The 43,961-nt window shown below is 66.8% G+C and carries 45 protein-coding genes; 19 read left to right on the forward strand and 26 right to left on the reverse strand.

What is annotated here, in order from left to right; all coding sequences use genetic code 11:
- Positions 1-43: 43 nt before the first annotated feature.
- The 3 genes from ABW137_RS33880 to ABW137_RS33890 all read right to left on the reverse strand — a co-directional run bounded on the left by ABW137_RS33880 (position 44) and on the right by ABW137_RS33890 (position 3,633).
- Positions 44-1,123: a zinc-binding dehydrogenase gene (locus ABW137_RS33880; protein WP_526407010.1), complete on the reverse strand. Its 1,080-nt coding sequence runs from the start codon at positions 1,121-1,123 to the stop codon at positions 44-46.
- Between the two features lie 57 nt (positions 1,124-1,180).
- A complete protein-coding gene (locus ABW137_RS33885; RefSeq protein WP_526407012.1) occupies positions 1,181-2,671 on the reverse strand; it encodes an NAD-dependent succinate-semialdehyde dehydrogenase in 1,491 nt (496 codons plus the stop codon).
- A gap of 170 nt (positions 2,672-2,841) precedes the next feature.
- Positions 2,842-3,633, reverse strand: a complete 792-nt coding sequence (locus ABW137_RS33890; RefSeq protein ID WP_526407013.1) for an IclR family transcriptional regulator — start codon at positions 3,631-3,633, stop codon at positions 2,842-2,844.
- 207 nt (positions 3,634-3,840) lie between these two features.
- On the opposite strand from ABW137_RS33890, the gene ABW137_RS33895 reads away from it, so the two are divergent.
- The gene (locus ABW137_RS33895; RefSeq protein ID WP_526407015.1) at positions 3,841-5,196 is read left to right on the forward strand and encodes an MFS transporter; all 1,356 of its coding nucleotides are present in this window, start codon (positions 3,841-3,843) and stop codon (positions 5,194-5,196) included.
- A gap of 115 nt (positions 5,197-5,311) precedes the next feature.
- Here the strand turns inward: ABW137_RS33895 and ABW137_RS33900 are convergent, their stop codons facing one another.
- Genes ABW137_RS33900 through ABW137_RS33920 form a run of 5 tightly spaced genes read right to left on the reverse strand, consistent with a single transcriptional unit; the run spans position 5,312 to position 9,155 of the window.
- The gene (locus ABW137_RS33900; RefSeq protein ID WP_526407017.1) at positions 5,312-6,100 is read right to left on the reverse strand and encodes a DUF2510 domain-containing protein; all 789 of its coding nucleotides are present in this window, start codon (positions 6,098-6,100) and stop codon (positions 5,312-5,314) included.
- Entirely contained in the window at positions 6,078-7,235 is a 1,158-nt protein-coding gene (locus ABW137_RS33905; RefSeq protein WP_526407019.1) for a hypothetical protein, read from the reverse strand. The genes ABW137_RS33900 and ABW137_RS33905 overlap by 23 nt, the downstream gene beginning before the upstream one ends.
- Positions 7,236-7,290: 55 nt before the next feature.
- Entirely contained in the window at positions 7,291-7,851 is a 561-nt protein-coding gene (locus ABW137_RS33910; RefSeq protein WP_526407021.1) for a cytochrome b, read from the reverse strand.
- A complete protein-coding gene (locus ABW137_RS33915) occupies positions 7,841-8,911 on the reverse strand; it encodes a catalase family peroxidase (protein ID WP_526407023.1) in 1,071 nt (356 codons plus the stop codon). Before ABW137_RS33915 ends, ABW137_RS33910 begins: the two co-directional genes overlap by 11 nt.
- Before the next feature lie 34 nt (positions 8,912-8,945).
- On the reverse strand, positions 8,946-9,155 hold the full coding sequence (locus ABW137_RS33920; RefSeq protein ID WP_526407025.1) for a hypothetical protein: 210 nt from the start codon (positions 9,153-9,155) through the stop codon (positions 8,946-8,948).
- Between the two features lie 137 nt (positions 9,156-9,292).
- Here ABW137_RS33920 and ABW137_RS33925 point away from each other — a divergent pair, with 137 nt between their 5' ends.
- The gene (locus ABW137_RS33925) at positions 9,293-10,018 is read left to right on the forward strand and encodes a response regulator (RefSeq protein ID WP_526407027.1); all 726 of its coding nucleotides are present in this window, start codon (positions 9,293-9,295) and stop codon (positions 10,016-10,018) included.
- Complete coding sequence (locus ABW137_RS33930; protein ID WP_526407095.1) at positions 10,018-11,193, forward strand: sensor histidine kinase; 1,176 nt, start codon at positions 10,018-10,020, stop codon at positions 11,191-11,193. The genes ABW137_RS33925 and ABW137_RS33930 overlap by 1 nt, the downstream gene beginning before the upstream one ends.
- A 63-nt stretch (positions 11,194-11,256) precedes the next feature.
- Here ABW137_RS33930 and ABW137_RS33935 read toward each other — a convergent pair whose 3' ends face one another.
- Complete coding sequence (locus tag ABW137_RS33935) at positions 11,257-12,156, reverse strand: alpha/beta fold hydrolase (RefSeq protein WP_526407029.1); 900 nt, start codon at positions 12,154-12,156, stop codon at positions 11,257-11,259.
- A 147-nt stretch (positions 12,157-12,303) separates the two neighbouring features.
- Here ABW137_RS33935 and ABW137_RS33940 point away from each other — a divergent pair, with 147 nt between their 5' ends.
- From ABW137_RS33940 to ABW137_RS33950, 3 genes are all read left to right on the forward strand, one after another.
- The gene (locus ABW137_RS33940) at positions 12,304-13,056 is read left to right on the forward strand and encodes an SDR family NAD(P)-dependent oxidoreductase (protein WP_526407031.1); all 753 of its coding nucleotides are present in this window, start codon (positions 12,304-12,306) and stop codon (positions 13,054-13,056) included.
- A gap of 159 nt (positions 13,057-13,215) precedes the next feature.
- Positions 13,216-13,620, forward strand: a complete 405-nt coding sequence (locus tag ABW137_RS33945) for a nuclear transport factor 2 family protein (RefSeq protein WP_526407033.1) — start codon at positions 13,216-13,218, stop codon at positions 13,618-13,620.
- 21 nt (positions 13,621-13,641) lie between these two features.
- Positions 13,642-14,334 carry a helix-turn-helix transcriptional regulator gene (locus ABW137_RS33950; protein WP_526407035.1) on the forward strand — a complete coding sequence of 231 codons (693 nt, stop codon included), beginning with the start codon at positions 13,642-13,644 and terminating at the stop codon, positions 14,332-14,334.
- A 34-nt stretch (positions 14,335-14,368) separates the two neighbouring features.
- Here the strand turns inward: ABW137_RS33950 and ABW137_RS33955 are convergent, their stop codons facing one another.
- The 4 genes from ABW137_RS33955 to ABW137_RS33970 all read right to left on the reverse strand — a co-directional run bounded on the left by ABW137_RS33955 (position 14,369) and on the right by ABW137_RS33970 (position 18,445).
- Complete coding sequence (locus ABW137_RS33955; RefSeq protein WP_526407037.1) at positions 14,369-15,739, reverse strand: MFS transporter; 1,371 nt, start codon at positions 15,737-15,739, stop codon at positions 14,369-14,371.
- A gap of 80 nt (positions 15,740-15,819) precedes the next feature.
- Positions 15,820-16,908 (reverse strand): maleylacetate reductase, encoded by a 1,089-nt coding sequence (locus tag ABW137_RS33960; RefSeq protein ID WP_526407039.1) that lies wholly within the window; start codon positions 16,906-16,908, stop codon positions 15,820-15,822.
- Positions 16,905-17,843: a dioxygenase family protein gene (locus ABW137_RS33965; protein ID WP_526407041.1), complete on the reverse strand. Its 939-nt coding sequence runs from the start codon at positions 17,841-17,843 to the stop codon at positions 16,905-16,907. The genes ABW137_RS33960 and ABW137_RS33965 overlap by 4 nt, the downstream gene beginning before the upstream one ends.
- Positions 17,840-18,445 (reverse strand): nuclear transport factor 2 family protein, encoded by a 606-nt coding sequence (locus tag ABW137_RS33970; RefSeq protein ID WP_526407043.1) that lies wholly within the window; start codon positions 18,443-18,445, stop codon positions 17,840-17,842. Before ABW137_RS33970 ends, ABW137_RS33965 begins: the two co-directional genes overlap by 4 nt.
- Before the next feature lie 344 nt (positions 18,446-18,789).
- Between ABW137_RS33970 and ABW137_RS33975 the strand changes: the two genes are divergently transcribed.
- Positions 18,790-19,569, forward strand: a complete 780-nt coding sequence (locus ABW137_RS33975) for a sugar phosphate isomerase/epimerase family protein (RefSeq protein ID WP_526407045.1) — start codon at positions 18,790-18,792, stop codon at positions 19,567-19,569.
- Positions 19,570-19,579: 10 nt separating this feature from the next.
- Here ABW137_RS33975 and ABW137_RS33980 read toward each other — a convergent pair whose 3' ends face one another.
- Complete coding sequence (locus ABW137_RS33980) at positions 19,580-20,335, reverse strand: IclR family transcriptional regulator (RefSeq protein ID WP_526407047.1); 756 nt, start codon at positions 20,333-20,335, stop codon at positions 19,580-19,582.
- A gap of 103 nt (positions 20,336-20,438) precedes the next feature.
- Here ABW137_RS33980 and ABW137_RS33985 point away from each other — a divergent pair, with 103 nt between their 5' ends.
- Positions 20,439-21,287: a sugar phosphate isomerase/epimerase family protein gene (locus tag ABW137_RS33985; RefSeq protein ID WP_526407049.1), complete on the forward strand. Its 849-nt coding sequence runs from the start codon at positions 20,439-20,441 to the stop codon at positions 21,285-21,287.
- A 33-nt stretch (positions 21,288-21,320) separates the two neighbouring features.
- Here ABW137_RS33985 and ABW137_RS33990 read toward each other — a convergent pair whose 3' ends face one another.
- From ABW137_RS33990 to ABW137_RS34010, 5 genes are all read right to left on the reverse strand, one after another.
- Positions 21,321-22,232, reverse strand: a complete 912-nt coding sequence (locus tag ABW137_RS33990) for an alpha/beta fold hydrolase (RefSeq protein WP_526407051.1) — start codon at positions 22,230-22,232, stop codon at positions 21,321-21,323.
- The gene (locus ABW137_RS33995; protein WP_526407053.1) at positions 22,187-23,035 is read right to left on the reverse strand and encodes a shikimate dehydrogenase family protein; all 849 of its coding nucleotides are present in this window, start codon (positions 23,033-23,035) and stop codon (positions 22,187-22,189) included. Before ABW137_RS33995 ends, ABW137_RS33990 begins: the two co-directional genes overlap by 46 nt.
- A gap of 159 nt (positions 23,036-23,194) precedes the next feature.
- Positions 23,195-23,653 carry a 6,7-dimethyl-8-ribityllumazine synthase gene (locus tag ABW137_RS34000; protein ID WP_526407055.1) on the reverse strand — a complete coding sequence of 153 codons (459 nt, stop codon included), beginning with the start codon at positions 23,651-23,653 and terminating at the stop codon, positions 23,195-23,197.
- Between the two features lie 108 nt (positions 23,654-23,761).
- Positions 23,762-24,631 carry an alpha/beta fold hydrolase gene (locus ABW137_RS34005; protein ID WP_526407057.1) on the reverse strand — a complete coding sequence of 290 codons (870 nt, stop codon included), beginning with the start codon at positions 24,629-24,631 and terminating at the stop codon, positions 23,762-23,764.
- Positions 24,632-24,681: 50 nt separating this feature from the next.
- Positions 24,682-25,089 (reverse strand): hypothetical protein, encoded by a 408-nt coding sequence (locus ABW137_RS34010; protein WP_526407059.1) that lies wholly within the window; start codon positions 25,087-25,089, stop codon positions 24,682-24,684.
- Between the two features lie 150 nt (positions 25,090-25,239).
- On the opposite strand from ABW137_RS34010, the gene ABW137_RS34015 reads away from it, so the two are divergent.
- Genes ABW137_RS34015 through ABW137_RS34025 form a run of 3 tightly spaced genes read left to right on the forward strand, consistent with a single transcriptional unit; the run spans position 25,240 to position 28,921 of the window.
- Positions 25,240-26,229, forward strand: a complete 990-nt coding sequence (locus tag ABW137_RS34015) for a LysR family transcriptional regulator (RefSeq protein ID WP_526407060.1) — start codon at positions 25,240-25,242, stop codon at positions 26,227-26,229.
- A gap of 59 nt (positions 26,230-26,288) precedes the next feature.
- On the forward strand, positions 26,289-26,768 hold the full coding sequence (locus ABW137_RS34020) for a (2Fe-2S)-binding protein (RefSeq protein ID WP_526407062.1): 480 nt from the start codon (positions 26,289-26,291) through the stop codon (positions 26,766-26,768).
- Positions 26,765-28,921: a xanthine dehydrogenase family protein molybdopterin-binding subunit gene (locus ABW137_RS34025; RefSeq protein WP_526407064.1), complete on the forward strand. Its 2,157-nt coding sequence runs from the start codon at positions 26,765-26,767 to the stop codon at positions 28,919-28,921. Before ABW137_RS34020 ends, ABW137_RS34025 begins: the two co-directional genes overlap by 4 nt.
- A 20-nt stretch (positions 28,922-28,941) precedes the next feature.
- On the opposite strand, the gene ABW137_RS34030 is transcribed toward ABW137_RS34025, so the two are convergent.
- A complete protein-coding gene (locus tag ABW137_RS34030; protein ID WP_526407066.1) occupies positions 28,942-30,177 on the reverse strand; it encodes an MFS transporter in 1,236 nt (411 codons plus the stop codon).
- Positions 30,178-30,297: 120 nt separating this feature from the next.
- Between ABW137_RS34030 and ABW137_RS34035 the strand changes: the two genes are divergently transcribed.
- Positions 30,298-31,194: a LysR substrate-binding domain-containing protein gene (locus ABW137_RS34035; protein WP_526407068.1), complete on the forward strand. Its 897-nt coding sequence runs from the start codon at positions 30,298-30,300 to the stop codon at positions 31,192-31,194.
- 9 nt (positions 31,195-31,203) lie between these two features.
- On the opposite strand, the gene ABW137_RS34040 is transcribed toward ABW137_RS34035, so the two are convergent.
- Genes ABW137_RS34040 through ABW137_RS34050 form a run of 3 tightly spaced genes read right to left on the reverse strand, consistent with a single transcriptional unit; the run spans position 31,204 to position 34,877 of the window.
- Complete coding sequence (locus ABW137_RS34040; RefSeq protein WP_526407070.1) at positions 31,204-32,307, reverse strand: glycerate kinase; 1,104 nt, start codon at positions 32,305-32,307, stop codon at positions 31,204-31,206.
- 1 nt (position 32,308) lies between these two features.
- Positions 32,309-33,748, reverse strand: coding sequence for a dicarboxylate/amino acid:cation symporter (locus tag ABW137_RS34045; protein WP_526407072.1), 1,440 nt, complete (start codon positions 33,746-33,748; stop codon positions 32,309-32,311).
- A 34-nt stretch (positions 33,749-33,782) separates the two neighbouring features.
- Positions 33,783-34,877, reverse strand: a complete 1,095-nt coding sequence (locus ABW137_RS34050; protein ID WP_526407074.1) for a tartrate dehydrogenase — start codon at positions 34,875-34,877, stop codon at positions 33,783-33,785.
- 143 nt (positions 34,878-35,020) lie between these two features.
- Between ABW137_RS34050 and ABW137_RS34055 the strand changes: the two genes are divergently transcribed.
- The 4 genes from ABW137_RS34055 to ABW137_RS34070 all read left to right on the forward strand — a co-directional run bounded on the left by ABW137_RS34055 (position 35,021) and on the right by ABW137_RS34070 (position 39,048).
- The gene (locus tag ABW137_RS34055; RefSeq protein ID WP_526407076.1) at positions 35,021-35,926 is read left to right on the forward strand and encodes a LysR family transcriptional regulator; all 906 of its coding nucleotides are present in this window, start codon (positions 35,021-35,023) and stop codon (positions 35,924-35,926) included.
- A 107-nt stretch (positions 35,927-36,033) separates the two neighbouring features.
- Positions 36,034-37,113, forward strand: a complete 1,080-nt coding sequence (locus ABW137_RS34060) for a tartrate dehydrogenase (RefSeq protein ID WP_526407078.1) — start codon at positions 36,034-36,036, stop codon at positions 37,111-37,113.
- A gap of 74 nt (positions 37,114-37,187) precedes the next feature.
- Positions 37,188-38,585 (forward strand): NAD-dependent succinate-semialdehyde dehydrogenase, encoded by a 1,398-nt coding sequence (locus tag ABW137_RS34065; protein WP_526407080.1) that lies wholly within the window; start codon positions 37,188-37,190, stop codon positions 38,583-38,585.
- A gap of 67 nt (positions 38,586-38,652) precedes the next feature.
- A complete protein-coding gene (locus ABW137_RS34070; protein WP_526407082.1) occupies positions 38,653-39,048 on the forward strand; it encodes a DUF1622 domain-containing protein in 396 nt (131 codons plus the stop codon).
- A gap of 6 nt (positions 39,049-39,054) precedes the next feature.
- Here ABW137_RS34070 and kasB read toward each other — a convergent pair whose 3' ends face one another.
- Positions 39,055-40,329: a 3-oxoacyl-ACP synthase KasB gene (gene kasB, locus ABW137_RS34075; RefSeq protein ID WP_526407084.1), complete on the reverse strand. Its 1,275-nt coding sequence runs from the start codon at positions 40,327-40,329 to the stop codon at positions 39,055-39,057.
- A 310-nt stretch (positions 40,330-40,639) separates the two neighbouring features.
- On the opposite strand from kasB, the gene ABW137_RS34080 reads away from it, so the two are divergent.
- A complete protein-coding gene (locus tag ABW137_RS34080) occupies positions 40,640-40,930 on the forward strand; it encodes a hypothetical protein (protein WP_526407086.1) in 291 nt (96 codons plus the stop codon).
- Positions 40,931-40,932: 2 nt separating this feature from the next.
- Here ABW137_RS34080 and ABW137_RS34085 read toward each other — a convergent pair whose 3' ends face one another.
- Both ABW137_RS34085 and ABW137_RS34090 read right to left on the reverse strand, forming a co-directional pair.
- A complete protein-coding gene (locus tag ABW137_RS34085; RefSeq protein ID WP_526407088.1) occupies positions 40,933-41,610 on the reverse strand; it encodes a sensor domain-containing protein in 678 nt (225 codons plus the stop codon).
- Between the two features lie 6 nt (positions 41,611-41,616).
- A complete protein-coding gene (locus tag ABW137_RS34090) occupies positions 41,617-42,093 on the reverse strand; it encodes an Rv2240c family protein (RefSeq protein ID WP_526407090.1) in 477 nt (158 codons plus the stop codon).
- Positions 42,094-42,437: 344 nt separating this feature from the next.
- Between ABW137_RS34090 and ABW137_RS34095 the strand changes: the two genes are divergently transcribed.
- Positions 42,438-43,124, forward strand: a complete 687-nt coding sequence (locus tag ABW137_RS34095; protein WP_526407092.1) for an MspA family porin — start codon at positions 42,438-42,440, stop codon at positions 43,122-43,124.
- Between the two features lie 37 nt (positions 43,125-43,161).
- Entirely contained in the window at positions 43,162-43,818 is a 657-nt protein-coding gene (locus ABW137_RS34100; protein WP_526407093.1) for an MspA family porin, read from the forward strand.
- Positions 43,819-43,961: the final 143 nt, after the last annotated feature.

Here is a 43,961-nt window from a genome sequence, read left to right on the forward strand (position 1 = left end):
GCCCGTCTCGAGTGCGCTGACGGAGATCAGGCCGTGCCATCCGTCACTGCTGCTCGATGATCAGCCCCGCACGGGTCACGGCGCGGTCCCGCGCTGCCTGCAAGGCCTCTTGGACGTCGTTGAGACCGAAGTCAGCGTCGACGAGATCTTCCCACGGGAACTGCGGCGTTGATTCGATGAAGCTCACCGCCTTACCCAGGACCCGGGCCGGGTAACGCATGGATGCCCGGATCTGTGCACCAGAGCGTGTGAAGAATCCCGGGTCGAACGGGGCCGTGCGGCCCGGAGTGATGTTTCCGATCGACACCAGGATGCCGCCCGGGGCAAGGGACCTGCCTGCCTCGGCGAACGCCGTTGGTACCCCGGTCACGTCGATCACGACGTCCGGGCCGCCGCCGGTGGCGTCCTTGATCAGAGCAATGCGCGCCTCGTCGCCGTCGGCGGTGGACAGGTCGATGGCGTGGCGGGCGCCGAACAACTGAGCTTTCGCCAGGCGCCTCGGGTCCATTTCCGCAACGAACACCTCGGCACCCATCTGGCTCGCCACTGCCGAGGCGCACACACCGAGGCCCCCAGCACCGAGCACCATGACCGTCTGGCCGCGACGAATCTCACCGATTTCACACCCTGCATACGCCTGGGAGAGAGCACAATTCGCCGACGAGGCGGCCTTGCTTGAAATCCCTTGCGGCACTTTGTAGACGCTTTGATGGGCGCCCACGCTGTAATGGGTGCCGAACGTGCCGTGGAAGTGTGGTGCCTTGTCAGCGTTCGACGACCAGCCGACATATGCGTTGCGACAGAGGCTTTCCCTGCCCTTGTCGCACTCCGGGCAGCGACGGCACGCCTGGAAGTAGGTGACGACGACGCGGTCCCCTTCATGCAGTGGGCTACCGGCCGAATCGGTCGTGACGTCTACACCGAGCCGTTCGACGCGACCAACGCCTTCGTGTCCGAGTACGCAGCCGGGTCCGATGAGTGGATGGTGACCTGCGACAACGTGCACCTCGGTGCCGCAGACGTTGGCCCGGATCATCCCCAACAACATCTCACCGGGGCCGGGTTCGGGGAGGTCGTACTCGCGCTGCTCGACAACTTCCGGCGCCGTCAGCACCGTCGTCATACCCTTCATTCCTGCGCCACTTCCTCGTAGGTTCTGCGTGAATTGTCAACTGGGCGATCAGGTCAGGATGTTGCCGTCGATGGCGAGGTATTTGATTTCGAGGTATTCGTCGATGCCGACGTGGCCGCCTTCGCGCCCGAGCCCGGAGGCCTTCATGCCCCCGAACGGGGCGCCCGCCTCCGACACCAGGCCACGGTTGACACCGACCATGCCTGCCTCGATGCGAGAGGTTGCGTCCATGGCGCGGGCTAGGTCCCGGGTGTAGACGTAGGCGGCCAGGCCAAACGGCGTGTCGTTGGCCAGGTCGATGGCGTCGTCGTCGGACGCGACGATCGAGACCGTCGCTACCGGGCCGAAGATCTCTTCGCGCATGATCGCTGCCGTCCCAGGAACTCCGGTGAGAACCGTCGGTTCGTAGAAGTAACCGGCCCCGGGCACCGCACGCCCTCCGGCGCGGAGTTGGGCACCCGCTGCGACTGCGTCTTCGACGAGGCGCTGGACACGCTGCCGTTGGCGGTCGTCGATCAGCGGCCCGATGTCGGCGGTGGGATCCATCCCGTCGGCGACCACGAGCGCCCTGGTCCGCTGGACGAGCGTTTCGATGAACTCCTCGGCCACGGCCTCGTGCACGATGAATCGGTTGGCCGCCACGCATGACTGTCCGCCGTTGCGGAACTTCGCGATCATCGCGCCGTCGACGGCGGACGGGACATCGGCGTGCTCGAGGACCAGGAAGGGGCCGTTTCCGCCGAGTTCCATCGACGCGCGCATGACGTTCTTTGCAGCTTGTTCCAGAAGTCGGGACCCCACAGGTGTGGACCCGGTGAAGCTCACCTTCCGTAGCCGAGCGTCACGCATCAGGGCTTCGGACTGCTCTGCCGCGCGGGTCGTGGGGATGAAGTTGACGACGCCGTCGGGGACACCTGCCTCGGCGAGCGTGTCGATCAGGAGCGCCATCGTCAGCGGGGTCTGCGGCGCGGGCTTGACGATGGTGGTGCAACCCGCGGCCAGCGCGGCACCAATCTTGCGTGTTCCCATGGCAAGTGGGAAGTTCCACGGAGTGATGAGCAAGCTCGGACCGACGGGGACACGCGTCGTTGCGATGGTGAAGTCCCCCTTCGGCGACGGGGCGAACTCACCGTTGACGTGCGCGGCCTGCTCGGCGAACCAGCGCAGGAACTCCGCGCCGTAATCGACTTCGCCCAGCGACTGGGCGTATGGCCGGCCCATCTCGGCGGTAATGACCGCCGCGAACTCCTCGCGACGGCGGGTGACGGCGTCGAACGCACTCCGCAGGATCTCCGCGCGGTGACGTGCCGAGGTCCGCCCCCACGTGGCCTGCGCGCTGTGCGCACTGTCGAGCGCCGCGAGCGCATCGCTGATGGTGGCGTCCGCAATGGCGGCGATGGATTCGCCGGAGGACGGGTCGTCGACGTCGAACCGCGAGGTGTCTTCACTGTCTCGCCACCGACCGCCAATGTGCAGACCCGTCATGACACGGATGCCTGCCACCGTCGCTGATCCGTCCACCGAAATTGCTGTGCTCATGGCTCTCCCACTCAGATCGCTCTACTCCAAATAAGGAACAGAAGGTCCATATATGAATAAGACGAGTTTCACATTAGGACCTGCGATGTGTCAAATATTGACCTAACGGCGGACTGGGCCCGGGAGAGCTGGTGCGGCCGTGGCGGGGGTTGCTGCCGCGTGGACGTTCGTCAGCGAGCGGTGGACAGACGCCGCGCAGCCTCGATGACCGCATCGCGGATCTCGGGTAGGCGATCAGCGGGAAGCGTGGATCGCGGAATGCACACCGTGATGGCAGCGACGACCTCGTTGCCACCGCCCCACACCGGCGCGGCCAGGCAGGACAGATTGGACGTCGATTCCTCCGCCTCGGTGGCATAGCCCCGCCGGCGGATCTCCTCCAGCTGGTCCCTGAGTGCGTCCGGATCCGTGATCGTGTTCGCGGTCAGTCGAGGCAGTCCGCCATCGATGACTGTTTGCAGGGCCTGGTCCCCGGCGAAGGCGAGCATCGCCTTGCCGGTCGCACTGGCGTGGGCAGGCAGCGTCCGTCCCACGTAGCTGACCAGACGTACCGGCTGGGTGGAATCGATGCACGCCACAAAGGTGACCTCCCGCCCGGTCAACACGCCCAACTGCGCGGTCTCGTTGAGCGGGCGCAGGAGGGGTGCCGCCTCGGAGTGGAACCGACTGATCAGCAGAGGTGTCTGCGAGACCTTCGCGTAGTCGTCGAACTTCGACCCCAGTCGGTAGCGCTTGTCCCGTTCGCCGCGACGGACGGCGTTGGTCGCCTCGAGTGCTCGCAACAAGCGGAACACGCTCGACTTGGGGAGCCCGACGGCGTCGACGATGTCGGTCATCCGCGGCGGCTCGGGCGCCGCGGTGATCTGGTCCAGGATCTGAAACGCCGCGTAAACGGCGCGTGTGCCGTCCGTCTGCGTGCTGTCTGCGTGACTGCCGTTCGAAACCGCTGCCGAGCGTGCCACGGGTCCTCCTGCTCTTGTCCCCGGACGGGCCGGGCGTGATTCGTGCTTGACATCACACTGTACGTGTGGGTCAATCATCATATGTGGACGTCAGTTTCCACATTTGAAACAGAGCTTAGCGGTTCTTCGCTGAGTCTGAAACATCTCCGAAGCTCCGCTACCCACGGGTGCGGTGTGGATGCGGATCCGAGAAAGGAATCATCGGCAATGACGACAGGCAACGAGGTCCGCGCGGATACCCGCTCGGGCATGGCGAGAATCGCCACCGCAAGCTTCATCGGGTCGGCGATCGAGTACTACGACTTCTTTCTGTTCGGAACCGCGGCGGCGCTGATCTTCGGCGGGCTCTTCTTCCCCGGTGCGGACCCCTTGTCGGGCACCTTGCTGGCCTTCGCCACCTTCGGTGTCGGATTCTTCGCACGTCCCCTGGGCGGGATCATTGCCGGGCACCTGGGTGACCGGATCGGGCGCAAGAAGACCCTAGTGGCAACACTCCTGCTGATGGGAGTCGCGACCACTGCCGTTGGACTCCTTCCGACGTATGGTGCGATCGGCGCTTGGGCCCCCATCGCACTGGTCGCTCTCCGCCTGCTCCAAGGTCTGGGCGTCGGTGGAGAGTGGGGCGGCGCAGCACTACTCGCGGTTGAGCATGCACCACCCGCGCGCCGCGGCTTCTACGGAAGTTGGCCCCAGATGGGAATTCCCGCGGGCCTCCTTCTCGCGTCCGCCGCGTTCGCTCTCGCGAATCTCCTACCCCAAGACGCCTTCATCAGCTGGGGCTGGCGCGTCCCCTTCCTCGCCAGCTCGATCCTGGTCATCATCGGCCTCTACATTCGAGCAAAGATCAGCGAGCCGCCCGCCTTCAAGCAGATCATGGTGGCCAAGGCTCAGGTCAAGAGTCCTCTTCTCGAGGTCCTACGGAAGCACCCGAAGGACATCGCGGTGATCGCAGGGATCCGCTTCGCCGACAACGTCCTCTACTACGTCTTCGCCACCTTCGGCCTGGCGTACATGACCAAGCAGCTGGGCCTTCCCTACGGCGTGGCACTCACCGGCGTACTGGTGGCCTCAGCCACCGAACTGTTCACGATGCCGTACTTCGGCGCGCTATCAGACCGCATCGGGCGCCGTCGCGTCGTCGTCATCGGTACCGTCCTGATGCTGTTGATGGCGTTCCCCTTCTTCTGGCTCGTCGGCACCGGCAATCCATATGCAGTGATCCTCGCCTGTGTCCTTGCGCTCGCCGGCGCTCACTCAATGGTGTTCGCGCCGCTATCGGCCTGGTTCGCAGAGCTCTTCGACGCTGACATTCGCTATACCGGCGTGTCCGTCGGCTACCAGATGGGATCGCTACTTGCCGGCGCGCCCGCCCCGATCCTTGCCACCTACCTGGTCTCAGCTAACGGCGGTGACTACTGGCCCGTATCGGTGATGGTGATCGTCGCGGGCGCGATCACGTTGATCGCCGCATACGCGGCCCAGAATGCCGGCGGGCCTACCAGCGCACGTCAACGATCAACGACATTACGTCCGTTCCTATCTCGCCGGACGTCAGCTCGCTGAAGCTGACGGACCGGGACCTCGTGAGTTCCCTCGACAACGATCACCTACGGGCAGTGGACGTCAGCGATGTGCCGACCACCGACCACCCGGCGCCGCGTTCATGGCGACGCCGGGTTCATCGCGACGCCGCGTCGGCGCGCTGCCGGATCGGGCGCGGAAGACGTTCACTCGCAACCGGATCGGATGTCTCGCGGCGGTTCGTCGCGACCCTGGACGTCCATCGTGTCCCGTTCCACCAGCGGTACTGGTAGCGCCGGGTGGGGTCGGGATACCAGTCGGCGCCGGGTGGCTCCGCGGCGCCGCCGACCGGCCGACTCACCGTTGCGGCGCTGTCGTCGGCCGAAAGCAGTGCAATTCCGCGGCGCAAGCTGACCGCCCCTGGCAGATCGAGGCAACGCTCCCGATGGGCGGCCGATACCCCGTGAATGGTCAGATCACCTGTGACGGTGCAGGTTCCGGACTCGATCGCGACCAGGCGGCCCTGTCGCACGACAGCGGCGACGCCCTCGACGTCGAAGGTGACGCCGATGGCCAACGCGATGTCGGCAACCGATCTGCCGTCGACGTACAACTCGATCGTCGGATGCTGGCTGAAGTCGATTCGATGGGTCGCCAGCACCACGGTCTCCTTCGACGTCGGGAGGGCAAGGGTGCGGCGCGCCGCAGCCCGTAGCGCCTCATAGCGCTTCCACCCTGCGGCGACCGCATCCACCAGACCCGTGGAGAGCAGTTCATTCGTCGCCTTCGCGACCTCGCGCTGGAGCACGTCGGGCATGCCGGGCAGATTCCGCAGCGCACCGGATTGCCGTAGCGATGTCTCGAGCTGGTCGACTGGGTCGCCACCGGCAGCGCCGAAGAGTAGCTCCCGTACGGTTGCCGCCTCACTGAGCGTGGGTGTGGTCATCGAGCACCTCCTGAATGAGTGGAATGCCGGGGTCATAACGGGTTTCGAGCCGAATGGCGTGCGTCGTCTCGCCGTACCCTGGCACCTCGTCGACGGTGACGCGGCCCGATCCGTCAGCGTGTGCGACGACACGAAGGTCAGCGGCCGGTTCCGGATGCGAGTCACGGCGGCGGTACGCGTGACGCGCGATCAGACCCGCTATGACGAGAAGAACGAGTACGAGTAACCAACCCGTGAGATCGACGCGCACCGGTTCGGGCCGGCGAGTGGTGATGACCTCGGTGGTCGGGACGGGGTTGCCGCCGGTCGGTTGGACACTGGACGTGGAGGGAGGGCCGACGGCGGGAGAGGTGGTGACGGGCGGGGTGGTGACGATCGGTGACGACACGACCGGAGAACTGGTGACGGCAGGCTCTGTCACCTCGATGGGCTGGCGGAGGGGTGCCGCCGTGTCGCCCTGGCACTGTGCCACCAGGACGTGCGGGCCGGGCGACATGTCGTCGGGAATCGCGATCGACGCGGTGAACGACGGTGACGGCGCCTCGTCGATCGGCGGACCGCCACCCTCCCAGGACAGCTCCACTGCACCGGACTCGCAGTTGAAGTCCGCTCCAGTGGCCTCTATTCGCGATCCGCGGTCGGCCGTCGTGGGGTTGACTTCCAGAGTCGGTGACACCGTTTGCTCCACGGAGAAGGTCGCGGTACTTGGCTGGAAGCCCTCGCACGAAGCCTCCACGACCTGATCGCCGGTCGCGTCGTCGGGTACGACGTAGGACGCGACGACATCGAGTCCCTGTAACGTGTTCTGCGAGGCCGCTATTGGATTGCCAGCCCAGGTCAGCCGCAACGCCCAGGGAGACACCGATGACTCCGTGGAAGAGGTGCCCTCGGTCTGCAGGCAGGCCCAGTAGCCCGTCGCCCTCATCGACACCTCCGTGCCGGGTGGGCCCTCCTCCGGGGTGAGGGTCAGCGACACCGTCTCGTTGTCGAGCCCCCTGAGGATGGTCGGACCGGTACGGACCGATGGCGTTGCAGGGGTGGTCGGCTCAGGCTCCGCGACTGCAATACCTCCGCCTGCGCACAGCGCGGCGAGCGCGGTGACGAATGTCGCAGCCAGGCGACGTGGAGATGCCATACCCCTAGGTTCGCGCGTTCGCCTGCGCCGGACATGCGTAGTCGGCTACCTGACCTCACCGGCCAACCCGCTTCGGCCAGATGGTCATCCGCCTCAGCAGCCCGTCGCGCAGCCCGACGGTGTGAAAGACCACGGCGCAGATGTGCGCGGTGAACGTCGCGAACAGCAGATAGGCCAGCACGGTGTGCGCGGTGCGCAGCACGGCGTACAGCGCGATACCGTGCGGTGCGATGCCGGGCAGGTGAACGGGGCCGACCAGCGTGACTGGTGAGTCCGCTGCCGACAGCATCGCCCAGCCGACCAGGGGCTGCGCCACCAGCAACGCGTACATCAGGCGCTCCGACCACGTGGACACCTTCCGTTCGAGTGGGCTCATCGTCGCCAGGAACGCAGGCGGGTGATGCCTCAGCCGGTTCACCAGCCGCACGACCGCGAAGATCAGGATGGCGATGCCCAACACCCGGTGAATCGCCAGAAGCAGCGGGTAGTAGCTCAGTGCGGCGATCATCGCGACACCGAGGAAGAATTGACCGATCACCATCGCCGCCATCGACCAGTGCAGCAGCCGCGACACCAGGGTGAACTTGGGCGTCGTCGTGGGGGCCTCACTGGTCACGGTTCACCCGCTCGACATTGACTTCGCTGGGGGACTTGGGTTCTCGGGAGCGGCGCTCGAACGACCTGGCGTAGACCGCCGATCGGGCCCGCGGCAGCGGGTCGTCCGACGGGGCGAGCCCGACAGGTAGCACCAGCGGATCGAAGTTGACGTCGCGCGCGTTGCCCGCGGCCTCGGTGAGCACGCGGTCGATGGTCAGCGTTCCCGCCTCGATCGTGCGGCGTTCGGGAGGCCACGCGAGCGTGGCGTCGTCAGTGGGGTCACCCGGCCCCGCGACCGTCAGCACCAAGCGCCAACTCACCGGGCCGCGATCCACCCGCTCGATGAGGGCGTCGAACAACGCGTCGTCGCCGCCCGGCCCAGCGGCGGCGCCCAACGGATCGACGGGAACGGCGGCCCAGCGGATGGGTACCGAGGTTCCGCCCTGGTTCGTCGCGATGAAGGCGTTGATGCTGCGGAAGGTGCTGTCGGCGAAGCCGGGACTTGGCGGCGAGCCCTTGATGACCTTCATCGCCGCCGCGGTTTCCGGATGACGAGCGAGGAAGGCGGACATGGCCGCCGGATCGGGTTGTCCCGTCGCAGGGTCCGGCTTGGACGCCAGGATGCGTTGGTAGAAGCCCTCGGGCGTGTTGTCGGGAAAGACCGGCAGATTGACCATCGCGGTCCGCCACTGCTGGCCGTCGGGCAGCTCGAACAGGAGTCCCAATCCGCGGACGGTGGCCGGTTTGTCAGCAGCGTCGGGTACGCCGCCGGACAGCGAGAAGCGCGCGGTCACCGGGACGGTGCTGCCGTCGAAGACCGACGCCTTCGACACCTCGACTCCAGCTCCGCTGGGGGTGAAGCTCCCGGTTGCGGCGAGTCCCTTGGCGTGATTGCGGCGAAAGCCGTTGTGCCGTCCGTAAACCTGCTCGAATCCGTCGGTGAACCGCGACGACGTCAGCTTCGGTGCACCAAACCAACCCGACGCTTCGGCCAAGCCACCCGCACCGACCGCCACGACGCCAGTGACGGCGGCCAGGCCCACGAGGGCGTCTCGCCGGTTGATTTGCGGGTTGGACATGTGGCTCCGTTCGTCGACGGTTCGGCAGGTGGGCTCAGAAGGGCAGGTCAATTTGACCGGCCGTGGTGTCGATCTCATCATGGTTCGACGTCTGCAGCCCGACAGACATCTTCACCTGCGGATTGGGGCCGAACGGCACCAGCGGATTGGTGTCGGCGCCGGCCGTCGGCGCGAGAGCGATCGCGGCACCTGCCAACGCCGTGGCCAGTCCCGCGGCGACGCGCTTCGCGGCGGTGATCTTCATGACGGTTCTCCTCGTCGTGGCCCAGTCGCTGCTGGGATGTCCCAACCCTCGCGGTCCAGGACGATGATTGATTGGTGGCTTTCTGAAGATTCGTTAACGATCCGGGCACACGGATCTGGGCCGTGCATCATGGAGGCATGAAAGACCTGACCAGCGCGCCGAGTCTTCGGGCCCTGGTGGTCGACGACGAGGTCCCACTGACCGAGGTCGTTGGCAGTTATCTCAAGCGCGAGGGCTTCGAGGTGCACGCCGCCTACGACGGTCCTCAGGCGCTGGTGCTCGCGAGCAGCGTCGATCCCGACGTGGTCGTTCTCGATGTGGGCCTGCCCGGCATCGACGGCTTCGAAGTCTGCCGCAGGCTGCGAATTTTCTCCGACGCCTACGTGATCATGCTCACCGCCCGGGACACGGAGGTGGACACCGTCGTGGGTCTCAGCGTCGGGGCGGACGACTACATCACCAAGCCGTTCAGCCCCCGTGAGCTGGTCGCCAGGATCCAAGCGATGTTGCGCCGACCGCGCCGTACGCCGCGGCACGAGGCCGCGCGCGACGAGCGCGGCCAAACCCGGAGGATCGGCGCGTTGTGCATCGACGTCGACAGCCGGGAGGTGCGCATCGACGACTCCGAGATCATGCTGACACGAACTGAATTCGACCTTCTCGATGCCCTCACGGCACGACCGGGCAAGGTGCTCGGGAGGCGGCAGCTGATCGAAATCGTGTGGGGCGACACCTGGGTTGGCAGCGACAACATCGTCGACGTGCACGTCGGCCACCTGCGCCGCAAACTCGGCGACGATCCGGCCCAACCGCGGTATGTCACCACCGTCCGAGGCGTGGGGTACCGGATGGGCAGGGGATGATGGTGGCGCGAAAGACCGCTGAGGACAACATGTCTCGCTACGGCATCAGAACACGGCTGCTCGCCGTCAACTCGGTGGTGATCGTGGCGAGCTTCGCGACGGCAACGCTCGTCGCCGCGCTCGTCGGTCCGCCCATGTTCCGGCGACTCATGGACGCGGCGGTGCGTCCGGGCAGCGGGGGAGACCATCCCTATCAACGTGCCTTCGAGAAGGCCACCGCCGCGTCGGTCGGCACCGCCCTGCTGGTCTCCGTCGTCGCCGCGCTGCTGTTGAGCTGGTACCTCAGCAGGCGGGTGTACCACTCGGCCACCGAGCTTGCCCATGCCACCACCGTCATCGCCGACGGGCATTACGACTTCCGGGTGTCCTCAACGGGTTTGGGCAGGGAGTTCGATGAGATCGCCACGGCGTTCAACAGGATGGCGGAACGGCTCGGGCAGGTCGAGCACAGTCGCCGCCAGATGCTCGCCGACCTTGCACACGAGATCAGAACCCCGGTCGCCGTCCTCGAGGCGTACTTGGAGGCGCTGGAGGACGGAGTGAAGACGCTTGACGCCGAGGCCATCGGCGTGCTGCGCGATCAATCCCACCGACTGACGCGATTCAGCGTCGACGTCAACGCATTGTCCGATGCCGAGCACCGCACGGGAACCATCGATGCACGCTGGGTCGCGATCCGGCAGCTGGTGGCCGCTGCCACGACCGCGCTGGAACCCCGATACCGGGCCAAGGACGTGACGCTGGACTGGGCACTGCCGTCCAATCTTCCTGTGCTGTGGGCAGATCCGGTACGTCTCGGGCAGGTACTGACCAACCTGCTCGAGAACGCGCTCCGGCACACACCTGCCGGTGGCTCCGTCGTCATCAGCGCGCGTGCCACCGACGAGGACGTGATCGTCGCAGTGTCGGACACCGGGGACGGCATCCCTCCCGAACATCTGACCAGGTTGTTCGACCGCTTCTACCGCGTCGATGGGGCTCGTGACCGTGGGCATGGCGGCGCAGGCATCGGGCTGGCGATTGCGAAGGCACTCGTCGAGGGCCACGGCGGTACCATCAAGGCCGACAGCGACGGGCCCGGCGCGGGGAGCACCTTCACCTTGTCGCTGCCGCGGCGTTCGCCGCGGGATGCCGAGTCGGCAAGTGCCACAGGCGAGGCATCACTTCGTCACTGAAGCCAACTGAAGCCATCGTCACTGAAGCCATCGTCTCTGAAGCGATCGTCACTGAAGCCATCGTCACTGACGCGACCTAGTGCTCGCGCCGGACGCAGCCGTGCCACTCAGGAACGAGGCGACGGCGCGTAGGGACTCCGCGGGTGCCTCTTCGGGGACGTAGTGCCCGCCCGGCACCGCATGCCCCGTGACCATGGTTGGGTCGTCGTGGTGTTCACCCCAGATCCGCACGACGTCATCCTTCGCGAGGCCACCGTCGGCCCCCCACAGCACCAGAAGCGGGGCGGAGAGGCGAAGGCCCCTGGCATGATCGCGCTGATCGCGCTCCAGGTCGACGGTGAAACCGCTGCCGTAGTCCTCCATCGAGGCCCGCAGGTGGGCAGGCTCGCTGTAGGCCTCCACGTAGGTGGCGAACGTCTGTTCGTCGACGGCGCCGCTGTCGAGTACTGCGGCGAAGAAGTGGCGTAGGTAGGTCTCCACGTTGCCGGAGATCAGCTCGGTGGCCAGCGCGGTGTTGCGATGAAAGAACCAGTGCCACATCGCACTTGCCGAGTCACGGTCGAAGGATTCCATGACGACCCTGGTCGGCAGGATGTCGAGAAGCACCAGCGCCGATACCTCGGACGGTCGGTCCAACGCCCAACGGTGCGCGACCCTGGCGCCACGATCGTGGCCGATGACGATTGCCGATTCGTGACCGAGATGGGCGATGAGAGCGGACAGATCCGATGCGGTCGCACGTTTGTCGTAGCCGGTGTCGGCGAGCCCGGACGCCCCGTAGCCGCGCAGGTCGGGTGCGACGACCGTGTGTCGTTCGCTCAGTGGCCCCATGACGTGCCGCCAGCAGGCGCTCGTTTGAGGCCAGCCGTGCACCAGCACGACGAGTTCGGGCCCGTCGCCCGCGATTTGATAGGCGAGCTCGACCTCGTCGAGCCGGATGAATTGCATGGTCTCAGCAGGCATCTTCCCTCGCATTGGTGGCCCCTAGTCCCAGGTTGCGGTCGACCGTGCACGCTGCGCAACGCCATGTTGCCACTGAGTGGAGGTCGATGTACGTGACTCGTGGCCCACCGGCCCTACCGTAGGGCAATCAGGAAAGGGAGTCCGATCATGCGGTTGGCCGGTAAGACAGCGTTGATCAGCGGTGCGGCGAATGGCATGGGCCGCGCCACCGCTCGCACGTTCAGTCGGGAAGGGGCGGTCGTGATCCTCGCAGACATCGACGACGAATCCGGTTGCCGCGCCGCCGAAGAGATCAACGAGGCCGGCGGCACGGCGCGCTACCTGCATCTCGACGTCACGGATGAAGGTTCCTGGCGCTTCGCCGTCGACGACGTCCTGGCACACCACGGCCGCCTCGACGTACTGGTCAACAACGCGGGCATCAGCGGCACGTTCAATCCGGATCTCGCCAGCACCGACTTCTACGACCAGCTGATGGCCGTCAACGCCCGCAGCGTGTTCCTGGGTATCAAGCACGGCGCCGCGGCCATGAAGGCCGCGGGTCGCGGATCGATCGTCAACATGTCGTCGATCTCCGCGAACATCGGCCAGTACGGAATCCACCTCGGCTACGGGGCGTCCAAGGCCGCCGTCAAGTCGATGACCGTGACAGGCGCAGTTCATTACGCCGCCGACGGGATTCGGGTCAACGCGGTCGCCCCGGGCATGCTGCCGCCGATGCAGACGTCCCGCGGATCGGCGGACCCGGTGTGGCGCGCCAAGCAGATAGACGGTGTCCCCATGAAGCGGCCCGGCGAGGTTCAGGAGGTCGCGGACGTGGTGCTGTTCCTCGCCAGCGACGAATCGACGTATGTCACCGGGGTCGAGATCCTGGTCGACGGTGGGCTGACCGCCGTCTGACCTACTGCCACTCAGCAGCAGTCCGTCCTGGCGGCGCCGGTCGCCGACCCCCGGCAACGCGCCCGTCGGCGGGGAACTCTCCCAGCGCTGCGCGGTGCCCTCGATGTGGCACACGAACACCGACATACCGTTGTCGCGACCGTGTCCGAGGCTGATGTCATGAACGAAAACGCGAACGTGATGGAGACGGACTCGGCTGCTGCGGACGCGGCACTCGCAGTGTGGTTGGAGATGTGGAACACCAACGGTGAGATCGCGCGTCGGATCTGCAGTGAGGACTTCCGGATTCACTTCCTGATTTCCGAGGCGGACGGGTCGAACCCGGGCGACGACGTGCTGGGCGCGGACAGTTTCACCCGATTCCTGGCTCGGTATCGCGAGCTGCATCCGGATGTGGTGTTCACCGAGATCTCGCGGGCCGTGGACGGCGCGCACGGGCGGATGCTGTGGAACGTGCAGGACGGGGAGCTTGCTGCGGGCGGGATCGACGTCTTCGACTTCACCGACGATGGGCTGATTCGGGAGGTGTGGTCGACGACCGGGACCCGCGCGCACCTCACCTGAGAGCGGGGGACACTCAAGTCCATGAAGAGAGCCGAGCGGTTGTACGCCCTGGTCGATGTGCTGCGGGCAGCACGCCGGCCGTTGTCGGCCGCTCGGCTCTCGGAGGAGTTCGCGGTGTCGAAGCGCACGATCGAGCGGGACGTCCAGTCGTTGCAGCTCGCGGGGGTCCCGATCTATGCCGACCACGGGGTGTCGGGCGGGTATTCGATCCTTCGGGAACACTCCCTGCCACCGCTGAATCTCACGGTGCCGGAATCGCTCGCGGTGCTCGCTGGGCTTGGTCTGCTGGAGACCTCACCGTATGGTGCGGCGGCGCGTCGGGCGCGAGCGAAGGTCCTCGCGATCAGCCGCGAGGATCAGCTTGCGCCGGTCGATGAGGCGTTGGCGTCGATGTTCGTCATCGACTCCCCGTCGCCGTCCGAGGCGGCGACCTCGCTGATTCCCGAGGCGATCGCCGCGCGCCGGGTAATGCGGTTGACCTACATCTCCGAGCACGGCGAGACCCAGACCACCCGCGATGTGGAGGCGATGGGTCTGCTGCGCGGGGGTGATGCATGGTTGTTCGTGGGCTGGTGTCGGCTGCGTGAAGGCATCCGCGGATTTCAACTCGACCGCATCCGGCGCCTGGAGATGACCGGAGAGGTGTTTCCCGAACGCGATCCTGCTGTGCTGGACGCGGATCTGTCGCGGTGGCGCACTCGGCGGCTCGGCTGACGGCCCCGGGCCTGCTGGCAGACATCGCGTTTGGCTACGAGGCCTTCGGTGCGACCGCGTCGGGGTGGGGCTCGGATGCGCGTTCCGCGCTCGGCGCCCGCATCGCCTTGACGACGACCGCGGCGATCGACACCGCTGCGGGGATCAACAGGGCCAGGAACACCTGGCGGTAGTTCATCCCGAGTGCGACGAGTGCCGTGCCCGCCCCTGCGCCCGCGATGGCGCCGAACCGGGCCACGCCGGTGGCCCAACTCGTCCCGGTGGCGCGGATTGCGGTGGGATAGAACGATGCCGACAGGATCGGGAATCCGGTGGCCACCGAGTTGGTGAACATCCCGAGCACGAAGACGAGGCAGCCGATGACGACCACTTCCTGCGGCGCGATTGCGATCAGTACGAGCATGATTGCCGCGCAACCCATCCCGGTGGCCACCACCCGGTGCAAGCCGAAGCGGTCCATCAACCAGCCGATGGCGATGTTGCCGACGGTACCGCCCAGCTGAAGCAGCAGGCCAATGGTTGCCGCAGCAGCCAGGGAGAACCCGACGTCGGTCATGAGGATCGGCAGCCAGCTGTTCATCAAGTACACGATGAAGAAGGCCGCCACGAACCCGACCCAGATCGTCACCGTGCCGATGCGGAATCGCCGGACCATCAACGCGGCCACGGTGAGCTTGGTGCCGGCGCTGGGTTCGTCGAGGCAGAACCGGGTCTCGGCAGGAAAGTGCTCGGGCACCATGGAGGTCATCAACGAGTTCAGCTCGCGTTGACGATTGTCGTTGCGCGCGAGGAACTTCGGCGACTCCGGCAGTGCGACGGTCACCACGGCGGCGTACGCGAGCGGCAGGACGCCACCCACCACCAGAGCCCAGTGCCAGCTGGCGATCTGCACCATCACGCTGGTCAAGTAACCGGCCACTGCGCTGCCGAACGTCATGCCGCAGTAGGTGATCGCCATCATCGCGCTTCGCCGCCGCGTGGGCGCGAACTCGCTGACCAACGTCGCCGCATTCGGCATCGCGGCGCCGAGCCCGAGACCCGTCAGAAGGCGCAGGATGGAAAACGACAGGACGCCGGTGGCCAGCGCTGTCGCCGCGCTCATCACCCCGAAGGTGATCAGCGCCCCGATGATGACCTTGCGTCGTCCGAAGCGGTCCGCCAGCGGTCCGGCCACCAATGAGCCGATGGCCAGACCGAACAAACCGCTGGTGACGATCGGGCCCAGCTGTGCCTTGGTAAGCCCCCAGTCCGTGATCAGAGACGGAGCGATGAAGGCGACGAGGGCGACGTCGAGCCCGTCGAGCACCAGCACGCCGAAGCAGAGTCCAAGGACCCGCCGTTGCAGACGTCCTACTCGATGACGGTCGATCACACTCTGCAGATCGACCGGTTCTCCTGGGTTCACGATGTCCTCCTTTGGACAGCTTGAATCACGGCTCCGAGATTCAGGTTGAGTTGAAACGCGGTCCGCCGGGTGGCGGCCGGTCAGTTCAGATGAGAGTGCTGGCGGATCGGCCGCGGCGGCGATCCGGCCGTGGCGTCAGCCAGTAGAATCTGCAAGGCGGCGGCAGTGACCGGGGTGGGGTTCGCGTACGGGGCCGACGTCGCCTGATCGATCACGGTCGCCACCCCGTCCGGTGGCATCCCGAGCGCGGCGAGGGACATCTGTGCGCCCAGATCCTGCGTGAGGTGAAACAGGTGGGCGGCCGGATCGTCGGCGCCGAACGCGCTCCGCAGTTGCTTCTCCGCGTCGGGTGCGGCAGCGAGGTTGAGTCGCAGCACGTGTGGCAGCACTGCCGCGTGGGTTTCGGCGTGCGGCAGGTTGAACGTGCCGCCGAGGACGTGGCACAGCTGGTGGTGCAGCGACATCGTCGTCGCACCGAGTGCCATGCCGGCGAGCCACGACCCGTACAGCAGTTCGGTGCGTGCGGGGACGTCACGAGGAGCGGTGGCGACGAGAGGAAGGGCGGCGACGATCGCGCGTGCGGACTCCGCCGCGATGAGGTCGGTGATCGGTGAGCGGTCGGGGGCGTACATCGATTCGGCGGCGTGCGCCAACGCGTTGATGGCACTGGTCACCGATCGGCTCGTCGGCAGGCTGAGCGTGAGCTCCGGGTCGTAGATGACCGTCGCGGGAAGGACCGTGACGTCACGGCCGGTGCGCTTGCGGCCACCGTCGGTGATGCCCCAGATGGGAGTCATCTCCGAGCCGGCGTAGGTGGTCGGGACGGCGATGAGCGGAATGCCCGTGTCCTTGGCGACGGCCTTGCCCAACCCGATCGCCGAACCCCCGCCGATCGCAATGCATCCGTCGGCGTGAAGCGCCTCGGCCCGGCTCACGGCATCGGCCGCGACCCGCGCGGGTACGTGCATGGTGGCGTGCGCGTAGACGTCCACCAGCGCGGCACCAAGCGGCCTAGCCACGTCGGCGGCGAGCTCCGCGTTTCCGGGGGTACACACGACGAGTAGTCGACGCAGGCCCAAGCGGTCGGTTTCGGTTGCCAGCCGGGCACGGGCACCAGGCGCGAAGATCACCCGGCCGCCGAGGCCCTGGTGGACGAAGTCGTAGCTCATGGTCGGGCCTGCCGGTCATGACGATCGAGGACGACGTCGAACTGCAGCAGGCGGAACGGGTTCGGCGCCTCGTAGTGTGCGGCAAGGGCGGCGTCGTCGACGACGGTCACGGGTCGGATCAGCGACTCCTTGACGCCGAACACCGTGTCCGAGTCGAGGTACGGGCTGCCTTCGACGAATACGTGTGTCGTGAGTGGGGCGTGGTCGGCTGCCGTGGCGATGACGTGGATGTGTGCGGGGCGATTGGGGTGCCGTTTCGTCGCCGCGAGCAGGGCACCCACCGGTCCGTCGTCGGGGATCGGGTAGTAGCGGGGCACCACGGTGCGCAACCAGAACCGCCCGTCGTCGTCGGCGGTGAACAGGCCGCGCAGGTTGCGCTCGGGTTGGACGTCGGGTTGTTGGACGTCGTAGTACCCGGCTCCGTTCGCCTGCCAGACGTCGACCTGCGCGCCGGGCAGCGGCGTTCCATCCGCCGAGAGGACCTGGCCGGCGAAGACGCAGGGCAGACCGTTGTGATCGAGGGAGATGTCGGAGCCGAGTCGACGCGGCGGCGACTCGACCATGTGGAAGGGACCCAGCACGGTGGTCTCGGTGGCCGTGGCCGATCGTCGGTTGTTGACCGCGTCGACGAGCATGGAGACGCCGAGCACGTCGCTCAGGAGAACGAATTCCTGTCGGGTGTCGTCACATTGGTGGCCCACCGCCGTGAGGAAGTCGATCGCCCGTTGCCACTCGGCGTAAGTGGGTTCGACGTCCTTCACGAAACCGTGCAGATACTCGACGAGACTGGACAGTACCGTCTTCAGCCGCTCGTCGGGGGTGTCTCGAAGGCTGTCCACGACGATCGGTGCGGAATTCAGCTCGGTGAATCCACCGTAAGCACCGGGAGCACCGGGAGCACTGAAGCCACTGGAAGCGCTGTGCACCTTGGTCATAGCGGATCGCCCGGGGTATCGGCGCCCGCCAACCACTTCGCGCCTTCGTCGTATAGGCGTTGTACGGCAGGGCCGGTCAAACCGGGAAGGCCGTTCTTGACGGTGAAGCCCGCCTTGGTCTGCACGTAGCCGAGATACCGGTAGCCGCTGGGAAATTCGCCGAGCAACGTCGGATCGAGGGTCAGCCGGTCAGACGGATCGATGACGTCGAGTCGGTCCTTCTCGTAGATCGGCTGGCGGCGGACGATGGTCCAGTTTCCGTCGAAGGCGAGGAAGTCGTAGAACCGTCCCGTGCAGGTGACGTCGACGGCGACGCCGTCGACGGTGGCGCGTTGACTGATGGTCATCTTCGTCTGCGCGATGGCACGGTCCTCGTCGACGTCGGCCGAATGGCCACCGAGGAAGTGCAGGATCGACACCCCCGACTCGAAGCCCTGGCGACTGGTCTCGATGAAGTCGGTTGCGGGACCTTGAAACCACGTCGCGCTCATCCACCCGTCCGTGGGATGCCACACGGTGGCGAAGCGCTCCCAGTCCCCGGAGTCGCGCCATACCGCCCAGTTCTCCACCAACTCGCGGATGGCAGTCTTGTCGTCGCCCACGTTCCGCACAGTGACCTCCGTCCAACGCGCGTGCCAGGGTGGCTCGCACCACTTCATGTGTGATGAAGCTTGGAGCGGAGGCGGGCTCGCGACCAGTAACCGCTGCCACTCAGTGGCAACCGCTACCACTGCCGCTCAGTGGCAACTATCCCGCTGCCGCTTGGTGGCAACTACCACCGCTGCCGCTCAGTGGCGAATGTTTGGAGTCATCCACGTCAACGGCTTCTACAGTCGACCGAGGAGGTTCGCGTTTCACGGAGCCCATTCGCCGTCACACGAGAGGTGTTGCCTGACCCATGCGGGAACATACTGCGGCAGGACCACTTTCGCTTCATCATCTGACGATGCTGAATGCGACCCCGTTCGAGCTGGTCGACGCGGCCGCGGCGGGTGGATTCGACATGTGCGGCGTCCGGATCGTCGCGCCCGACCCGGATCAGTCGGTCTTCGATCTGGTCAACGATCACGCGATGCGACGACGTTTCGCCGACTACCTCGTCGACAGTGGCGTACGACTCCTCGACGTCGAGGCGGTGTGGATCCGGGAGAACACCGACGTCGCGACACTGGCGCCTGCCCTGGATGCCGCTGCCGACCTGGGGTCGCAGTACGTGTTGACGGTGGGCTACGACTTTCACCGCCCCCGCCTCGTCGACACCCTTGGTCGCCTGGCGGATGCGGCGGCGGACCGTGGGCTGCTGATGCCCGTCGAGTTCATCACCTACTCGGCCATCACCAGCCTCGCCGACGTCGTTGACGTGACGGCCGCCGTCGACCGCGACAACCTGCGGATCCTCGTCGACTTCCTGCAGTTCTTTCGCGCCGGAGCGGAGTGGGACGTACTTGCCGGCATTGCCGAGGCGAAGTTGCCCTATGCGCAGATCTGCGACGGCCCGCTCGCGTCTCCAACGACGGTCGATGCATTGCGCCACGAGGCACGATCGGCGCGGCTGATCCCGGGCGAGGGCGACCTCGACCTCCACCGTCTGATCGCCACGCTCCCCTCCGACATCCCCCTGTCGATCGAGACACCCAACCTCGACTTGGCGCGGCTGCCGTTCGACGAGGCGGCTCGGATTCTGCGTGAGGCGACCCTTCGCCTGCTGGAGCCGAGCCCGGCGTGACCACCTCGGTTCAATCCGGGACGCACATCCGCGAAATACTCAGCGCCGCAGTCTGTACGGCTGGCCCGAGGCGCTTCAGCTGCTTCGTCGAGTGGGCGACGATCCCGAGTGCGCCCATCAGGACGCCGCCGTTGGCGATGATCGGCGCCGCCGCGGAGACCACCCCGAGCGTCATCTCCTCCTGCGAGTAGGCCACTCCGGTGCGGCGCACCTCCCGGAGAGTGTTGGCAAGCCGACCCGGCTCGGTGATCGTGTACTTCGTCTGCCGCGTCAAACCGCGGTTGGCCACTTCGACGTACAGCTCGCGAGGTGAATTCGCCAAGAGACACTTGCCAACTGCCGTCGCATGTAGCGGCAGCCGTCCCCCGACTGCGGTGCGGTTGGCCACGGCGGCGACGGCCGCGATCTTCTCGATGCACAAGGCTTCATGGCCATCGAGAACCACGAGTTGAACGTTCTCCGCGGTGGCGGTGTAGAGATCGTGCATCAGGGGCAGCGCCGCCTCCCTGAGTCCACGCTGCTGCGGAGCCAGGGAGCCGATCGTCCACAAGCGGACGCCGACGCGGTAGCGATTGTCGACGAGTCGTTCCAGCCCACCCCATTCCGTCAACTCGAGAAGGAGGCGACGAGTGGTGCTCAGCGGCAGATCCGCCTTGGCCGCGATCTCGGTCATCGTCAACTCGGGGGTGGCGACGTCGAAACAAGCGAGCACCGAGAGCAGCCGGCTCGACACGCTGGCGCCCGGCGTCCCCACGTTCCCCGACATCGCTCACCTCGCACATCCCGTCTCGTCAAAACTACCCTCCGAAGTGCCACTGGATAGCAGTCGTTCGTCGACTTGCCCGCACCGGCGCTCTACCGTTTCCGTCATGGACGACAGCCCCGCACGACAGACCGCTCACCTGGCGATGGGCGCCATTTGCTTCCGGGATCGCCCGTTCCCGGAGATCCTCGCCGCCGCGGCGGCGAGCGGATTCACCGGCATCGGTCTCACCGTCGGTCAGTGCATCTCGGCGCTCGAGCGCGGCATCGGCCTCGACGAGATCGGCACCCGCGTCGCGGAGGCAGGCCTGCGCGTGGCCGAACTCGAACTCATCCGGCTCGGCGACGACGGTCCGGTCCGTCACGCCAACGCCCTGGTCGAGGATCTCTGCGATGCGCTTCGGCCCGATCGGGTGCACGTGGCAGCCTTCGAGGGGGAGCTACCGCGCATCTTGGACCAGTTCGCAGCGGTCTGCGGCAGTCTCGGCGACGTACCGGTCGCCTTCGAGTTCATGCCGTACAGCCGAGTCCAAACCTTGTCGCAGGCAGTGGATCTGGCCGAACGCACCGGCACCCCGAATGCGAAGGTGGTTCTCGACGTCGTGCACTTCTTCCGGTCCGGTGGTGACCCCTCGGAACTGACGGCGCGCCAAATGGATTGGGTGGCCGGTGTGCAACTGTCCGACGTTGCGGTTCGTCCGGGTGTGCCGCTCGCCCGGGAGGCCCGTCACCTCCGTACCTATCCGGGTCGAGGCACGCTGGACATCGTCGGCTTTCTCCGCGGCGTCGCCAAGGTGGCCGAAACCCTGCCCCCGGTGTCGATCGAGCCCATCTCCGATGCGCTGGAACTACTTCCGTTGCCAGTGGTGGCCGAGGAGATCATGTGCTCCACGCTCGGAACGCTCGCGGCGGCGGGCTGGGTGACCGGGGACCGCAGCTTCACGCACGCGACCTGACGCCGACTCCGGGTACGAGCTCGGCCGGTGCCCTCACACGCCGTGGAGGAACCTTCGCAGGATCGCCGCGAGTTCGGCGGGGTTCTCCTCGGCTGGGTAGTGGCCCGCCCGCGGCACGACCGCGTCGCTGACGTTCGAGGCAACCTTCTTCATGGTGGCGATGCTGTGACCGGCTTGCCCTCGCTCACCCTCGACCGCCAACACGGGCATCGACAGCTTGGTTTGACCGAGCTTCACATTGTCGGTTCTGTCCTGCGGGAGGGCCCGATAGTGGGCGAAGGAACCCCGAAGCCCACCGGGCTGCGCCAACGAATGCTCGTACTGGTCGAGGGCGTCCGCCTCGATCGACGTCGGATCGACGACGCCAACGGTGGTGCGGCGCATCCAGTAGTCGATCAGAAGACGCTCACGCCCGCGGACCAATTCCTCGGAGATGTCGCCTGCCATGTTGAACCCGAAATGCCAACTGCCGCCGTTGGCTACGTCCATGAGTTCCTCCTGACCGAAGGCCGGGAGGCTGCCTTCGATGAAGGTCATGGACCGGACGTCGTCGGGCCATTGGGCGGCATGTGCGTACGCCACGGCCGCACCGACGTCGTGTCCGACCACGTGTACGGAGGACAGGTCGAGTGCCTCGACGAGACGGCGGACGTCGTGGGCCACCGACTTCTTGTCGTAGCCACCGGCCGGCTTCGACGTGTCACCGAATCCTCGCAGGTCCGGTGCGATCACGTCGAACTCGTTGGCCAGCAACGGAATGACCTTCCGCCACGCGTACCAGGTTTGCGGCCACCCGTGCAGCAGTACGAGTGGATCCCCACTGCCGGCCCGGACGTAGTGCATCTTCAGGTCGGAGAAGTACATGCTGTCGTGGATCAGAGGGGCGGGCTCGTTCGACATCACGACGGCCGACCCGCGCCGTCGTTCGACACTCCGACGGTCCACTCGTCGGGAGCGTAGCCAAAGAAACTGGCCTGCAACGGTATTTGTCCCATCGTCATCCGTAGGCCCTGCTGAACCTGGCAACCCCGCGCCGATGCCTCTTCGATCAGCCGAGTCACGGCGGGCTTGGTCACGACGTCGGCCACTGCGACTTCGCGGGTGACGCCGTCCAGGTCAATGGGAAGTGGGTCGGAGGGACGCATGCCCGCGGGACTGGCATTGACGACCAGATCGTAGCCCCGCGCTACCGGAGGAACCGCCCGCGAAGCTGTACCGGCGGCGACCAATCGTTCGGCAAGGGCCCCTGCGCGGGAGGAGTCGACGTCGGCGACGTCGACCTCGGTTGCGCCGCCGTCCGCCAGCGCGAACGCGATCGCCGCGCCGGCTCCTCCGGAGCCCACGACCAGCGTCCGCTGGCCTCGGACCGGGCGAATTCCATCCTCGAATGCGCGAACGAAACCATTGCCGTCCAACATGTCTCCCAACCAGCCACCGTCGTCGTCCTTGCGGATCGAGTTGACTGCGCCGATGCGTCGGGCGCGGTCGGTGACGTGGTCGACCAGCGAGAGTGCCGCGACCTTGTGGGGCACCGTGACGATCAGTCCGTCGAGGTTGCCGACCTCGCGTAGCCCACGGAGAAACTCCCTCAATCCCGATGGCAGGACGTGCAAGGCGAGGCAGATGGCGTCCAAACCGTTGCTGCGGAAGAGATCCGTCCACAGCGAGGGTGCGAGTACTTGATCGACCGGGTGCCCCACGATGGCCAGCAGGTGGGTCGAACCGGTGGGAAGAACGCCGCGCGTCATACACCTTCTCCATTGCGCCGATGAGAGAGTTCGGGGCCGTCCGCGACTCCAGCTCGATGTTCCAGCGCAGGCTGGCGGCGCGCCATCGTTGGGTGCCACTGGATGGCACCGCCACGCGGTGCAGGCCGGTCGTCGGGTCCCCTCGGCGGTGCCCGACGGTCAGGCGCTCGGGACGGCCCTGCCCTGACCGAGCACGCTGGCGCACGCGACCGCGGCCTCGGCACCCTTCTTCACGAAGTGTTCGCCGAAGTAGGTGAGATGCTCGTCGTGCTCGTGGAAGTGGTGCGGCGTCAGCACCACCGAGAAGACGGGCACGTCGGTGTCGAGTTGGACCCGCATGAGCCCGTCGATCACCGCCGAGGCGACGAACTCGTGCCGGTAGATGCCGCCGTCGACGACGAGGGCGCACGCCACTATCGCGTCGTAGCCGCCCGACGTCGCGAGACGCTTTGCGCTGAGCGGGATTTCAAAGGCACCGGGCACCTCGAAGAACTCGAGGTCGTCGCGCGGGTAGCCCAGCGCCAGCATCTTCTCGGTGAAGCCGTCCCTAGCGCGGTCGACGATGTTGCGGTGCCACCTGGCCTGCACGAACGCAATGCGTCCGGATCCCTCACTCATGAATCGACGCTATCGCATCGCTGGATCGACGGTCATCGTCTTGCGACCGGAGCGACCAGCGCGCCGGCCATCCGTTCGGATGACCGGCGCGACCTGGACGAAGGGCGCTCAGCTCGTCGACGTGAGCGCGCGCGCCTTGCGCTGGAGGGTGGCCAGCGCCTCGATGAGGTAGGTCCGGAACACCGGGTGGTTCTCGCTCATCGGGAAGTGGCCGATGTCCTTCATCTCGATGAAGGCGGCGTTGCGGATCTGGCTGGCAGTGCGGGCGCTGTCCTCGGGGGTGGTGAGGTAGTCGTAATCGCCGGTCAGCATGACCACCGGGCAACGGTCGCCGTCGATCTCCGACAGCTTGTCGCGGAGATCGTGGTCGACGGAGTAGAAGTACAGGTCACCCTTGAAGGCCTCGGACCCCTGGCTGTAGTAGAACCACGTCTTCCATCGGTCGGCGTCGGGTGACTGGGGTGCCATCAGATCCCATACTCCGCTGGCGCAGACCTGGGCGGCGTTGGCGTGCGGATGCTGCCACCAGTCCAGGTAGAAGCCGGGGGAGTAGTCCGCGCCCTCGACGGGGATGACCCCCGCGAACCGGTCGGGGTGGCGAAGCGCGAGCTGCAGCGCGATGTTGCCGCCGAAGGACGAGCCCATGAAGATCGGGTTCTCCAGCTCCAGGGCATCGACGAGCGCGACGATGAAGTTCGCGTAGTGGTCGGCCGACAGCTGGTACTCCTCGGTCCACCACGCGGTGTTCTCCGGCGGATCGGACTTGCCGTGCCGGGGCAGGTCGTAGGCGATGACGCGGTAGTCCTTGGTGATCTCCTCGTCCTCGAGCAGGCCACGCCACTGGTGGTTGTGGCAGCCTGCGGTGTGCTGGCAGACCAGGGGCTGCCCGGTGCCGTTCTCGAGGTAGAAGACCTTGTACAGCAGGCCGTCGACGTCGACGTCGACGTAATGTCCGGTGACGGGGGAGATCTTGCTCATGATTGTCCTTCGGTTCGGAATGTCTTGGCTGGCAACGGTTCGGGCGACGGTTAGACGGGCACGCTGACGGCGCGCAGCAGTTCGATCTGGCGGGTGACGCAGCGCAGGTTCTGCATGAGCACCAGCACGTCGCCTTCGAGCTTCATGTCGCGCTGGAAGCTGGCGGCCCAGATGCCGTGGTACATCGGGGCGGGCACCGGCACCCCGAAGTTGCGCCAGGTGTCCGCACTCGCCTTGATGGCGAACTGGTACGACACGTCCAGCGGCCCGGGGTCGACGGCGATGTCGACGATCTTTCCCCGATCGACCTGCACGACGAAGGTGTGCGTCTCCATGTCGAGCAGGTACGAGCAGGTGAAGTACTTGCCGTGGGCCGAGATCTCCGCATCGTCGTTGTTGGCGTCGGTGAACGCGGCGACCCATTCGGCGACGGGTGGGGCGGAGGTGCTGAGCGTCATGGAACTTTCCTCTCGGTGGGTGGTGCTGGACGGAGCTGGTATGACGCCAATCACACGTCCGCAGAGGCCGAGACGTCCAATACCTGTCGACAACCCACCGATAGGCAACAACTAATGGTGTCGTTTGCGCTGGTCAGATACCCTCATTGGGTGCTACCTCAGCTCGACCTCCGGCTGCTGAGCTACTTCGTGGCCGTCGCGGAGGAGCTTCACTTCGGCCACGCCGCGTCTCGGCTGCACATCGCGCAGCCCTCATTGAGCGTGCAGATCCGCAAGCTCGAACACACCCTCGGCACCCCACTGTTCGTGCGCAGCAGCCGTCACGTCGACCTCACGCCCGCCGGCGAGGTGCTGCTCGACGGGGCGCGCAAACTGCTGACGGACGCCGAGAGAATCGCAGGTCTCACCAAGCGCGTCGGCCGCGGCGAGCCCCACCTGCGTCTCGTCGTCGGATTTCAGGCCAACGCCGCAGCCGAACTCACCCCGCAGATCCTCAACGCCTTCCACGACCTGCATCCCGACGTCGAGGTCGAGATGCGGTCCCACGACTTCACCGACCCCTACGTCGGGCTCGCCGACGGGTCGGTCGACGTCGCGTTCGTGCGGCCGCCGGTCCTGGTGCAGGACTGGTTGGGCCTGGAGATGTTGTTCGTCGAGTCGCGGCTGCTGGTGGTGTCGTCGAGTTCACCGCTGGCCGGTGAGAAGCAGATGAGCGTCGAACAGGTGCTCGACCAGCCGTTCGTGGCCCGTCGGGCACCGGAGACGTGGCGCAACTTCTGGCTGGCCACCGACTCCCGCCAGGGGGAGCCGGTTCGGCTCGGCGCCGAAGTGGCCACGGTCGACGAATGCTTCGAGGCCATCCTGTCCGAGCGCGGCGTCGCGTTCTCCCAAGCCTCGACGCAGCGCTACTACGGGCGTCCCGGACTGTCGTTCGTCCCGGTGCCCGACATTCCCCCCTCGGTCCTGGCCGTCGCTTGGCGCACCGACGTCGACTCGCGGGTGGCCAGGGACTTCGTCGCCACCGCGAAGGCGGTGGCCTCGCTGACGGCGGTACCGGACGCGTGGTCGCCGACTCGGGGCGATGCGCTCGGTCACTCGTCGGGTGAACTCGCTCCCGTCGCCTCCATCCTCCGCGCCTGACCACCGCTGGTGGCTGACCGCCCCAGACGGGAGGACGATGGAGCCGTGTGGAGGCAACCATGACCACGGTCCGCGTCAACGGTCACGACCAAGAGGTCACCACCGAACCGGACACGGCGCTGCTGTACGTGCTGCGCAACCACCTAGGTCTGAAGGGCACCCGATTCGGTTGTGGCCTGGGACTCTGTGGGTCGTGCTTCGTTCTGATCGACGGACATCCGAGCTATTCCTGCGACACCCCGCTCTCGGCCGTCGGTGCCCGTGAGGTGACCACCGTCGAGGGGCTGAGCTCCTCCGACGGGCCGCATCCGGTGGCGCGGGCGATCGTCGACGGGCAGGCGGCGCAGTGTGGCTACTGCATCTCCGGCATCGTCGTCATCGCGGCGGCGCTTCTGGAACGGAACGCGGACCCCACCGCCGACGAGGTGCGACAGGCGCTCGACCGGAACCTGTGCCGTTGCGGTGCGCACAATCGGATCGTGCGCGCCGTGCAGGCCGCGGCGGCCGAGATGCGGCGCCGTCGGGACGGTGAGTCGTGACTACCGAAACCGCGAAGACGCCCGAAACCGCGGCCCACCTGCCCCCGTCGATCCTCGCCAATCCCCGCGTCGGCGACTGGGTGCGGATCCTTCCCTCGGGAGTCGTCGAGTTGCGGTCGGGGAAGGTCGAACTCGGGCAGGGCATCCTGACGGCCCTGGTGCAGATCGCTGCCGAGGAGCTCGACGTGGACGTCGCGCGGGTGCGCATGATCGCAGCGGCGACGGGGTCAAGCCCCAACGAGGGGTACACGGCCGGCAGCCTTTCCGTCCAGCACTCGGGTGCCGCGGTGCGGATGGCCGCCGCCGAGGCCAGGACGGCGCATCTCGACGCGGCGGCTGACCGCTGGAAGGTGCCCGTCGCCAGCCTCGTCGTCACCGACGGCGCCATCACGGCGCCGGACGGGCGGGCGACGAGCTACTGGGAGCAGGCCGTCGACGTCGAACTCGACCGGCCCGTCACCGGCAGCATCAGTCCGAAGCCCATTGCCGCATATCGCGTCGTCGGCACGAACGTGCCGAGGGTCGACCTGCCCGACAAGCTCGCTCCGCGAGCGCGTTTCGCCCACGACCTGGCCCTACCCGGACAGGTCTTCGGTCGGGTCGTCCGGCCGCCGTCGCGCGGTGCCACGCTACTGGAGGTCGACGACGGACCCACGCTGGCGTTGGTCGGGGTGCTCAAGGTGGTGCGCAACGGTGACTTCCTCGCCGTGGTCGCCGAACGGGAGGAAGTGGCCGTCGCCGCAGCTGATCGACTCCGCGCCGGTGCGACGTGGCGCGAGGAGTCGACGCTGCCCGACGAGGATGACCTGGCGGGCTTCCTGCGTTCCGCCCCCGCCACCAGCACCGTGATCGTCGACCATGTCGGTGAGCGGAATCCGAACGGGACCACTGCTTTTCACGAGGCGACCTACCACCGACCCTATCTGGCGCACGGCGCGATGGGACCCTCGACCGCAACGGCATTGGCCACGTCGGACGGCGAGGTGCGATTGCAGGTGTGGACCCACAGCCAGGGCATCTATCTGCTGCGCCGCGAGCTCGGTCGAGCGCTGCACCTGGCCGAAGCGCACATCTCCGTCCGGCACGTGGAAGGCTCGGGGTGCTACGGGCACAACGGCGCCGACGACGTTGCGATGGACGCCGCCCTTCTGGCGCTTGCCGTGCCGGGGCGTCCGGTGCAAGTGGTGTGGTCGCGGCAGGACGAACTGGGTTGGGCGCCGTTCGGGCCTGCCGCCGCGGTGCGCATCGGTGCCGAGGTCGACGCCAACGGCGCGATCGCGGCGTGGCACCACGACGTCTGGGGCAACGGCCACGTCACCCGTCCCGGTTTCGCGTCCGCGGTCGCCCTGCTTGCGGCGAGTCACGCCGACGGCGGTGAGCCGATCGCGGCGGCGGGCGAGCCGCCCCTGGAAAATGGCGGAGGCGCTGCCCGAAACGCCGTGCCCGGCTATGACTTTCCTTCCGTCCGCGTGGTCAATCACCTGTTGTCGGTGATGCCGCTGCGGACCTCTGCCATGCGTTCACTGGGTGCCTTCGTCAACGTGTTCGCGATCGAGTCGTTCATGGACGAACTCGCCGCGGTCGCCGGCCGCGATCCCGTCGAGTTCCGGCTGGCGCACCTGAGTGATCCCCGCGGGCGTGCGGTCCTCGAAGCAGTCGCGCGAAACTCCGCCTGGTCAAGCGAGATTGGTGGCGACTCGATTGGCCACGGTGTCGGCTACGCCCGTTACAAGAACAGCAGTGCGTACTGCGCGGTGGTCGCGGAAGTGGAGGCCACCACCGAGATTCGGGTGCGCCGCCTGACGATCGCGGTGGACGCAGGCCTGATCATCAGCCCCGACGGCGTGGAGAATCAGGTCGAGGGCGGTGCAATTCAGGCGACCAGTTGGGCGCTCAAGGAGCGGGTGCGGTTCGACCGGTCGACGGTCACCAGTGACACGTGGGAGACCTACCCGATCCTTGGCTTCTCCGAAGTTCCCGAGGTCGACGTGGAGACGTTGCCCGGCAACGGGAATCCGTCACTCGGCGTCGGCGAGACCGCTCAGGGCCCGACTGCTGCCGCGATCGCCAACGCGATCTACGACGCCATCGGAGTGCGGGTGCGCAGCATGCCGTTCACGCAGGAGCAGATCGTTGCGGCGATGCCGGACTAGGGTGTTGCGGCGATGCCGGACTAGGGTGCTGCGGCCTGGGCAACGGCCGGGGCGGGCCGCAGATTGCGTAGCAGGACCGCGATGACGAGCGCGGCGGCCACCAGGGCACAGGTGTAGTAGGTGACACCGCGCCAGCCGTCGGCCGAGAAGGCAAGCCCGCCCACGGTGCCGCCGACACTGGAACCGAGGTAGTAGAACAGGACGTACACCGCCGAGCCCTGCACCCCCAGGTTGGCCGATCGCACGCTGACCCAGCTGCTGGCCACCGAGTGCGCCGCGAAGAATCCGCCCGTCGTGACCACCAGCCCCGCGATGACCGCGACGAGGTTGCCCATCGCGAGCAGGAGCAGTCCGGCGAGCGTGACGGCCGTCGTCAGCATCAACATCGGCGGCCGGCCGTACCGGTCGACCATGCGTCCGATGAATGCCGAGGACCCGACACCGGCGAGATACACCCCGAAGATCAGGCCGACGACCGCACCCGAGAGGCCGAATGCCGGCCCCAGCAACCGGAATCCGAGAAAGTTGTAGATCGTCACGAAGCAACTCATCAGCAGGAACCCGGCGGCGAACAGCCCCAGCAGCCCACGGTCGGTCAGCGCCCGGCAGATGGAGCCGACGAGTTCCCGGACACGGGGGGCCCTGGCGCGGAAGTGCGCGGACGGCACGATGGTGGCGCGGAAGGCGATCGCGCACAGGAAGGTGACGAGAGCCGTTGCGCCGAGCGCCCAACGCCAACCGGCGACGTCGTCGACCAGCGCGCCCAACAGCCGCCCGGCCATCCCGCCGAGGCCGGTTCCCGCAACGTAGAGTCCCATCGCCGAGCCCAGGGAATCGCGGTGAAGCTCCTCGGCCAGATACGACATGGCGACGGCCTGAATCCCCGCGAGGGCCAGCCCCTCCGCGGCGCGCAGCACCAGCAGCACGGTGAAGTTGGGGCTCAGTGCGATCAGGGTCGACAGGCCCGCGGAGGTGAACAGTGACACGGCCATGACCGTGGTGCGGCCGACGATCTCCGAGACGGCGGTCAGCGGCAGCACGCCCAGCGCCAGTGCGCCCGTCGCCACCGATACCGCGAGGCTGGCCTGGGTGGGTGAGAGCGCGAAGGCGTCGCTCAGCGAGGGGAGGACGGCTTGGACGGCGTAGAGCGCCGTGAAAGTGGATAGCCCCGCGCAGAACAACGCCACGGTGATGCGCCGATACGCGGTGGTGCCGCGTTGGTGACGCGTGGTCGGTGCGGCGGCAAGCGAGGTCACGGTTCGACGTTAGGACCGGCGTATTGATGCGTCCAATCCGATGTTGGGCGACAATTAATCCACCAGTGGATTGATACGCGTACACCTGGCGAAACCGGGGAGGGGACGACCGTGGCGGATGTGTCCGACGAGACAGTCCTGTTCTCGATCGCGCCCAAGGCGGCACTTCTGCGTGCCCTGGCCGCCGAGGGAAATCTGACCAGGGCGGCGGCAGAGGTAGGTGTTCCACAACCCACCGCGAGCCGGTGGTTGGCGGCTCTGTCGGCCGACTTGGGCACGCCGATCGCGGTGCCCGATGGACGCGGAGTGCGCCTCACCCGCGCCGGTCATCTCCTCGCCGACGCCGCGGCGAGGGCGTTGGCGGAGCTGACGGCCGGAGTGCGGCAGGCCAGGGAGGAGGCCGACCCCGAGCGTGGCCGGGTCGGGTTGGCCTTTCTGTACACCCTCGGTGAACGTCGGGTTCCCGACCAGTTGCGAGCATTTCGTCGCAAGCACCCACACGTCCGCTTCACGTTGCTGCAGGGTGCGCACGACACGCTGCTCGACCACGTGCGCGCCGGCCGCGCCGACCTGGCCTTCACCGCGCCGCTGCCTGGCTTGCCGGAGTTCGACGAAGTCAGCCTGGAGACACAGCACCTGGTGATCGCCGTGCCCACCGACCATCGGCTCGCCGACCGGGCCTACGTGCGGATGGACGAGCTCGCCAGCGAGCAGTTCGTCGTGATGAAGCATGGCTACGGGTTGCGTCACATCGTCGACGACCTCGCCCGCGACGCCGGCTTCGCGCCCATCCTCGCGTTCGAGGGCGAGGAGGCCGATACGGTCCGCGGACTGGTTGCCGCCGGGCTCGGCGTCGCCGTGCTGCCGCCCGCCGAACCGGCGCCGTCAGCGGGGGCCGTGGAGATTCCACTCCGCCCGCAGGCGCAGCGGCGAATCGGCTTGGTCTGGGCGGCCGATCGTCCCCTGCCGCCCGCGGCAGCCGCGTTCCGCGACTTCGTCGTCACACGATCGGCGTGACCGCCGGGGTCATGGCGAGAGTCGGCGCCCGATCGTGGCCCCTATCGACTGGACCAGCGTGGCCGCCGCCTCGGCGTCCTGTGAGGTATCGACGTCGGAAAGATCTGCCAGAGCGTAGATCTCGGAGAATGGACCGGTCTGCGAGCCGAGGTCGTTGCGTCCGACCACGGCGACGACCGGTGTCGGTGCGGCGCGGCGCGCGACGGCGACGGGAAGCTTGCCCCCCAGCGACTGAACGTCGAGCCTGCCCTCCCCGGTGATGACGAGGTCTGCGTCACGACGGTACTCGTCGAAGCCGAGCAGATCGAGGAAGTAGTCGGCGCCGGATACCATCGTGGCGCCCAGCAGCAGTGCGGCGAAGCCGCAGCCGCCGGCAGCCCCTGCACCCGGCGTCGCGGCCAGCGCACGGGCGTCATTCCATCCGGAACGCTCCGCGGCCTCGACGAGCGCGTCCAGACCAGTTTCCAGACAGTCGATGTCGGCGATGCTGGCACCCTTCTGCGGGCCGAACACCGCCGCGGCGCCGCTCGGACCGGTCAACGGATGGGTGACGTCGCTGGCAAGGACTACGTCCAGGTCCTTCAGCGAGACCGCGTCGCAGGTGTGAATTCTGTTGATGTGGTTCAGGTTCCGGGCCGACGGCGCCACGGCATCGCCGGCGGCGTCGGAGAACCCGTAACCGAGTGCGGCCAGCATGCCGATCCCGCCGTCGGTGCTTGCGCTACCGCCGAGTCCGAGGACCAGCGAGCGGGCGCCGAGACGAAGTGCGTGCCGAATCGCTTGTCCGAAGCCGAGAGTGGAGGCGTTCATCGGCGCGAGCACGCCCTGAGGGAGGGTAGCCAGTCCGCAGGTGTTGGCGACCTCGACCACGGCGGTGGCGTCCTTGATGGCGATGGTCGCGGGGTGTGGCCGACCGAGGGCGTCTGCCACGGTGCACGACTGCGGGGTGAATCCCGCCGCGACGGCGGCGGCGACGCTGCCGTCGCCACCGTCCGCCAACGGAAGGGTGATCGACTCCACGCCCGACTCGGCGAGGCCCATGGCGAGCTGGTCTGCCACCTCGGCAGCGCGGAGGCTGCCCTTGAACTTGTCGGGTGCGATGAGTGCGCGCATGTCAGCTCCGCGGTGCGGGTGCGGCTGCGCCGACGAGGGCCTTGTCCAGAACCGGTTTCGCATTCACCGGGTCGGATGACGGTGCCACGCCATCGGAGTCGCCATCAGCGCCGTCGGTAGGGTCGGGATCCAACGGAGGAACCTCCTTGCCGGCGAACACCTTTCGGACCCGGTCCACGTCCAGTTCGTGGTTCCACTTGGCGACGAACAGGGTGGCGACGGCATTGCCGATGAAGTTGACCATGGCCCGGCACTCGGACATGAACTTGTCGATGCCGAAGATCAGCATGATGCCGATGGCTGGGATGTGACCGATGGTGGACAGAGTCGCGGTCAACGCGATGAAGCCGCCGCCAGCCACTCCAGCCGCCCCCTTGGACGTCAGCAACATGACCGCGAGCAGGCCGAGTTGCTGTCCGATGGTCAACGGGGTGTTGGTGGCCTGGGCGATGTACAGCGCCGCCAGGGACAGATAGATCGCGGCGCCGTCGAGGTTGAAGCTGTAACCGGTCGGAACGACCAGACCGACCGTGGTCTTCGGAACCCCTGCGTACTCGAGCTTGCGCATCAGCCCTGGCAGTGCCGGTTCGGCGGTGGAGGTGCCCAGGATCAGGAGCAGCTCTTCGCGCAGGTACTTCAGCATGTGCACGATGTTCAGCCGTAGGAACGCCATCACCGAGCCGAGCCCGATGAACACGAACAGCGCCGAGGTCACGTAGAACAGCAGGATCAGGCTGCCGAGACTGGTCAGAGTCGACACCCCGTACTTGCCGATCGCGAACGCCATGGCCCCGAACGCGCCGAGTGGGGCGAGCTTCATGATGTAGCCGAGGATCTTGAACGTGATCTTGGTGAACCTGTTGATCAAGTCCAGCACGGGGCCGCCGAGCTGACCGACCGCGTTCAGGGCCACGCCGAAGATGACGGCCAGGAAGATGATCTGCAGGATGTCACCCTCGACGAAGGGTCCCGCCACGCTGTCGGGGACCAGGTGGGTGATGAACTCCCACCACTGCTTCTCCTCGCCGGTTTGAATCAACTTCTCGGCCGACTCGCTGACCTGAATCTTGTTGGGATCGGCGTTGACTCCGTCGCCGAGGCGGAAGAGGTTGATGGCCACCAGTCCGGTGATCATCGCGATGATGGTGCCGACCTGGAAGTAGGTCAATGCCTTGATCCCGGTCATGCCCACCTTCTTCAGGTCGGCGACGCTGGCGATCCCGCCGACGATGGTCAGGAAGACGATCGGGCCGATCAGCATCTTCATCGCGGTGACGAAGGTGGTGCCGATGGGTTCCATCGCCACCCCGGCGGCAGGCGCCAGCCAGCCGAGCAGGATGCCGAGGACGATGGCGGTCAACACCCAGAAGTACAGCTGTTGATACCAGCGCTTCTTCGGCGGGCGTGGCCGGGCTTCCCCGGCCGTGTCGTGTGTGGTCATGACGTCACCTCTGTCTGGATTGTGTTGGCCGGTATCAGGCGGGAGTGAGTGCCGGGGTCAAAGCGGCGACGATGGCGTCGGTCATTTCGTCGGTGCTGGAGGTGCCACCGATGTCGCGCGTGAGGACGCCACTGCCGGTGACGGTTTCGATCGCGGCCTCGACGCGGCGGGCTTCGTCGTGCAGCCCGAAGTGGTCCAGCATCAGCGCGGCCGACGCGATGGCGCCGATGGGGTTGCTGATGCCCTCGCCCGCGATGTCGGGGGCCGACCCGTGCACGGGCTCGAACATGCTCGGGAAGCGCCGTTCGGGGTTGAGGTTGGCGCTCGCGGCGACGCCCAGGCTGCCTGCCAGGGCCGAGCCGAGGTCGGAGAGGATGTCGGCGTTGAGGTTCGACGCGACCACCACCGAGAGGTCCTCGGGGTGGAGGACGAACTTCGCGCTCATGGCGTCGACCAGCACGCTCTCGGTCTCCACGTCTGGGTAGTCGGCGGCGACGCGGGTGAACACCTCGTCCCACAGCACCATCCCGTACTGCTGAGCGTTGGACTTGGTCACGCTGGAGACCTTCTTCACGGCGCGGGTGCGGGCCAGGTCGAAGGCGAAACGCATGATCCGCTCGCAGCCCTTGTCGGTGAACAGTGCGGTCTGCAGGGCGACTTCGTTTCCTGGACCGCGGCCACTGAGGTTGCGGCCTCCCAGGCCGGCGTATTCGCCTTCACTGTTCTCCCGGACGACCACCCAGTCGAGGTCGGTGTCGTCGGCCTTGCGCAGCGGGGATACCACGCCGGGCAGGAACTTCACCGGTCGCACGTTCGCCCACTGGTCGAAGTTCTGGGTGATGTTCAGGCGCAGCCCCCAGAGGCTGATGTGGTCGGGAACGTTGCGCCAACCGACGGCGCCGAAGTAGATGGCGTCGAAGCCCTCCAACGTCTCGAGGCCGTCGTCGGCCATCATCTTGCCGGTCTTCTCGTAGTACTCGCATCCCCAACCGAACTCAGTCCAGTCGAAGGCGAATCGGTCGCCGGACTGCGCGGCGAGGGTGTCGAGCACCTTGCGGCCCGCGGCGACGACCTCCTTGCCGACGCCATCGGCGGGGATCGCCGCGATCGTGAATGTCTGCTGTGCCATGGTGGTCTCCCTGATCTTCGTGGTGGTGTGCGTCACACGACGCGCTGAGTCCATTGGAGGTCACATGGACTACGGGTGTCTAAGACTTGATTGCGATCCGGGGGATAGGCTGACCCTATCCATGCTGATCAGGAGGTCCGCTGATGGACGCCAGACAACTGAGGTTCTTCCTGGCGGTGGTCGACCACGGCGGCTTCAAGCGGGCCGCCGACGAACTGATGGTCGCGCAACCGTCCTTGTCTCAGGCCATCGCCGGGTTCGAGAAGGAGCTCGGCATGCCGCTGTTTCATCGCGTGCACCGTGGCACCGTGCTCAGCGACGCCGGCCGTGCGCTGGTGGGCCCGGCGCGGGTGGTGATGCGCGACCTCGACGAAGCCGCGGCGGCGATGAACGAACTCAAGGGCCTTCGCGGTGGTCGGGTGGACCTGGTCACCATGCCGTCACCGGGAATGGAGCCGCTGACGACCATTCTGACGTCGTTCGCGAAGAGCCATCCCGACGTAACGGTCAACGCCGAGGCGGGCTTCACGCCGGAGGAGATCCTGACGAATGTCCGCAGCGGAACCAGTGAGATCGGCATCCTGGGTTCGGCGGAGCCGACGCGTGCCCCTGACCTGACCGTCATCGCCTTGGAAAGCCAAGCGCTGGTGCTGATCTCGGGCCCAGACGACGACGGTCCCGTCGGGAAGACCATCACCCGCGACGAACTCAACGGGTGCCGTCTCATCGTGTCGCAGCGCGGGTCGTTGATGCGGGCCCTGGTCGACGACGTCCTCGCCGAGGGCATCGAAGTGACCATCGTCGCCGAGATCGCCCACCGCACGTCCATTCTGCCGATGGTGCTCAACGGTCTCGGGCGGGCCGTCATGCCCGCGGCGTGGACGCAGTCTGCCCGCCGCTACGGTGCGCGCGTGCAGCGCATCACCCCGGAGTCCTTCCTGCACGTCGCCGCCGTGAGCAGGCGCACCCACCTCACCACACCCGCCGCGGCGTTGATGACCGAAGCCCGCGAGTACGCGAACGCACGACGGGCCATCGGCCGTAGCTGACCTCACGGGAAACGCATCGACGCGACTTGCGACGATGGTCGCTGCCCTCGTCCTCGGCGGTCGGGTGGACGAGGATCGAGTACCAACCCAGTTGAGAGGACCCTCCCATGTCGCAGACACACCGCATCGCCGTCATCCCAGGAGATGGCATCGGCACCGAGGTGGTTCCAGAGGGGTTGCGCGTGCTGGAGGCCGCCGCGGCCGCCTTCGACCTGGACCTCGTCTTCGAGCACTTCGATCACTCCAGCGCCGAGTACTACAGCAAGCACGGAAAGATGCTGCCCGACAACTGGTTCGACGAACTGGTCGGCTTCGACGCGATCTTCTTCGGGGCCGTCGGCTGGCCGGAGGTGGTCCCCGACCACGTCTCGCTGTGGGGCAGCCTGCTGCAGTTCCGGCGTCACTTCGACCAGTACGTGAATCTGCGTCCCGTGCGCCTGATGCCAGGGGTGACGAGTCCGCTGGCCGGACGGGAACCCGGAGACGTCGACTTCTACGTCGTGCGGGAGAACACCGAAGGCGAGTACTCCAGCGTCGGCGGGAAGATGTTCGAGGGCACCGATCGGGAAGTCGTGCTGCAGGAGACCGTGATGACCAGGGTGGGCGTCGACCGGATCCTGAAGTACGCCTTCGAGCTGGCCCAGTCGCGGCCCAAGAGGCACCTGACCTCGGCGACGAAGAGCAACGGCATCTCCATCTCGATGCCCTACTGGGACGAACGGGTCGAGGCCATGGCCGCGGGTTACCCCGACGTGACGGTGGACAAGTTCCACATCGACATCCTGACCGCGAACTTCGTGATGCATCCCGACTGGTTCGACGTCGTGGTGGCCAGCAATCTGTTCGGCGACATCCTGTCCGACCTCGGCCCAGCCTGTACCGGGACCATCGGCATCGCGCCCAGCGGAAACATCAACCCGGACAGGCGCTTTCCTAGCCTCTTCGAGCCGGTGCACGGCTCGGCGCCCGACATCGCCGGACGGGGACTTGCCAACCCCATCGGTCAGATCTGGACGGGCAGCATGATGCTCGAGCACCTCGGCGAGCTCGACGCCGCCGCGGCCGTCATGGCGGCGATCGAGAAGGTGCTGGCACGGGGCGGAGATGCGCTCACCCCGGACATGGGTGGCGCCGCCAACACCGAGACCCTCGGCACGGCGATCGCCGAGGCCCTCGTCGGGCAATGACCCGGCGGAACCACGGCCACGGTCATCCGCGGGTGACTAGATTGGAGGGACTCACGTCTAAGGGAGGTCCCATCATGACCGCGACCGTTTCGACCCAACCCGGGTACCAGGTAGTCAATCCCGCCACCGGCGAACCCGGGCAGTCGTTCGACTTCGCGACCGACGCCGAGGTCGAGGCGACGCTGGCCGCTTCGGCGGAGGCGTACCGCTCCTGGCGAGCCCTGCCGATCACCGAGCGGGCCAAGATCGTCGCCAGGGTCGGGGAATTGTTCAAGGAGAATGCTGCCCGGCTCGGTGCCATCGCCACCGAGGAGATGGGCAAGCCGCTGCCCGAGTCCGAGGGGGAGGCCGACTTCTGCGGCGACATCTTCGACTACTTCGCCACCGAAGGGCCCGGCTTGGCCGCCGATCAGGAGATCAAGACCTTCGCCAGCGGCAAGGCGTACGTGCAGCGACTTCCCATCGGGCCGCTGCTGGGCATCATGCCGTGGAACTACCCCTTCTACCAGATCGCCCGCTTCGCGGCCCCAAACCTGGTGCTGGGCAACACGATCATTCTCAAGCACGCCGAATCCGTGCCGAAGTCGGCAATCGCCGTCCAGGAGATCATGGACGAGGCAGGCATCCCGAGCGGGGTGTACCAGAACATCTTTGCGTCCTACGGGCAGATCGAGGAGATCATCGGGGACCGCCGCATCGTCGGTGTCTCGCTGACCGGTTCGGAGCGGGCTGGGTCGGTGGTGGCGGCGATCGCAGGCAAGAACCTCAAGAAGTGCGTTCTGGAACTCGGCGGATCCGACGCGTACGTGGTGCTGGACACCGACGACGTCAAGGCATCAGCAGATCTGGCCTGGGACACCAGGATTGGCAACACCGGTCAGGCGTGCAACTCCAACAAGCGAATGATCGTCACCAAGGACATCTTCGAGGGTTTCGTCGACCGTCTGGTCGAGCGCGCAAAGGACCTCAAGGCCGGTGATCCTGCCGAAGCAGCCGAGGGCACCTTCGCGCCGCTATCGTCGCGCCGGGCGGCAGAGACGTTGCACGAACAGGTGCAGGACGCCGTCTCCAAGGGCGCGACGCTGCACGCAGGTGGCGTGCTCGGCGATGGTCCGGCGGCATACTACTCGCCAGCGGTCCTGACCGGTATCACCCCGGAGATGCGGGCCTACCGCGAAGAGCTGTTCGGGCCGGTCGCCGTGGTCTACGCCGTCGAGACCGACGACGAGGCGCTCGAACTGGCCAACGACTCCGACTACGGGCTGGGCGGTGCGGTGTTCAGCACCGATACCAAGCGCGCGGAGAAGATCGCCCAGCAGCTCGAGTCGGGCATGTCGAACGTCAACTCTCCGGCGAACGAGGGACAAGAGGTGCCGTTTGGCGGCGTCAAGCGCAGTGGCTTCGGCCGCGAGCTCGGTCCGCTCGGCATGGACGAGTTCGTCAACAAGCGGCTGTACTACGTAGCGGAGTGACGGCGGAGCAATCTTCGGCAGCTCGCGGTAGGCAGGCAGCCTCGACGGGCACGCTAACCTCCTGTCGGTGAGCTTCATCGAGGTCGTCGAGATCGTGGGCAAGGTGATCGACGGCGTCGGAGTCGCGATCATCGCGATCGGCGCGGTGGTGGCCGCAGGCATCGCCGTCGGCCGGCTGTTCGGGAAGTTCGGGGCGAGAGCGACGGGGGAGCGCTCGAGCGGCACCTACCGGACCTTCCGCGAACAGCTGGGCCGGTCGATCCTTCTCGGGCTCGAATTCCTGGTCGCCGCCGACATCATTCGCACGGTGGCCATCACCCCCGACGCGCAGAGCGTGGCGGTGCTTGCAGGCATCGTCGCGATCCGGACCTTCCTGAGCTTCTCACTGGAACTCGAAATCACCGGGCGGTGGCCATGGCAGAAGAAGAGCCCGGCCAGCCAGGACGCCGCCGGTCAGGGCTGAGCTCCGTCAGTACTTGCCGAAGGCCAGCGCGACGTTGTGGCCGCCGAAGCCGAACGAGTTGCTGATCGCGTACTCGTAATTGCCCTGACGGGGCTCGCCGTGCACGACGTCGAGGTCGATCTCGGGGTCCAGGTTCTCCAGGTTGAGCGTCGGCGGGATCACACCGTCGCGCAGCGTGAGGATCGTCAGGATCGACTCCACCGCGCCTGCGGCACCGACGGAGTGCCCAAGAGCGGACTTCGGTGCGTACACCGCAGCCGCGTTCCCCATCGCACGGTTGATGGCCTTCGCCTCGGCCACGTCGCCGACCTTGGTGGCCGTGGCGTGAGCGTTGACGTGGTCGATGTCGCCCGGCGCCAAACCGGCCAGCTCGATCGCGCGGGTCATCGCGTAGCCCGCCCGTGCGCCATCGGGATCGGGAGCCACGATGTGATACCCGTCGGAGGTGATGCTGGCGCCCATCAGCCGGGCCAGGATGTTGGCGCCGCGAGCCTTCGCGTGCTCCTCGGTTTCGATGACCATCAGGGCGCCGCCCTCGCCGAACACGAAGCCGTCGCGGTCGCGGTCGAACGGACGACACGCACCGGCGGGGTCGGCGTTGTTGGTCGACATCACGATGCGCATCTGGGCGAACGCCGCGATCGGCACCGCCTCGATCCGATTCTCGACGCCGCCGCAGATGGCGATGTCGGCCTCGCCGAGAACGATCTGGCGCCATGCATGGGCGATGCCCTCCGAGCCGGACGCGCACGCCGAGACGGGAGCCACCACGCCTGCCTTCGCCCGACGTTCCAGGGCGACGGCGGCTGCGGGCCCATTGGGGGTGTACTTCTGCACGGTGAGCGGGGGTACGGCCTTGGGTCCCTTGGCGCGCAGGTCGTCGAAGGCGAAGGCCAGTGCCTCGATGGCGCCGACGCCGGTGCCGATGGACACCGCGAGCCGGGTGGTGTCCACCTCGGGGCTGCCTGCGTTCTCCCACACCCGTCTGCCCAGCACCGTTGCCATCCGCTGGACGTAGCCGAGCTTCTCGGCTTCCTCGGGGGTGAGGTCTCGATCGAAGTCCTCGAGGAGATGCCCCCCGATGCGAACCGGCAGCTGGTACTGCTCGACGAATGGATCGTCGAGCGTCCGGATGCCGCTCTGCCCGTCGAGCAGGGCTTTCCAGGTGTCGTCGGCATTGGCCCCGACCGACGTGGTCAGGGCGATACCCGTCACGACGACGTTCGGCAGCCCGTCACCGGTCGTCCGGGTGGCAGCCTGTGATGTGCCGGATGTGTGCATGAACCCTCACTTCACGTCAATGAGTGCTCGGCCCGCTGCTGGACCTGCCCCGACGGCGCGGCGGATGCTTAGAGAAACCTTATCCAACCGTCCTACGAAATGCACCTGGGCGGTTGACGCGGAAACCGGGCGACCCACAGCGGATCCCCAGCGTAACGTCGCGGACGCGTGATGCGGGCGCCAATCAGGGGTTCACGAGCATCTTGCTCGGGGGGCCGACGAGCGGCATCGGCCGGCCCGACCGGTCGGGGCAACCGACCCCGCGCCGCTTGATTCTGCAAACCAGGCCCCGGCAAGGGATCATGTACGCATGGCAGCCTTCGTATCGGTCTACGTCGACATGTCGGCGCGGGCCGTGGACGTCCATCAGGCAATTGGCCAATTGCCAATGCCGGCGGGCGTTTTGCGCGTCGAGGTCGACGACTCGCTGCTGACCGACACGTTCGGCTGCCGCATAGCGGTGGATCTCACCGGCGACTTCGACGAGCAAGTCGACGGCCCGGCGATCGCGCGCGAGTACGCCGATCGACTCTCAGCGCATCTTGGGGTCCCCGCCTATGCTCTCGGCGATCTGCTCAGGCGCGAGTATCCGGCGAGCTGAACTCACTGCGCGAGGTTGGCCTCGATGCGATCGGCGATGGCGGACGCCTGACGCACCCGGGAACCGTCCCTCTTGCAGGCCTGGACGTCGACGATCACGTTGTCACTGACCGACAGGACACGCTGACAGGAGTCCGAGCCGGCCGGGTTCTCCCTGGTGAACGGGATGGCAAGCCGGTCGGCGGTCGTGGTCAGGTCGCCGCTGCGCCACTTCGGCAGCCGTTGACCATTGAGGGTGATGTTCACGTTGTGGTTGGTGCACTTCGACCAGCGGTCCGCCGACTCATTGAAGAAGATGCGGGCGGCCTCCTGCGAGGGATAGTTGACGGCCGACTGGACCACCAGGTTCTGCCAGTCGTCCGCGTCGGGTGAGCGCAGCAGTTCCTGCCGCAGCGCGCTCCAGCCGTCCTGCCCGTAGACGCCGGCCTCATTGACCTGCCAGATGCCAAGGCAATTGAGATTCGGCAGCAGGTTGCGGTGGTCGGCCATCGCCTCGACGCGCCGATGCGCCGTCATCCCGGTGGTCCCCATGATGGTGTCGATCTCGTCCTGGCTCAGCAGCGCCTTGTCGAGCGCGGCCGCGGAGACCAGTTCGGGTGTCGACGGCGGCTCCGTGCCGCTGTTCGAGCACCCCGCCAGGGTGAGGCTGAGCGCGAGTAGAGCCGCGGTAGTTGGTCTCACCGTTCGTCAGGCGTGCGTACCGTTTGCGGCACACGCCTGCTGCGCGAGGGTGGCATCGTCGTTCATCTCGTTGGCCGTCGTGTTCAGGCTCTCGCCAGGAATCCGCAGCCCCATCTTGACCAGGAGCTTGGTCGCGTCGAGTGACCACGAACGCATCGGGTTCGCGATCGCCGGGTCGAGTCCGGGGGTGTTGGCGGCGTCCATCGCAACCCCCGCGGCCTGTCGCAGGGCGGTCCGGCCGACTTCGTTGGTGCTCTGTACACCCGGGTCCGAGTAGCTGGTTCCCTCGAATGCGTCGGCGAACTCGCCGTAGTACGTTGCGGAGCCATCCAGTGCCTGTGCGAACGCAGCACAGGCGCCGACCGCTGCGGGCTGCGCGTCGTCGGACATCGGCACCGCATCGACCTGGACCCCTGGTGCGGGCGGTGGATCGTCGTCGGCGAAAGCCATTGGGGTGAAGGCTGATCCGATGGCTACGGCCATTAGGGTCGAGGCGACGGCGCGTTCGGCAAGACGAAGTGCCCTCAAGAGTTCCTCCAAGCTAGTCGGTCTCGCGTTCACCACCGTCGATTAACCGGGCATCCGGATGGTGAACACCCGGCCAACGCCCGACATCCGACGCCAATCCATCTGATGGCGGCTAGCTGTGAAGTTGCAGCCAGTTGAATAGTGCAGTGCACCAAGCGATTTCAGCATCGAAAGAAGCGCGCATCCGATGGAAACGGGCCCCCGGCCGTTACCGCCCCGTTCAACGTTCGGCAACCCTGTCCGTGGATGCTCCGTCGCGACACATCCGAAGGACTTCGAGTTACGAGAGGCGCCACTACATGTTGAACCGTCTTGCGACGCTGGCAGCCGTTTGCATTGCGATCCCGCTTGGGCCGGCGCCCGCGGCGCTCGCCGAACCAGTGCCGCCGCCAGACCCGGCCATTCAGCCGGTAGGTGCCCCGGTTCCCCCGCCCGTGGACACCGGCGCCGTTCCCTCGGCCGCCCCTGGCGTGTTGACCACCCCGGACGGATGGACGCTGTCGGTCGTCGGTAGCAACGAAACTCAGCTTCCCGTAGCGCCGTTGACCACGGCCGTCTCCTCGCGTGAGTACCTCATCTCGGGCACGTTCACCGGGACCATCACCGGCGGCGGCAAGACCAAGCTGACCGGCGGCACGATGGAGGCAGGCGAGCAGATCGGCTGCGGCATCATCTCCGACGAAGTGGAGATCAATCCCGGCGCGAGCATCACGCCCGGCCTTGCCTTCCCGACGGGGTTGCCCACCTTGAGCGCAGGCATCAGCCTTCAAGGCAAGGTGTATCTCAAGCCGGGCACCGTGACAACCGTTGCGTTGGACAAGAAGTCCTTCAAGGGCACGACCACCCGCGTGACCCTCACCGGCGTTCGGGTCAAGACCGATCAGTGCGCGGGACAGTCGTTCATCCGTTCCTACGCGACGCTCACCGCGTCCACCGACAACACCGATGACGTCATCACGTACCTCGGTGTCACCAAGGCCGTCTAGCAGCCAGCAAACCCCATCAAACTCGAAAGGCTTTGCAATGTTGAGTCGTTTTTCCCTGCTGGCCACGGCGTTCCTGCTGGTGTCGATCGGCACCGCGTCGCTTGCGTCGGCGGAACCCGGCGATCAAGTGCCCCCGCCGCCGGACAACGGCATCGTCGGATCGGCCGAGCCAGGCATCGTTACCAGCCCCGATGGGTGGACTCTCACCGTCGCCGCATCCAACGAGTCCCAGCTTCCGGTAGCGCCGCTGACGACCTCGCTCGCCTCGCGTGAATACCTGGTCGGCGGCACGTTCACCGGCACGGTCACCGGCTCCGGCAAGACCACGCTGTCCGGCGGCACGCTGGAGGCGGGCTATCAGATCGGCTGCGGCATCGAGCTCGGTCAGGTCCGCCTGATCGGCCAGGCCGGTATCACGTTGGGCGGCAACACCGGTCTGACCGCTCTGGGCAGCGCCCAGGTTCCGTTGTCGGGCACCATCGAGATCCACCCGAAGCCGGGCACGGTGTCGACCGTGACCGTCGACAAGAAGTCGTTCAAGGCCGCGCCCGTCCGGGTCACGCTCAAGGACACGCACATCAAGGTCGACGGCTGCGTCGGTCAGTCGTTCCTACGGTCCTACGCAACACTGACCAGTTCGACGACCGATACCGACGACGTCGTCGCGTACTACGGCCTGACCAAGTCGGTTTGACGGTCCACCCCGTCGTGCCAAGGGCTTCTACCGAAAGCGAGATGTTTGGCCATGATTGACCCAAATCGCATCGCGGCCGCGGCATTCGGCTTGCTCGCCCTCGGGGCCGCCGGGGGCCTGCCCGCCCCCCCCGCCCCCCCCCC

It is taken from the genome of Mycobacterium sp., from assembly GCF_040509115.1.
Lineage (GTDB): Bacteria > Actinomycetota > Actinomycetes > Mycobacteriales > Mycobacteriaceae > Mycobacterium.

Bases quoted from the DNA above. Each gene is read 5' to 3' on its own strand.
- ABW137_RS34005 (WP_526407057.1), bottom strand. From the start codon at position 24,631: ATGAGCAAGATCTCCCCCGTCACCGGACATTACGTCGACGTCGACGTC.
- ABW137_RS33960 (WP_526407039.1), bottom strand. From the start codon at position 16,908: ATGAGCTACGACTTCGTCCACCAGGGCCTCGGCGGCCGGGTGATCTTC.
- ABW137_RS33925 (WP_526407027.1), top strand. From the start codon at position 9,293: ATGAAAGACCTGACCAGCGCGCCGAGTCTTCGGGCCCTGGTGGTCGAC.
- ABW137_RS33915 (WP_526407023.1), bottom strand. From the start codon at position 8,911: ATGTCCAACCCGCAAATCAACCGGCGAGACGCCCTCGTGGGCCTGGCC.
- ABW137_RS34020 (WP_526407062.1), top strand. From the start codon at position 26,289: ATGACCACGGTCCGCGTCAACGGTCACGACCAAGAGGTCACCACCGAA.
- ABW137_RS34090 (WP_526407090.1), bottom strand. From the start codon at position 42,093: ATGGCCGTAGCCATCGGATCAGCCTTCACCCCAATGGCTTTCGCCGAC.
- ABW137_RS34095 (WP_526407092.1), top strand. From the start codon at position 42,438: ATGTTGAACCGTCTTGCGACGCTGGCAGCCGTTTGCATTGCGATCCCG.
- ABW137_RS34080 (WP_526407086.1), top strand. From the start codon at position 40,640: ATGGCAGCCTTCGTATCGGTCTACGTCGACATGTCGGCGCGGGCCGTG.
- ABW137_RS33895 (WP_526407015.1), top strand. From the start codon at position 3,841: ATGACGACAGGCAACGAGGTCCGCGCGGATACCCGCTCGGGCATGGCG.
- ABW137_RS34100 (WP_526407093.1), top strand. From the start codon at position 43,162: ATGTTGAGTCGTTTTTCCCTGCTGGCCACGGCGTTCCTGCTGGTGTCG.
- ABW137_RS34055 (WP_526407076.1), top strand. From the start codon at position 35,021: ATGGACGCCAGACAACTGAGGTTCTTCCTGGCGGTGGTCGACCACGGC.
- ABW137_RS33980 (WP_526407047.1), bottom strand. From the start codon at position 20,335: ATGTCGGGGAACGTGGGGACGCCGGGCGCCAGCGTGTCGAGCCGGCTG.
- kasB (WP_526407084.1), bottom strand. From the start codon at position 40,329: ATGCACACATCCGGCACATCACAGGCTGCCACCCGGACGACCGGTGAC.
- ABW137_RS33900 (WP_526407017.1), bottom strand. From the start codon at position 6,100: ATGACCACACCCACGCTCAGTGAGGCGGCAACCGTACGGGAGCTACTC.
- ABW137_RS34065 (WP_526407080.1), top strand. From the start codon at position 37,188: ATGACCGCGACCGTTTCGACCCAACCCGGGTACCAGGTAGTCAATCCC.
- ABW137_RS33935 (WP_526407029.1), bottom strand. From the start codon at position 12,156: ATGCCTGCTGAGACCATGCAATTCATCCGGCTCGACGAGGTCGAGCTC.
- ABW137_RS33940 (WP_526407031.1), top strand. From the start codon at position 12,304: ATGCGGTTGGCCGGTAAGACAGCGTTGATCAGCGGTGCGGCGAATGGC.
- ABW137_RS34010 (WP_526407059.1), bottom strand. From the start codon at position 25,089: ATGACGCTCAGCACCTCCGCCCCACCCGTCGCCGAATGGGTCGCCGCG.
- ABW137_RS33985 (WP_526407049.1), top strand. From the start codon at position 20,439: ATGGACGACAGCCCCGCACGACAGACCGCTCACCTGGCGATGGGCGCC.
- ABW137_RS33885 (WP_526407012.1), bottom strand. From the start codon at position 2,671: ATGAGCACAGCAATTTCGGTGGACGGATCAGCGACGGTGGCAGGCATC.
- ABW137_RS34040 (WP_526407070.1), bottom strand. From the start codon at position 32,307: ATGCGCGCACTCATCGCACCCGACAAGTTCAAGGGCAGCCTCCGCGCT.
- ABW137_RS34045 (WP_526407072.1), bottom strand. From the start codon at position 33,748: ATGACCACACACGACACGGCCGGGGAAGCCCGGCCACGCCCGCCGAAG.
- ABW137_RS33995 (WP_526407053.1), bottom strand. From the start codon at position 23,035: ATGACGCGCGGCGTTCTTCCCACCGGTTCGACCCACCTGCTGGCCATC.
- ABW137_RS33950 (WP_526407035.1), top strand. From the start codon at position 13,642: ATGAAGAGAGCCGAGCGGTTGTACGCCCTGGTCGATGTGCTGCGGGCA.
- ABW137_RS33920 (WP_526407025.1), bottom strand. From the start codon at position 9,155: ATGAAGATCACCGCCGCGAAGCGCGTCGCCGCGGGACTGGCCACGGCG.
- ABW137_RS34000 (WP_526407055.1), bottom strand. From the start codon at position 23,653: ATGAGTGAGGGATCCGGACGCATTGCGTTCGTGCAGGCCAGGTGGCAC.
- ABW137_RS34060 (WP_526407078.1), top strand. From the start codon at position 36,034: ATGTCGCAGACACACCGCATCGCCGTCATCCCAGGAGATGGCATCGGC.
- ABW137_RS33930 (WP_526407095.1), top strand. From the start codon at position 10,018: ATGGTGGCGCGAAAGACCGCTGAGGACAACATGTCTCGCTACGGCATC.
- ABW137_RS34050 (WP_526407074.1), bottom strand. From the start codon at position 34,877: ATGGCACAGCAGACATTCACGATCGCGGCGATCCCCGCCGATGGCGTC.
- ABW137_RS33975 (WP_526407045.1), top strand. From the start codon at position 18,790: ATGCTGAATGCGACCCCGTTCGAGCTGGTCGACGCGGCCGCGGCGGGT.
- ABW137_RS33905 (WP_526407019.1), bottom strand. From the start codon at position 7,235: ATGGCATCTCCACGTCGCCTGGCTGCGACATTCGTCACCGCGCTCGCC.
- ABW137_RS33965 (WP_526407041.1), bottom strand. From the start codon at position 17,843: ATGACCAAGGTGCACAGCGCTTCCAGTGGCTTCAGTGCTCCCGGTGCT.
- ABW137_RS33945 (WP_526407033.1), top strand. From the start codon at position 13,216: ATGAACGAAAACGCGAACGTGATGGAGACGGACTCGGCTGCTGCGGAC.
- ABW137_RS33880 (WP_526407010.1), bottom strand. From the start codon at position 1,123: ATGACGACGGTGCTGACGGCGCCGGAAGTTGTCGAGCAGCGCGAGTAC.